The 57,671-nt window shown below is 54.6% G+C and carries 33 protein-coding genes and 1 tRNA gene (2 of these 34 running past the window's edge); 21 read left to right on the top strand and 13 right to left on the bottom strand.

Features of this window, described 5'->3' with window-relative positions; genetic code table 11:
• Both SH573x_RS09950 and SH573x_RS09945 read left to right on the top strand, forming a co-directional pair.
• Positions 1–1,793, top strand: partial view of a PSD1 and planctomycete cytochrome C domain-containing protein gene (locus SH573x_RS09950; RefSeq protein ID WP_479354629.1) — the 3' portion only. The gene continues 913 nt to the left of window position 1, outside the view; the window shows 1,793 of its 2,706 coding nt (coding positions 914–2,706); its start codon lies beyond the left edge, outside the window; the stop codon is at positions 1,791–1,793.
• 4 nt (positions 1,794–1,797) lie between these two features.
• Positions 1,798–3,231, top strand: coding sequence for a DUF1501 domain-containing protein (locus SH573x_RS09945; protein WP_479356688.1), 1,434 nt, complete (start codon positions 1,798–1,800; stop codon positions 3,229–3,231).
• A gap of 168 nt (positions 3,232–3,399) precedes the next feature.
• Here SH573x_RS09945 and SH573x_RS09940 read toward each other — a convergent pair whose 3' ends face one another.
• From SH573x_RS09940 to SH573x_RS09920, 5 genes are all read right to left on the bottom strand, one after another.
• Positions 3,400–5,721 carry a serine/threonine protein kinase gene (locus tag SH573x_RS09940; protein ID WP_479354627.1) on the bottom strand — a complete coding sequence of 774 codons (2,322 nt, stop codon included), beginning with the start codon at positions 5,719–5,721 and terminating at the stop codon, positions 3,400–3,402.
• A 110-nt stretch (positions 5,722–5,831) separates the two neighbouring features.
• A complete protein-coding gene (locus SH573x_RS09935; protein WP_479354625.1) occupies positions 5,832–7,238 on the bottom strand; it encodes a DUF1501 domain-containing protein in 1,407 nt (468 codons plus the stop codon).
• Between the two features lie 92 nt (positions 7,239–7,330).
• Positions 7,331–11,128: a PSD1 and planctomycete cytochrome C domain-containing protein gene (locus SH573x_RS09930; protein WP_479354623.1), complete on the bottom strand. Its 3,798-nt coding sequence runs from the start codon at positions 11,126–11,128 to the stop codon at positions 7,331–7,333.
• 1,495 nt (positions 11,129–12,623) lie between these two features.
• Positions 12,624–13,895 carry an ABC transporter permease gene (locus tag SH573x_RS09925; RefSeq protein WP_479356687.1) on the bottom strand — a complete coding sequence of 424 codons (1,272 nt, stop codon included), beginning with the start codon at positions 13,893–13,895 and terminating at the stop codon, positions 12,624–12,626.
• Between the two features lie 91 nt (positions 13,896–13,986).
• Complete coding sequence (locus tag SH573x_RS09920; protein WP_479354621.1) at positions 13,987–15,579, bottom strand: efflux RND transporter periplasmic adaptor subunit; 1,593 nt, start codon at positions 15,577–15,579, stop codon at positions 13,987–13,989.
• A gap of 654 nt (positions 15,580–16,233) precedes the next feature.
• On the opposite strand from SH573x_RS09920, the gene SH573x_RS09915 reads away from it, so the two are divergent.
• The gene (locus SH573x_RS09915; RefSeq protein WP_479354619.1) at positions 16,234–18,141 is read left to right on the top strand and encodes a dockerin type I domain-containing protein; all 1,908 of its coding nucleotides are present in this window, start codon (positions 16,234–16,236) and stop codon (positions 18,139–18,141) included.
• A 70-nt stretch (positions 18,142–18,211) separates the two neighbouring features.
• Positions 18,212–18,293: transfer RNA gene (locus SH573x_RS09910), tRNA-Ser, on the top strand.
• Between the two features lie 331 nt (positions 18,294–18,624).
• Here the strand turns inward: SH573x_RS09910 and SH573x_RS09905 are convergent.
• Positions 18,625–19,014 carry an ArsR/SmtB family transcription factor gene (locus SH573x_RS09905; RefSeq protein ID WP_479354617.1) on the bottom strand — a complete coding sequence of 130 codons (390 nt, stop codon included), beginning with the start codon at positions 19,012–19,014 and terminating at the stop codon, positions 18,625–18,627.
• 15 nt (positions 19,015–19,029) lie between these two features.
• Positions 19,030–20,643 (bottom strand): bifunctional metallophosphatase/5'-nucleotidase, encoded by a 1,614-nt coding sequence (locus SH573x_RS09900; protein WP_479354616.1) that lies wholly within the window; start codon positions 20,641–20,643, stop codon positions 19,030–19,032.
• A gap of 564 nt (positions 20,644–21,207) precedes the next feature.
• Here SH573x_RS09900 and SH573x_RS09895 point away from each other — a divergent pair.
• Genes SH573x_RS09895 through SH573x_RS09875 form a run of 5 tightly spaced genes read left to right on the top strand, consistent with a single transcriptional unit; the run spans position 21,208 to position 24,730 of the window.
• Positions 21,208–22,596: an MBL fold metallo-hydrolase gene (locus SH573x_RS09895; RefSeq protein WP_479354614.1), complete on the top strand. Its 1,389-nt coding sequence runs from the start codon at positions 21,208–21,210 to the stop codon at positions 22,594–22,596.
• 55 nt (positions 22,597–22,651) lie between these two features.
• Positions 22,652–23,218 carry a YeeE/YedE thiosulfate transporter family protein gene (locus tag SH573x_RS09890; protein ID WP_479354612.1) on the top strand — a complete coding sequence of 189 codons (567 nt, stop codon included), beginning with the start codon at positions 22,652–22,654 and terminating at the stop codon, positions 23,216–23,218.
• Positions 23,219–23,267: 49 nt separating this feature from the next.
• Complete coding sequence (locus SH573x_RS09885; protein WP_479354611.1) at positions 23,268–23,888, top strand: YeeE/YedE thiosulfate transporter family protein; 621 nt, start codon at positions 23,268–23,270, stop codon at positions 23,886–23,888.
• A 22-nt stretch (positions 23,889–23,910) separates the two neighbouring features.
• Positions 23,911–24,207 carry a hypothetical protein gene (locus SH573x_RS09880; RefSeq protein ID WP_479354610.1) on the top strand — a complete coding sequence of 99 codons (297 nt, stop codon included), beginning with the start codon at positions 23,911–23,913 and terminating at the stop codon, positions 24,205–24,207.
• On the top strand, positions 24,200–24,730 hold the full coding sequence (locus SH573x_RS09875; protein WP_479354608.1) for a DUF2243 domain-containing protein: 531 nt from the start codon (positions 24,200–24,202) through the stop codon (positions 24,728–24,730). Before SH573x_RS09880 ends, SH573x_RS09875 begins: the two co-directional genes overlap by 8 nt.
• A gap of 351 nt (positions 24,731–25,081) precedes the next feature.
• On the opposite strand, the gene SH573x_RS09870 is transcribed toward SH573x_RS09875, so the two are convergent.
• Positions 25,082–25,804, bottom strand: coding sequence for a hypothetical protein (locus tag SH573x_RS09870; protein WP_479354606.1), 723 nt, complete (start codon positions 25,802–25,804; stop codon positions 25,082–25,084).
• A 336-nt stretch (positions 25,805–26,140) separates the two neighbouring features.
• Here SH573x_RS09870 and SH573x_RS09865 point away from each other — a divergent pair, with 336 nt between their 5' ends.
• Complete coding sequence (locus SH573x_RS09865) at positions 26,141–27,472, top strand: hypothetical protein (protein WP_479354605.1); 1,332 nt, start codon at positions 26,141–26,143, stop codon at positions 27,470–27,472.
• Positions 27,473–30,922, top strand: coding sequence for a hypothetical protein (locus SH573x_RS09860; RefSeq protein ID WP_479354603.1), 3,450 nt, complete (start codon positions 27,473–27,475; stop codon positions 30,920–30,922).
• 303 nt (positions 30,923–31,225) lie between these two features.
• On the opposite strand, the gene SH573x_RS09855 is transcribed toward SH573x_RS09860, so the two are convergent.
• Positions 31,226–31,744: a hypothetical protein gene (locus SH573x_RS09855; protein WP_479354601.1), complete on the bottom strand. Its 519-nt coding sequence runs from the start codon at positions 31,742–31,744 to the stop codon at positions 31,226–31,228.
• A 1,160-nt stretch (positions 31,745–32,904) separates the two neighbouring features.
• On the opposite strand from SH573x_RS09855, the gene SH573x_RS09850 reads away from it, so the two are divergent.
• Together SH573x_RS09850 and SH573x_RS09845 are read left to right on the top strand one after the other, a co-directional pair.
• A complete protein-coding gene (locus tag SH573x_RS09850) occupies positions 32,905–36,675 on the top strand; it encodes a dockerin type I domain-containing protein (protein ID WP_479354599.1) in 3,771 nt (1,256 codons plus the stop codon).
• Between the two features lie 81 nt (positions 36,676–36,756).
• Positions 36,757–37,428, top strand: coding sequence for a histidine phosphatase family protein (locus tag SH573x_RS09845; protein ID WP_479354597.1), 672 nt, complete (start codon positions 36,757–36,759; stop codon positions 37,426–37,428).
• A gap of 110 nt (positions 37,429–37,538) precedes the next feature.
• Here the strand turns inward: SH573x_RS09845 and SH573x_RS09840 are convergent, their stop codons facing one another.
• Positions 37,539–38,153 (bottom strand): RNA polymerase sigma factor, encoded by a 615-nt coding sequence (locus SH573x_RS09840; RefSeq protein WP_479354595.1) that lies wholly within the window; start codon positions 38,151–38,153, stop codon positions 37,539–37,541.
• Positions 38,154–38,221: 68 nt separating this feature from the next.
• On the opposite strand from SH573x_RS09840, the gene SH573x_RS09835 reads away from it, so the two are divergent.
• A complete protein-coding gene (locus SH573x_RS09835; protein WP_479354593.1) occupies positions 38,222–41,257 on the top strand; it encodes a protein kinase domain-containing protein in 3,036 nt (1,011 codons plus the stop codon).
• A gap of 28 nt (positions 41,258–41,285) precedes the next feature.
• Here the strand turns inward: SH573x_RS09835 and SH573x_RS09830 are convergent, their stop codons facing one another.
• A complete protein-coding gene (locus tag SH573x_RS09830; RefSeq protein WP_479354591.1) occupies positions 41,286–41,627 on the bottom strand; it encodes a DUF4870 domain-containing protein in 342 nt (113 codons plus the stop codon).
• Between the two features lie 195 nt (positions 41,628–41,822).
• Here SH573x_RS09830 and SH573x_RS09825 point away from each other — a divergent pair, with 195 nt between their 5' ends.
• The 5 genes from SH573x_RS09825 (at position 41,823) to SH573x_RS09805 (ending at position 50,717) form a co-directional block, all read left to right on the top strand.
• Positions 41,823–43,838 (top strand): hypothetical protein, encoded by a 2,016-nt coding sequence (locus SH573x_RS09825; RefSeq protein ID WP_479354589.1) that lies wholly within the window; start codon positions 41,823–41,825, stop codon positions 43,836–43,838.
• A 341-nt stretch (positions 43,839–44,179) separates the two neighbouring features.
• Positions 44,180–45,613: an SDR family oxidoreductase gene (locus tag SH573x_RS09820; protein WP_479354587.1), complete on the top strand. Its 1,434-nt coding sequence runs from the start codon at positions 44,180–44,182 to the stop codon at positions 45,611–45,613.
• Between the two features lie 60 nt (positions 45,614–45,673).
• The gene (locus tag SH573x_RS09815; RefSeq protein ID WP_479354585.1) at positions 45,674–48,031 is read left to right on the top strand and encodes an efflux RND transporter permease subunit; all 2,358 of its coding nucleotides are present in this window, start codon (positions 45,674–45,676) and stop codon (positions 48,029–48,031) included.
• On the top strand, positions 48,031–49,437 hold the full coding sequence (locus tag SH573x_RS09810) for a WS/DGAT domain-containing protein (RefSeq protein WP_479354583.1): 1,407 nt from the start codon (positions 48,031–48,033) through the stop codon (positions 49,435–49,437). Before SH573x_RS09815 ends, SH573x_RS09810 begins: the two co-directional genes overlap by 1 nt.
• Positions 49,434–50,717, top strand: coding sequence for a glycosyltransferase family 2 protein (locus SH573x_RS09805; RefSeq protein ID WP_479354581.1), 1,284 nt, complete (start codon positions 49,434–49,436; stop codon positions 50,715–50,717). The genes SH573x_RS09810 and SH573x_RS09805 overlap by 4 nt, the downstream gene beginning before the upstream one ends.
• 213 nt (positions 50,718–50,930) lie before the next feature.
• Here the strand turns inward: SH573x_RS09805 and SH573x_RS09800 are convergent, their stop codons facing one another.
• On the bottom strand, positions 50,931–51,902 hold the full coding sequence (locus SH573x_RS09800; RefSeq protein WP_479354580.1) for an amidohydrolase family protein: 972 nt from the start codon (positions 51,900–51,902) through the stop codon (positions 50,931–50,933).
• Positions 51,903–52,055: 153 nt separating this feature from the next.
• On the opposite strand from SH573x_RS09800, the gene SH573x_RS09795 reads away from it, so the two are divergent.
• Positions 52,056–54,170 carry a tetratricopeptide repeat protein gene (locus tag SH573x_RS09795; protein ID WP_479354578.1) on the top strand — a complete coding sequence of 705 codons (2,115 nt, stop codon included), beginning with the start codon at positions 52,056–52,058 and terminating at the stop codon, positions 54,168–54,170.
• Positions 54,171–54,292: 122 nt separating this feature from the next.
• Positions 54,293–57,415 carry a TolC family protein gene (locus SH573x_RS09790; RefSeq protein ID WP_479354576.1) on the top strand — a complete coding sequence of 1,041 codons (3,123 nt, stop codon included), beginning with the start codon at positions 54,293–54,295 and terminating at the stop codon, positions 57,413–57,415.
• A 41-nt stretch (positions 57,416–57,456) separates the two neighbouring features.
• Here the strand turns inward: SH573x_RS09790 and SH573x_RS09785 are convergent, their stop codons facing one another.
• Positions 57,457–57,671, bottom strand: the 3' end of a protein-coding gene (locus SH573x_RS09785; protein WP_479354574.1) for an SMP-30/gluconolactonase/LRE family protein. The gene runs 697 nt beyond the window's last position; 215 of the gene's 912 nt are visible here — the last part of the coding sequence; its start codon lies beyond the right edge, outside the window — the gene reads right to left on this strand; the stop codon is at positions 57,457–57,459.

Genomic DNA, 57,671 nt, shown 5'->3' with positions numbered 1-57,671 from the left:
AGTGGATGGATGAAACCGTCGAACATATCGGCAAAGGCATCTTGGGGTTGACGCTGAACTGTGCGAAGTGCCACGACCACAAAACCGATCCCATTGAGCAGGTTGATTACTATCGCCTGCGGGCCTTCTTCGAACCGTATCATGTGCGCATGGATGTGGTACCTGGTCAGGCCGATTTGACACGTGATGGCTTGCCACGCGTGTATGAGTCACAGCAAGACTCACCGACTTACCTCTTCGTGCGCGGGCAAGAAACGCAACCCGACAAATCAACCGCACTCGCGCCGGGCTTGCCGGAAATCCTGGAGCTGGACCAACTGCAAATCGAACCGATCGCACTGCCGACGGCTGCCTGGCAAGTCGAACGACAAAGCTACGTGCAGGCTGCATTCATCGCGGCCGCCGATTCCCGCTTGGCCCTTGCGCAAACGGCTTTCACCCAAGCACTGGATCAACTCAAGCAGGCCAGCCAGGTGGCTGCCGACAAACCAGCATCGCAGCTTGCTGAAGCCACCGCCGCGGTGCGCGTAGCTCAAGCCGCCTTGGCTGTCGCCACCGAAGAGCAGACTTCGATGCTATTGCGTCTAGCTGCCATGCGTAGCCAGTGGGCATTGGCAGACGCCCCTACCGATGTGGATAAAAAGCCACTGGAGGATTCGGCCCGGGCAGCCAATCGCGCCGCCATTGCTGGTGGGCGCAAACTCGAATCGGCCAAGGCTCGACATAAGTTGGTCAGTGCCGAATTGAACCTGCTCAAGGCACCTGCCGATAAACGTGAAGCGCTTGACAAGGAACTGGTGGCCGCCCGCGAAGCGGCTGCCCAAGCCGAAACGGCTTGCGCTGCCGAAATCAAAGATGATGAAAAGTTTGTTCCTCTGGCCGGATCTAAATGGACGGCCACGCGTTTCTTGAATTCAGGCGTCGATGATCCGGCCGTTGAGCTGGGTCCCAAAAGCAGCGGACGACGCACGGCTCTGGCCAAGTGGCTAACCGATCGCCGCAATCCCCTGACCGCACGTGTGGCGGCCAATCATATTTGGATGCGGCACACAGGTACTTCGCTGGTAGCTAATGTTTTTGATCTGGGGCGCAAAAGCCCGCCGCCGGCCAATCAAGAATTGCTCGACTGGCTAGCCGCAGAATTGATGGACAGTGGTTGGAGCATGAAGCACCTGCATCGCGTCATCCTTCACTCGCAAGCCTATCGCATGAGTTCATCGACAGTAGGCCGCACCGACAACCTGGCTCGCGATCCAGATAACCTTTGGCATTGGAGGCATACAGCCCAACGCATGGAGTCCCAAGTCGTGCGTGACTCGGTGTTGGCTTTGAAAGGCACGCTGGATACGACGGCAGGTGGACCGCCGATCATGCCCAACGAGCAAGCCGCTTCCACTAGGCGCAGCTTGTATTTCTTCCATTCCAACAACGATCGCAATCTGTTCCTGACCACCTTCGATGAAGCTGCAGTGAAAGATTGTTATCGCCGCGAACAGAGCATTGTGCCTCAGCAGGCTCTGGCTTTGACCAATAGTCAATTGATCTTGGATGCGGCGGAACCAATTGCCAAGAAATTGCTCGCGCATTTACCCGCGGCTGAAGCAGTCGATGACCAGGCGCTGATCAAATCGGCCTTTGCCTACGTGGTGGGCATTGAAGCTCAAGCGTCCGAGGTCGAGCGTTGCCAGCTCGCGCTGCGTCAATGGCGCGACGATAACATGACGGATGCAGCCAGTTACACGATGTTGGTGTGGGCTCTGTTGAACCATACTGATTTTGTCACCATGAGATAAGATGATGATGTCGATCAACCGCAGAGCACTCTTGAATCGATCCGCCATGGGCTTTGGCGCACTGGCACTATCGGCCATGTTGCAGCGCGACGGCCTGGCCAGCACCGGTGGTTATCAACCGCCCAACGGCCAACCGCACTTTGCACCGAAAGCCAAGAGCGTTATCTGGCTGTTTATGAATGGCGGCGTTAGCCACATGGAGAGCTTCGATCCCAAACCAATGCTCACCAAATACGCGGGCAAGACAATCGCCGAAACGCCGTTTGCCGAAACCCAGGACCCGAAAAAGCTGGCTATCGAACGTTTGGTCGTACCCGACGGAAATGGCAATCAACGCAACACGCTCTATCCCTTGCAAGTTGGTTTCAAGCGGCATGGCGAAAGCGGTATCGAGATCAGCGATTGGTTTCCGCATCTCGCCAAAAACGTAGACAAGCTAGCCATTGTGCGTTCAATGTGGACCACCGATAGCAATCATGGCGCTCAAACTCAATTCCATTCGGGTCGTCATCAGAACGACGGTGACTTTCCCAACTTGGGCGCCTGGGTGCATTACGGCCTGGCATCACTAAACGATAACTTGCCGCAGTACATCTCCATGGGCACGCGCGAGTATTGGAACAAGCGCGATGGCCATTATCTCGGACCAGCCCACGATGCAGTCCCGCTGCGAATCGACCCCAAGAACCCACTCGACTTCGGGTCGCCAGAGCGAGAAATGTCGGCTGCGGCGCAATCTATCGGTGCCAACCTGATTCGCGACTTAAATGGCCTGCGCAAGCAAGCCTATCCCGATGACACGGCCATCGATGCCCGCACCGCTGCCTATGAACTCGCCTTTCGCATGCAACGTTCCATCCCGGAACTGCTCGACTTTTCCAAAGAGACAGCCGAGACCCGTGAGCTATATGGATTGGACTTGCCACACTGTGGTGAATTCGCCGGCCAGCTATTGGCCGCGCGACGCTGCGTTGAACAAGGCGTACGGTTTATTCAGATTCAACATGGTGGCGGCGGAGCCGGGGCTTGGGATGCGCACAGTGGCCTTAAAGCCAATCATTCGCGCTTGGCCCAAGCGGTAGATCAACCGATCGGTGCCTTATTGATCGATCTGGAGCGTCGTGGCTTGCTGGATGAAACGCTGGTCGTATTTGCCTCGGAGTTCGGGCGCACGCCTGGTTCGCAGAGCACCGATGGTCGCGATCATCACATCTTCGGTTTCTCCGTCTGGATGGCCGGTGGTGGACTGAAACGCGGCGTGGTGCATGGTGCAACCGATGAGATTGGTTTCCATGCGACGGAGAACAGGCATTACGTGACTGACATCCACGCCACGATCCTGCATCTGATGGGACTCGATTCGCGCAAGCTAGAGTTGCCCACTCGAAAGCGATTAGACATCGATCACGGTGTCGCGATCCAAGAGATTATGGCTTAGCCGCCAATGTTCTCCAGGTTAGATTGGAAGGACCAACGGTAGTGCATCCAAAGTCTGGCGACTTCGGCTACGAAGACCAACGGTAGTGCATCCAAAGTCTGGCGACTTCGGCTACGAAGACCAAATGGTGATTCATCCAAAGTCTGGCGACTTCGGCTACGAAGCTGGTTACTGCTCGCGATACTTCTCATAAAACGGCTTGGCTGCGCGGTGCCAGTAGACGTCCCAATCGGCGACCTTTTCGGGACTGAGCAGTTTGCAGGCAGCTTGAACTTCGGGCGTGTAGATCGCTTGCAGTGCCTTTTGCACGAGTTCATCAGGACAATCGACATGGGTGGTCAGGTAAGCCGTGGTGGCAATACTGTTGATACCACCGGGCGGTAACTGAGCGTTAGGATAATACTCAGGCGTGATCGGCAGCAAGCGAAACGCAGGATCATCCAGCGAGAATTGCACTGCATCATCCAAGGCCAGCAGTTTAAATTGACCGCTGCTGAGCAACTCATGCATGCGCGTGTTGCCCACTTGGACTACGACCACTGCAGCTTCCACTTCCGCCTGCTGATCAATCGATAGCCAATCTGTGTTTACCGCCGTGACATCGGTCAGGTCCATGCCATGCTTTTGAAGAATGCGCCGCGCCACTGAGCGCGAGCCCGAGCCTTCAGGGCCAACAATAATGTTGTGGGCCTTCAGATCATTGATGGTTTCAATACCGCGGTTGGTCCGCACCAAGACATGCACCGCTTCGTAATAGAGCGGCGCGACGACCGATATCTGATCGCTTTTGAGAGTACTGGCCTGCAGCAAGGCCAAGTCGACTTGCCGGTCGATCAAACGCTGACGATTCTCTAGCGAGCCTTCGGTGATCTCAGGTTGCGCTGGCCGCGAGAGCAGCTTCTGCAATTCACCGCAGATGACGCGGCTGACATAATCGTAACTGCCACCGGCTTGACCGGCTGCGAAGCGGATCGTGCGCGGCATACGTTGCGAAGGTTCAAATTCGTAGGGCTGACGCGATACGAAGAACAAAAACAACATCAACAAGGCTGCCAACAGTCCACGCTGTGTCCATGTATGGGAACGCGATGGTTCGATGACGCGTTTTCCGATCAGAGCACCTACGATCGGAATACCCATCGACCAATACATCGCTCGTCGCATTGGCGATAACGGTCGCGCCTGAATTGGTTCTTCGCGCAGATACCTTTCCAGGTCATCGGCCAGCTCGCGGGCACTGGCATAACGTCGATCAGGGCTCTTGTGCAAACACTTGGCGATGATCGTTTCCAGATCGGCCGGCACCGACGCCAGCACACTCCGAGCCAATGGGGCAGGGCGGTGCAGCACTTGCATGATGGTCTGAACCACCGATGAAGATTGAAACGGTGGCTTGCCAGTGACGAGCGCAAACAATACTGCACCCAGCGAATACACGTCGGTTTGATAATCGTGCTCGTCAGTTCGACCAGCCGCCTGTTCCGGTGACATGTAACTCGGAGTGCCCAGAGCCGCACCGGTCGCGGTCAAGCCGGTATCGTTACCTACACTTTTTGCGAGTCCGAAATCGGTGACATGTACCTGGTCAAGTTCGTCAACCAGCACGTTGGCCGGCTTCAAATCGCGATGCAAGATGCCACGATCATGAGCGAACTGGATGGCTCGGGCTACGTCGCGGACGTAGCGGGCCGCGCGGCGGCCTTCCATAGGTCCATTCTGAATCAACTTGGCCAAGTCCGTGCCACCCACGAGGTCCATTGAAAAGTAATGATGGCCATCCTGCTCGCCACACTGGTAGACCGTTACAATGTTGGGGTGGTCCAACCGAGCCGCGCTCCGCGCCTCGGTGTAGAAACGCTGTACCTCTTCGTTGCTGGCTAGTGCGCCAGAACGAATCATCTTGATGGCCACCGCCCGTTCCAGATGAACCTGGCGGCCAGCGTAGACGACTCCCATGCCGCCGCGGCCCAGCACACGCTCCAAGATGTATTCCCCGAAACGACAAGGCAGCGCGTGATTGGCCAGCTCTTGGGCAGGAGTAATCGAACCGAGTGAGAAATTAGGCACCTGCGACTTGGAGTTGACCGGCAACGTCAATGCATTGGGATCACTGGCTGCACTAGCTGCATTACTCTGGGCATGGGCGATGGCAGCGGCATCAAAGGGCTGCGTGTCTTCGTTGGGGTCCGAAATCAAAGCCAGGGGGCGATCCATGGTGGGGACCATGCCGGTGGCCAGCGAACCGCTGGCTTGCGAGCCAGTACCTGCTGCCCCAGAACCGATTGCGCCGATGGAACCGATGGTGGGACCGGCCAGGTGTTCAATCCAATCGGCCGCTTCCAATAGCGCTTCCAGACGCTCGCGCATCGCCGGGTTTTTTGCCAGGAATTGCTCGCGATCGGGCGCTGTACCCGTATCGCAACGTATCAAATACTCTGCCAACGCCGACTCGACGGCCAGTTCCAGCGCGTCATCGTCTTTGGTTGACATCTACTTGATCCCGTTGAGTAAAAACGTATTCCGTCTGCTATTCGCTCGCTCAATTATACTCTTGGCAACCAATTCCCGTCAGAGATTTGAAAGTTTGGGATTCGAGATTTTCAGGCCAGGATACCGCCAATTACCCGGCCTGCCACGTCGGTCAGGCGATAGTCCCGGCCGCTGTGGCGGTAGGTCAGGCGCGTGTGGTCCAGCCCCATCAAGTGCAATATCGTGGCTTGGAAATCGTGAACATGGACCTCATCTTCCGCCACATCGATGCCGTATTCGTCCGACTGCCCGTGCACATGCCCAGCCTTGGCGCCGCCACCTGCCAGCCAGGATGAATACACCCAGTGGTGATGTTCGCGACCGGCTGCGTCGGCCGCAGCGTTAAAGGGCGTGCGACCAAATTCCGTTGTCCATACGACCAGTGTATCGTCCAACATGCCTCGCCGTTTCAGATCCTTGATCAGGCCGGCAATCGGTTGATCGATGTTCTGGGCCAGCGGAGCATGCGTCTTCATGTCGCCATGCGCATCCCAGTTGTTGGAAGAACCGACATCGATCAACTCCACAAACCTGACCCCACGTTCAATCAGTCGCCGAGCCACCAGGCATTGCCAGGCAAACCCACGCGTGCTGCCGCGCTCCAGTCCATACATGCTCAACGTTTGATCGTCTTCTTTCGATAAATCGAAGACTTGTGGCATTTCGCTCTGCATCCCAAAGGCTGTTTCGAACGAGCGAATGCGCGCGGCTAATTGAGGATCAGTGGGTCGACTGGCTTGATGACGACGATTCATATTGGCCATCGCAGCCAGCTCCAGCTCTTGCAACTTGCCCTTGGTCACGCGCGGCAAGATATTGGCCACCGGCTCGGCTCCTGGCAATACTAGTGTGCCCTGATGCGCACCAGGCAAGAAATCGCTTCCCCAAACTTGACTACCTGCATAAGGTGTCTGCGGTGCGATCACGACGAACGATGGCAAATTCCGATTTTCAGTCCCTAGGCCATAGCTCATCCAAGCACCGATACTCGGACGCGCAAAGGTGAACGAACCGGTATGAATACCCAGGGTCGCTTCGTAATGGTTCGTATGATCCGACTTCATCGATCGAATCACGCACAGGTCATCCACGCACTCAGCCATATGCGGAAAGAGCGTACTGACCTGGGTGCCGCACTGGCCATGCGGAGCGAACTCCCATTGCGGCCGCTTGAGGAACATATTGAACTGCCCCTTGCGACCTTGAAACTCGCTGACCGGAATCGTTTTACCTGCATCAGCGAACAACTTCGGCTTGTAGTCCCAAGAATCGACATGCGAAACACCACCACTCATGAACAAAAAGATGACGTTCTTGGCCTTAGGTGCAAAGTGTGTTGGCTTGGGGGCCAGCGGATCGCTCGAGGTGCTGCTCTCTTCGGCCATCAGTTGCGAGAGGATGCCGGGCATAAGCAACGACCCACCCACCATAGAGCGTAACATCTGCCGTCGCGATGATTGGCTTTTGCGATCACACATCAGGATCTATCCTCATTTGGTGTTAGGTAGCCACCGCTGCCAAGCGGTGGATGTCGTAGCCAGGAAAGTCCACCGTCTGGCGACGGTGGCTACTAGTCAATATGCAGGAATTCATTGCTACCGATCAGTGCACGCAACCAGGCGGCTAGCGCTAGCTTTTGGGCAGCCTGCACTTCACTAGTCCCAGTAGCGATCAACTCTTCTCGATACGCTTTCAAAAACTCTTGTGCAGCTTGGATTTCATCGGGCGTGGGTAAGCGCGCCACGGCCGACTGGTAAGCTGCTTGGATCCGCAACGTTTCAGAAGCTTGCGATTCAATATCTTCTGCCCAAGCCGCGGAAGCTTGATGCACAAACGGATCATTCAAGAAGTATAGAGCTTGAGTCGGAACGGTACTGCCCGATCGAATCGCCGTGGACGCATTGGGGTCAGCACCATCGAATAGCGCCAAGAACGGATGACGTTTCAAGCGCTGGGTCATCAAGTAGATACTCCGCTGTCTATGATCATAAACAGCTGCGAAGGGACCATGCTGTGTATAGCCCCAATTGATGGGCGCGGGAAATGCGTGGTCACGACCTATTTGACGATCGAGTAAACCACTGATGCACAGAATAGCATCGCGAATCTCTTCTGCGCTCAAGCGTCGTCGTGCAAAGCCAACCAGCAGTTCGGGCGGTGGGGCGCTATCGCCGACTTGATTGTCGGCCGCTGACTGCTGATAATTGCGACTGAGCATCAGGAGGCGATGCATGGCCTTGATCGACCAACCCGATTCAATGAAGTGCTCGGCCAGGTAATCCAGCAACTGCGGATGCGAGGGTGCCGAACCGCGGACACCGAAATCGTTGGGCGTGGCCACCAGCCCCCGACCAAAATGATATTGCCAAATCCGATTGACCATCACGCGAGCAGTCACATGGCGTGTGTTGCTAGTCAACCAGTTCGCCAATTCCAGGCGCCCGCTGCCTTCAATTTCCGGCGATAGTGAGCCACCCAATACGCGAACAAAGCTGCGTGGAACAACGTCGCCCGGCATGCCAGGCTCGCCCCGCAACTGCATGGCTACATTATGTGGTGTACCTTCGGCCACAGCGTACGCCATTTCATAGGGGCCATCGATCAAGAGCTGATTCAATCGCTCGGATTCCTCTTTCAGCAACCTGTGGTTGTCCATCACCAACTGCTTGAGTTGTTGAACGCGCTGCCGTCGATTGGCCAGCTGCTGGTCGACTCCAGTAGTGGCTGTGTCGATGCGCTCGAAGGCTTTATCGCTGAGCGCATAGTTGTCGACGTCCAGCGCGGGCCGCACACCGCCGATATGTCCGTAGCTATCGATAAACGAGTAATCGATATTCCCATCCCAGCCCGTCGCAAACGCTCCAGTAAATTCGGTTTGGGTAGTTTCATTTCCATCGATCGAGCGCACGAGTCCACTATATTTTTTCTCGCGCAAATTTAGAGCCAATTGAACTTGATACCACGTGCCCACGGCCAGTTTGGCCACGCTGGGTCGTTCATCGGCGCTGCGGGCATACAGCTGCTGAGCATTGAAGAACAATTCAACGGCTGCTGAATTTCCCGGTCCATGCCCTAGGTAATAGCGCCATGAACCGTCGCCTCCCTGAGAAGCGTCTGAGGCGCGAAAATCGAAGCTGCTATGAACGATCCCAGTCGTATCAGCCTTCCAATTCATCGGCAGTTGGATGCCAAAGCCATCGTATTGGGCTCGGTTAGGCATGTGAACTCCCAACTCGCCGAGCGGAAAATATTCTTGGCACGGACTTTGCGCTCGCGTCAATATCTTGACCACACTGTTGGGACCTTGACCCCACGGTGAGGATGGCGGTGTATCGACAGTCTGCAGTTCAAAATCTGCATCCAGACCGACCAGTTCGTTCAGCTCTTTTTCAATTACCGCCTGGCGAGCCAGCTGTTCCACGAGTTGCGGATTACTGGGCGTGGGCGGCTGCGTGCTGACCGGTCGCAGCGGCTGATCACTGATCCCAATATTGTCGATCTCAATCGCAGGCCAGCCACCAGGCGTCTTATCGTCTCGCGCGGCTTGAATCGCTAGATAGTCAATCGCCCATGGCGAAACCGTCCAAGACGCAGTCGTCATCTGGTTTTGTTCGGGCGTTCCGACCTTCGCAGTTACTTCTTGCTTGGACAAGTCGAGCGCGAGCTGCACGCTGGTCCATTGACCTGCGACTGTCGCACCTAGTGCATGCACCTTCTCGCCAATCCGCAACGCGATTTGTTCACGTGATAGTTCGATCGACAGTGCTGGATGATTCGCATCGTCGCCCAGCCAAAGCCTGTGGCTGGAGTTTGATTTGGCATCGGAATCGGTCAGACGAAAATCAAAGTTTATGTACAGCTCAGTACAATTGGTCGGCGTGCGTTTGGGATATACCGCTTGCTCGACTTTGTAGTAGTCAGCCTCGGTGCCGGCCGGAATGTTGATACCGTTTTTGCCAGGCGCATAGTAATTGGTGAAAGGACTCTGTGCCGCGTTGGTCACAGACACTGTTCCGGAGTAAGCCCACGGTGGAACCAAGACCCCATTGCTGCCACCAGCTGCGGGCGCCTGTAGTTCGAAATCGCCATCCATATCCGACAGCGAACGCAAGACTGCGGTGGGCACCGGTTGCCGGTTGCTTTCCAAAAGTCGTCGCGATTGGTTCACTTCGGCATCAAAGGTTCGCCACTGGGCGGCAGCCGTTTTGGCTGGCACCAACGGCATCAAGCAGCGGACCTTTTGCTTTTGTTCCGAACCAGGAAAGGCGTAACGACTACTATCGAAAATGCCATACAGCCCGTAATAGTCTTGCATCGATATAGCATCGTATTTGTGATCGTGGCAACGAGCACAACCCACCGACAGACCAAGGACCGATTGGCCCAGCGTATCGATCGTATCTTGAATCGTCAGGTGGTGATAGTTCTCTGAATCGAATCCAAAGCGGCGCGAGATCGCGAGAAATCCGGTGGCCACAACTTGCTGGGCATACCGCTGAGGATCGTCGGTAGCTTGCGCCAGGATGTCGCCCGCAATCTGCTCGCGCAAGAATTGATCATAGGGCATGTCGCGATTGAATGCATCGATAACATAGTTGCGATAACGCCACGCTGTGGGCACCGGATAATCGGCTGTCTCGCCCGCGGTATCTGCATAACGCACCACATCCAGCCAATGTCGGCCCCATTTTTCGCCGTAGTGTGGTGACTCGAGCAAACGATCGATCAACCGCGCATAGGCATCGGGCGCCGTATCTTGTTCGAACTGTTCAATCTCCGCGGCGCTAGGTGGCAAACCAATTAGATCGTAAGTAGCCCGACGAATCAGCGTGCGTTTATCTGCTGGCGGGTGCATTGCCAAGCCCAGCTTGGCCTGCGCGGCTTCGATATAGTCATCGATCGAAGCGAGCCGCGCGCCGTCACTGACAGCAGAGTTCAGCGGAGCAAAGGCCCAGTGCTCGCGAGCCGCAAATCGCTTGGTCGCCTTGGGCCAAGGCGCTCCGGCAGCGATCCATTTTTCAAACGCAGCAATTTGATCACCGCGCAAAGCCCGCTCTTTTTCAGGCGGCATCGGTGAAATATCTGCTTCGCGCCGCAGGGCCCGCATGAGCAGACTCTCGCCCGGTTTGTCCAAATCGATCGCGCTGCCCGAATCACCGCCTGCAATCAGAGCATCACGTGAATCGACTCGCAGACCACCGGCGATCTTAGCTCGACTGTCGCCATGGCAGCGAAAACAGGTTTCGCTCAATACCGGACGAATACTGTTCTCGAACAGTTCTTCATCCTCCGACTCAGCCGCCCAGCTCAGCCCCCCAAGCACCATCCACACCAACACTAACGATCGAGTTAATAAGGAAGTATTCATAGGCGGGCCCGTCTTGACGGTGGGTTTTGTAGGCGGGAGTAATAGATAGCAGTACCCACCATTATAACCGAAAACTAGCGGCCACATCGTTTAACCCGTAGCCAAAGGCGAGGCAATCGAAGGAGTTCACGTCCACAACCAAGTGACCGCTTTAAGCCACCGGCTACCTCGTTTAACCCGCAGCCGAAGGCGAGGCAAACGAAGAAGTTCACATTCACAACCAAGTGACCGCTTTAAGCCACCAGACGCTCAGGTAGATGCAGAATTGGTTAGAGGGTGCGCCTCGCCTGGCGGCTACGGGTTAAACGAGTTACGCCGAAGGCGAGGCAAACGAAGGAGTCGTTTCTCACTGCCAACTGATTGAATTAAGCAAGCTGACGCTCAGGTAAACGCAGGCTTAGTTAGAGGGTGCGCCGGGTGCGCCTCACCTGGCGGCTACCTCGTTTAACCCGCAGCCGAAGGCGAGGCAAACGAAGGAGTCGTTTCTCACTGCCAACTGATTGAATTAAGCAAGCAGACGCTCAGGTAAACGCAGGCTTAGTTAGAGGGTGCGCCGGGTGCGCCTCACCTGGCGGCTACCTCGTTTAACCCGCAGCCGAAGGCGAGGCAAACGAAGGAGTCGTTTCTCACTGCCAACTGATTGAATTAAGCAAGCTGACGCTCAGGTAAACGCAGGCTTAGTTAGAGGGTGCGCCGGGTGCGCCTCGCCTGACGGCTACCTCGTTTAACCCGCAGCCGAAGGCGAGGCAAACGAAGGAGTCGTTTCTCACTGCCAACTGATTGAATTAAGCAAGCAGACGCTCAGGTAAACGCAGGCTTAGTTAGAGGGTGCGCCGGGTGCGCCTCGCCTGACGGCTACCTCGTTTAACCCGCAGCCGAAGGCGAGGCAAACGAAGGAGTCGTTTCTCACTGCCAACTGATTGAATTAAGCAAGCAGACGCTCAGGTAAACGCAGGCTTAGTTAGAGGGTGCGCCGGGTGCGCCTCACCTGGCGGCTACCTCGTTTAACCCGTAGCCGAAGGCGAGGCAAACGAAGGAGTCGTTTCTCACTGCCAACTGATTGAATTAAGCAAGCTGACGCTCGTTTAACCCGTAGCCGAAGGCGAGGCAAACGAAGAAGTTCACATTCACAACCAAGTGACCGCTTTAAGCCACCAGACGCTCAGGTAGATGCAGAATTGGTTAGAGGGTGCGCCTCGCCTGGCGGCTACGGGTTAAACGAGTTACGCCGAAGGCGAGGCAAACGAAGGAGTCGTTTCTCACTGCCAACTGATTGAATTAAGCAAGCTGACGCTCAGGTAAACGCAGGCTTAGTTAGAGGGTGCGCCGGGTGCGCCTCACCTGGCGGCTACCTCGTTTAACCCGCAGCCGAAGGCGAGGCAAACGAAGGAGTCGTTTCTCACTGCCAACTGATTGAATTAAGCAAGCTGACGCTCAGGTAAACGCAGGCTTAGTTAGAGGGTGCGCCTCGCCTGACGGCTACGGGTTAAACGAGTTACTGGTGGCGCAGGGCTTCGATGGGGTTCATGCGCGCGGCTTTGTACGCGGGGTAGACTCCGAAGATGATGCCGGTGGCTACCGAAATGCTAAAAGCGATAACGATCGAAACGAGGCTGGTCGACGTATGAATACCCAAGAAGAAGGTGAACATCAGCGGCAAGGCAACGCCCAGCACGACACCTAACAATCCGCCGCTGGTGCTGAGCACCGTAGTCTCCATCAGAAACTGCATAACGATATGTCGGCGCTTGGCCCCAATGGCGCGCCGAATACCAATCTCGCGCGTGCGTTCGGTGACAGTGGCCAACATGATGTTCATAATGCCAATCCCGCCGACCAGCAAAGAGATACCGGCGATCGACCCCAGCACCAGATTCCACAGTCGCTTCTCACGCTCGGCCTGGTTAAGTAACTCCAACGGCACTTGGACTTCGTAGTCTTTTTTGGAACCATGTGTTCGCGCCAAGACGTTGCGAACGACCGCTGCGGTCGGTCGCACCTGCGTTTGTTCAGGCAGTTCCAGCGTGATCTCGCTCAACTCAATGCGCACGAATTGTCTCGAACCAGTCTCGACTAATCGCTGCACGATCCCCATACGCGACTGAGCCGAGCTTAGCGGTACATAGATCGTGCTATTATCATCGGTCGTATCTTCGCTAAGCGCTTTAGCGGATCCACTATCGCGATGACCAATCACCCCGATGATACGGTAGGCATCATCGCCTACAAGCAACGATTGGCCGATCGGATTTTCGAATCCAAACACCTCGCCAGCAATCTTGTTGCCGATCACCGCCACATTGGCAGCGGCAGACATGTCGGCCGAGTTAAAGAAGCGGCCTTTGATAGCCAGCTCCTTAACATCGGGCAACTTTTCGGTGGTAGCGACGACGCGTGCTGAACGGACATGCGCGCGGCCGTGCTGCAAGTTCTTTTTATGAATAACTGCTGGTACGATGACCGCGCTGGGCAGTTTTAGATCTTGCAGTTGTCGCAGATCCTGAAAGGTCAGACCGTAGGCCAAGACAACTGTGGAGCTAGTGGAGCTGACATCTTCGGTCGGTTGCGGTTTGATACTGCGCACGATCACGTTGGCCGCACCCAAACGACGAATCTGCTCCAGCGCTTCTTGTTTGGAGCCTTCGCCGATCGAAACCATAGCGATGACCGATGCTACACCCAAAATGGTTCCCAGCAAAGTTAGAAAGCTGCGCAGCTTGTGCAACATCAAGTTGCGAACTGCGAGATTAAACGTGGCCAAGAACATAAGCACGTCGACCCGTCCAATTCGGGATTAGGGCACTCTTCGCGTCAGGGCAACTTAAGACCAGAACGAACACGTGCTTGGATAAATCTTCTCAGCTGGAGGGCGAATCACCCAATAGCGGTTCAATCAGATCCTGCGCGTTGATGGCGATCAGTTCGCCTTCGCTGAGACCGCTCTTGATCGATACTCGCGTATCGCTGGCCTGTCCTAGTTCAACAGCCCGCGGCGTCAATTGATCGTGGTCATCTTTCACAACTACATAGGTTTGATCATCTCGCTCGACCACGGCGTGCAGGGGCACGTTCACTACGTCAGGCAGCGAATCAACCAGGATCTCGGAGACCGCGGTCATCCCAGGCTTGAGTCCTCCCACCTTTTCATCGATCGTGATAAAGGTCTGGTAGACCTTGGTATCATTGCCTGACCAACTATTTTGTTCTGGCAGAACCGCCACTGACTTTACGGTGCCTGCATAACTACTCTGTGGAAATGCATCGACGGTCACACGTACTTTTTGACCAGAGTGCACGCGATCCAAAGCAGATTCATGAATGCGTGTCTCGACTTGCATTTGATCCAGATTGGGAATGGACAGCAGTTTCTGGCGAAAGATAACCGGCACGCCTTCGCGTACTTCCATTTGTTTGTTATTGGGATACGCAACCAGGCCCGACTCGGGAGCGTAGATCTTGCACTTCTGCAACTGCGCCTTGTAGCGCGTCAGACGTTCATCTTCCTTTTTGAACGATTCTTCTTTAGCCCGCATCAAGGCTTGCATCTGAGCCAACCGGGCTTCATTGTTACGTAGCACCTGTTCCAGCCCGCGTTTGGCAGTGGCCAGTTTGCCTTCCAGCGCCAGCAGTTCCTTGCGTTGATCGTAGACTTGCGTCTTCTTGAGTGTCGAGAGTTCTGTTTGCAGTTGGTTCAACTTGGCAGAGAACTGCTGTTCGGCTTGCAGATAAGTCAGCTCAATACGCCTGACTTCGTTCCGGTTGGCGTACCCGAGTTTGAAGAGCGATTGAATACCGCGCTGCTCTTCGCGGCGCAATTCCATCGTGGCCTGCGCCGCTAAAATCTCGTTGTTAACATCATCGATACGACGCTTGTTGGCATCGATCAGCAGTTTGTGCGTACCATTCTTGCTATCGGAATACATCTCCAGTTCAAGTTCCGCCAGCTTGATCAGCAACTCGGCTTCGGCCTGCGCCGTAGCATTCATGGTGAGCTGATTTTTAAGGTTGGCTTCGGCTTGAATTTTCTCGGCCAAGGCGTTCTCGGTGTACAGGACTTGTTCATCGAGAGCTTCTTGCATGGGATTCGAATCCAGTTCGACGACCAAGTCGCCTTTCTTGACCGAAGCACCGTTGGGAATCATCCACAGAATGGTCGTGCCATTAATATTGTCTTTGCGAACATCTTCCACTTCGCAAATCAATTCCACGCTCGATTGGCTCTCCAGCGAACCTCGCTCGAGCACCACCACTTCCAAATCGGAACGATCCACCGGCTGCCATACGGCCAGCCCAATTAGATTGGCGGTGCTACTGGTCGAGCTAGAAAGGCTAACGATTCCGATCCCAATGGCGGCCAGGAGAGCGCAACTGACCCACAGGGCTCTGCTCCCGGGCAAGCTAGCCGGAGTCCACCGTCGGGCAGGACTAGCAGGAAGGCTTACACTGGACATAGGCTTACTTTGTCGGATAGCCGCCGGCAACTCTACGAAGTCGTCCTGACCTGCTATTTGCCGTAGGCTATCAGGCACAGAACTCGCACGTTTTGGGCGTAGGGAGGCACGAACTTAAGGTGGGATAAAACGGTGGGCATACACTACTTTTACTCGGCCAGCGTTGCCGGATGCATCAAGCACATCCGGGGCTCAACAGCCAAATTGTGGTGCATGAGCTGGTCAATAGGCGGGGACCTGAGCGGTTAGGCCAACTACTCCAGCCGCCCTCTTCCAAGCCAAGCCCCTTACGGTAATTGATTCACGCCCAGAAATCAACGCGGGTCCCCGTAGCGGAACGCGTCAAGCGTTTCGTCCTGTTGAGCCAAAGTAGCGGAACGCGTCAAGCGTTTCGTGCCAACGTAGCGGAACGCGTCAAGCGTTTCTTTCCCGCCGTCCCCCTCATCCCTCTGCACCTGGCGTTTTTACGCCATTCACTCCAACCTCAAGTATCCGCAAGGTTTAACGGCCCTGCCTAATCTAGCCATGGGCTTGCGAATCGTCTAAAATCTCAAGCCTCTACGACGCACCTCATGTTGCCACGTCCGGCATTCGTTCAAGCAACTCTTCTTAACGGTGCGTCCCTTGCGGAAGAACTATAGGAAGTCCAAGCGCGTGCGCAGTCTGCACTGCGAAGCGCTAGAGGTTCGGCGCTTGATGGCGCTGAATCCGTCGGCCTCTGAGCAAGAGCTCATGCAGTTGGCCAATCGCTTTCGCGCCGACCCGCGGGGTGAATTTTCACGATTGATTGCCACGGTTTCGCCGCGTCGCGCGTTTGATGCCAAGGTTAACGAAGCGTTGACTTTCTTCAATACGAATGTATCAATCGTTCAAGCTGAATTGGCGGTCCTTAATCCGGCGCCTCCGCTGGGCTGGGACGAACTGGCCCAAAGCATGGCTCAAGATTATCTGCCATTCCTGGCGGCTGCTAAACGCTCTTCCCATTCTCTCGACGGCACTCTGCAACAGCGTTTCAGTCGTTATGGTTTTGATGTCAGCGGCGGCGCATCGGCTCGCGAGAATCTCTACATCGGTGCCACCTCGCCGGTTCAATCACATGCAGCGTATGTTATCGACTGGGGCAGTGGTCCGGGCGGACTGCAAGACCGCGACCACCGCGATAACTTGATCGATCCGACTTTGAAATCTGCGGGGATGGCTTTTGCAGCTGTACCCTACGAACCGGGCGTAATCGGTCCGCTGATCAATACTCAAGAGCTCATTCGCTTGGGAGTAACGGCACCCATGATCACCGGTGCCGTTTTCCAGGATTCTAATGCCAGCGGTTGGTACGATGCGGGCGAAGGCAAGAGCGGTGTGCAGATTCAGTTTGTGGGCACGCCAGGTACTTTTACTGTTCAGAGCATGACTGCCGGTGGCTACAACGCCAAGATTCCTGCGGGTACGTACACGGCCACAGTCAGTGGTGGCGGCCTGCGGTTTCCGATCACCAAGACCAACGTGGTGCTGGGAACACAGAATGTATGGTTGAACTTTATCTATGATCCGGCCGCGGTACCGCCTGATGCTCGCGAGAGTAACAATACCTTGGCCACTGCCACGGCGCTCAGTGGCAACGATCAGAACCTCAGCAATGGCACGATTCACAACGGCGATATCGACTACTTCAAGCTGTTGGCGACGACCACTGGCCAAGCCAAAATTGATTTGACCTTTAGCCATGCGGCCGGCGATCTCAATTTGAGGTTGCTGGATTCTGCCGGTGCAACCTTGGTTCGCAGTGCCACAACCAGCGACCGCGAATCGATCGCAGCCAGCATCACCAGTGGGCGAACTTATTATGTCGTAGTGGAATCGGCCGCAGGTGGAACCGGCGGTCCTTACACGCTGAGCGTCGACGTCCCTGCCGCTCAAGGGCCCAACGTCCGCGCCGATGTGTTCTCGTTGAGCACCACGACCACCGCCAGCTTGCTAAATGTTCTGGCCAACGATACCGATCCCGATGGTGATCTGGCGTCCAGTCGTCTTAGTGTGGTTACCAGTTCTTTTGGCGCGACCCAAGTCGTGACCAGTGGCGGCAGGCCGATGATCAGTTACACGCCGCTGCAAGGTTATTCGGGCGTGGACCGCTTCAAGTACGTACTCACCGACGCTCAGGGTATCAGTTCTGAACCAACCACCGTCGAAGTGATGGTCGTCAACTTTACCGTTAGTCGACCCTTTCAGAATGTGGCTCGACCGAACGACGTTAGTGGCGACGGGTCGACAACGGCCATCGATGCGTTGTTGGTGATCAACCAAATCAATAGCCGCAGCGGCAGTGGCCTGCCCACATCTGCTGCACAGTTGGGCAACTTATTTGGATTTGTAGACGTCAACGGAAATGGGACTTTAGAACCGCTGGATGCCCTGCTAGTAATCAACCAATTGAACACAGCCGGCAGTGGTGGTGGCGAAGGCGAGACGCATGCCGAAGAAATTGATCGAGCCCTGGCCGAGCTATCCGCCGCGGATTTCGAGCACTTGCGGCGTCGAAAGTGGGAATCTTCGCACGTTAAATAGTCGCCTATGGCGTGACCGAACTTTACGAAACCGGCGCCAGTCACTATGCTAGGGCCCTTACTCAACCGCTGGAGGGTAAGCGAATGGCTAGCGGCTTCATTGGAAATGAAGTGCCCCGTAAGGGGTTGCGGGTTCGAGTCCCGTGCCCTCCGCCTTCACGTAGCCGCGTCTCTCCGAGACGCGAAACTCGTTGATTCGCCACCACATGACAAGAGACGCCTAAGCCTGACCCCCGGTTAGACTTACGGCGTTTTTTGTTGATTGCGAGTTCTTTCATAGTGGCAGTTTGTGCCACGTTAGGACGCGTTGCGCCACCGGAAATGCAGCGCCCGTGCAGCGCACTATCTATTCTATGTGGAGGCCCGCCATCCGTGGACGCGCGTTGGTGAAAAATGGATCGGCATTAGAAATCGATCGTCAACGATTCCCGACTGATTAGATGGCCCTGGCTGAAATGAGGCGGTTCGATGATCCTCAGCGATGCTAACCATGGCGGAGAATATCACGATTTCTTTTCATTTCGTCTTTGAGTTCCTGTCGAAGTGAGTCGCACACCAGTTCGCAAATTTGTTTAACGATAGGGTCCTTCAGTTGATAGTACACAAAGGTTCCTTCTTTGCGTCGCAGAAGCAAGCCCGCTTTAGCCATTGCGGTTAGATTCTTCGACACATTGGCCACCTCTTGTCCTGTTTGATTAACTAGCTGACCAACATTCAATTCTCCGCCGTCAATCAGACAATTCAAAATCGCAAGTCGAGTCGAATCGCTTAACAACCGAAATTTCTCGGCCATCAACGTCAGGATCTCTTGCGGCACTGCCTTGCGTTTCATCATTCTTTTTCGTTTCTCTTTGTCATCGCGACGAACGATCACTAATGGTTCGAACCGCTACGCATTGTTGTAGAGTTGTTGCAATAAGTCATCCTGACTTAAAGCTCGATGAGGAAGATCAATCGCTCGCGAGCGACTCTCTCGTTTCGGAGCGATGACTTGCTTTTGTTGAAGTGACGTAAGCATGGCCTCGTGAATCGATGGCTTGACAATCTCGACATTGCGAACGCCTCGAATACGGCACACCAAATCATTCGGTTCGCCTTCCCGCTCGCAGCCAGCGACGGAGTAAATCGCGTCGGGAGTAACCTCTTTGCCTTTCACCTTCAAGCTTCGAATTCGATTTCCAGGTGAGGCTTTGGCTTCGAACTCCATTTGCAATCCTGTCACCCGTGGCCCCCAGCCCCCTGAAAGCTTCCAGGGGTCTCTTGAGAATACAAGTTCAAGTTCGTCCTCCATGTAACTGCGAAGCTGCGAGCCCGATATCTGGCCGCGCTTAATACGAGTGTCCAATGGTAGTAAGTCCCAAAGGTCTCCTTCGGTTAAAACCCCAGGTACGATGGGAGGTGCGAACCGAAAACCGTTCGTCATCCCTAAGTCCGCCCCACCAACTTCCTGAACGATGTCACTGATCAGATTGTCCGCATTGGTTTCGAAGACGTCGTATCGCATCACATCGACCTCCGTTGTGCACACCGCCTTCCGTTGACGTCTGCGATGAGGAAGTAGCAATCGATCAACTATGTCCTTGACACCAAGATGCTCCGCAAAGTCAGCTTCGTGGATCGGGATCAATTTGAACTGATGATCCGCGATCCCTTTTGATCCATCTAGAGTTAAGTCTAGTCGGCCGATAAACGATCCGTTGGAACCTGCTTCCACTACGAGGACGTTTCCTTCTCGAATCACGCTTTCGGTTCGCTCATGCGTGTGGCCCGAAAGCACCACATCGAGTTCGGGGTTTTCTCTCGCAATTTGCCGCGAAGGAGTCAACCCAGCGTGAGTCACCGCGACCAACAAATTGGGTCGTTCATCGCGACGGATTTTCTGGAGAAAGTCGCGTAGCCCGGCCATGCGAGTACTATCAAGCCCTTCAACTTGCGCGGGAGGTTGACGTTTGGTTGTCGTGGGATCAGCGATGCCCACAAACACAACACGCACTCCTTCTTTCTCAAGCTTGACATATGGCTCAAACAACCGCTTGCCAGAACGCTGGTCATGAAAATTGAACGCAGTCACGTTGGCCTTGAGTTGCCCCATCAGATTTAGGAACGTTTGCGGTCCATAGACGGGCTCCCAGTTCCCAGGCACAAACACGTCTAGTTCAAGTGCATTGCTAGGCTCGATCATCACTTGTCCCATCGACCAAGCGGCTGGACCAGACCCTTGGATGAGATCACCACCATCGACTACGAACACTGGTCCAGTGGCACTCGATCGTTGTTGATCGATCGCGGTCTTCAAGCGAGCGAAGCCACCCATCTTCGTAATTGGTGTTTCTGACCTAGGCATATACTCCCAGTGCGTTTCCAACTGCGCATGAGTATCAGTCAGGTGCAATAAGGTCACTTTTCTCATCGACTGTGCCGCCAAAACATTGCGCGGTTGAACAGATGCAATCGCTGCAACTGCAGCCGCGGCCTTGAGTAAGTTGCGACGTGTAGTTGACATCGTTAGCTTGCCTTGTGTGTCGAGTGAAACTAAGTGCATACAGCATGAAACAGATGTACGTGCTCACAACTAAACAAGAGCAAACCCCGAGCCTCGATTTCAATAAGTTCTCTCAAACGCACCGCACAACAGGAGAAAACTGCTGGCACACTCTTTGCGTGTTCAGTTGATTAGTGGAATACGAGTTACCGCAGAAGCTGGAGCAGCAAGAAATGGCTGATGTTTCAGTATTCGTCGAAAGATCAATGCGGTGACAGCGTGCTTTGTGATCGTCGACCGACCAAGACGATACATCTCCGTCGCGTAAAATACTGGGTCTATGGTGGAAACATTTTTCAAAAGTAAGTCCTGCATGATCTTTGGTGCAGGTATTTTCGTCGTACTCCATCCGCAACTGACACCACTTATCGAGAGTTGGGGAAACGAGGGGGAAGCTCACCTTTCCCTCTGTGACTTCGACTTCTCCATGGTTATGGGGCGCTGGCTTGGTCATTGCTGCCTCAATCGCTCTTGCTATTTCACAACGACTTAAGCCTTCGCAGTCCTTTAACTCAGAGGTTCGTCATGTCGCTGATTCTTGAAACTATCCAAACCGAAGGAATTGCGGAGCTCTCTTACCTCATCGGAGACGACAGTTCTGGTATTGCAGCGGTCATCGATCCGCGTGCTGATGTAGAAATCTACGCAGAGCTAGCTCGGAAACGAAAGGTGTCGATAACTCATGTCTTTGAAACACACATCCATGCCGATCTGGTAAGCGGGGCTCGTGAATTGTGCAGTCGTGTGCAATCCGCGAAGGTTTATGTCAGTGTGGAAGGGGGCGCGAAATATGATTTCGAGCATGTCGCCGTTCACGCTGGCGATGCTTTTGAATTCGGCAAATTGATACTCACCGCGCGACATACGCCTGGTCATACTCCTGAGCACATGTCGTACGAAGCGGCTGAAGAAAAACACGCACCTAAACCATGGGGAGTCTTCACTGGCGATTCACTCTTTGTCAATTCGGCGGGTCGGCCCGATCTCATGGGCAGCGGATTAGCCGAAGAGCTTGCAGAGTCACTTTACGATACTCTCTACGACTATTACTTGAAGCTCGATGATTGCGTGATGATCTATCCTTCTCACGGACACGGCTCGCCATGTGGGGCTTCGATTGGTGATAGGCTTACCAGCACAATCGGCTACGAACGAAAGTTCAATCCGTTCTTGCAATATGAGGACAAGCAGAGCTTTAAGGAATACGCATTGTCCACAGCGCCACCTGAGCCGACTTACTACAAACGCATGAAGAAACTCAATGCGAAAGGTCCTGAGGTACTGGGTAATCTGCCACAGGTTCGTGGCCTCCCACCCAAAGCCTTTTGTGAAAAAATTAAGCAAGGCGATGCGACACTAATCGACACGCGGTCGATGCTCGCTTTTGGTGGAGGGCATATCGAGGGAGCCGTCAATATCGGCGGGTCTCCAGAACTATCGATTTGGGCGGGGTGGATAGTCAATCCCGATAAGCCAATTTTGCTTGTGCTTGAAAACGACAACGAACTCAAAAAGGTCATTCGTCTGTTTATTCGAGTTGGCTATTCCAACTTCGCGGGCTATCTCGTCGGTGGCATGAAGTCGTGGGACAACGCGGGCATGCCGATCGTCGAAGTCAACCAAATGTCAGTTCACGAGCTCCATCGTAGCAGGCAGGACTTGCAGATCGTAGATGTTCGATCGCCCGACGAATGGAATGAAGGGCGTATTCCAAACGCAAAGCACATTTTCTTGCCGGAGCTCGAGAAACGTTCTAAAGAGCTGTCGCAGTCAAAGCCTGTGGTCCTCTACTGCAATAGTGGCTATCGCGCTAGCCTCGGGGCAAGCATTGTTCAGCGACTCGGATTCGACGCGCACAATGTGCCGGGCAGTTGGCAAGCTTGGTGCAATGCGAAGTACCCCATTGAGAATTGACTGTTGCGTGATGATGGGCTGCTTGTAGTTTTTAACGTCGTTTCGGGAATCGATTATGACCAACCAATTCAATCTAATCTTGCTTGCACAGACCGCCGGAACTGACCCGCTGCAATACTCCGGTGCGGCTTGGTCGCCGTATTTGGTCGGTGCGCTCATCGGTGTGCTTTCGATGTTGACGTTCTACTTTTCGGACAAGCCGATCGGTGCGTCGACGGCCTTCGCGCGGATCGCGGGAATGATCGGCAAATCCGTTGCTCCGCGACACACAGAATCACTCAAGTACTACCAAGACAATAAGCCCGTAGTCGACTGGGAAGTCATGCTCGTTCTGGGAGCCATTGTCGGCGCGTTCCTTGCCGCTTGGCACGGTCAAGAATTGACGGGCCAAGTGCTTCCCGAAATGTGGGCAGCACGGTTTGGCGAAGACTCGGTGGTGTTGCGGCTTGGCGTGTCAGTGATCGGAGGCGTGCTCATGGCCTTTGGTGCTCGGCTGGCAGGTGGTTGCACAAGCGGGCATGGCATAAGCGGTTCCATGCAGCTTTCTGTAGGTTCATGGATAGCACTCATCGGATTCTTCGTTGGTGGAATCGCAACGGCAATGCTCATGTTTCGTCTTTAAAAGATATAGCTTTCATGTGGTTTAAGATCCGAATAGAAGAAAAGACACAATGGAACGTTCAACGCAGTTATCCAGCGACGAGTCACCGCTCGCCAAGATCGAGTCTAGTGGTCATGGCGATTCAAAGAAGCCGACGTTCACTACCCAATTGGCTTTGGGCCTGATTTTTGGAATCCTATTCGGTTTCCTTTTGCAAAAAGGTGGCGTTGCGAAGTTCCACGTGTTGATCGGAGTTCTTCTGCTTGAAGACTTCACCGTAGTGAAGGTCATGCTTACCGCAATCATTGTTGGAAGCATCGGGGTCTTCTCGATGAAAGCATTGGGACTTGTCAATCTTCACATCAAACCGACTCGCTACGCTGCAAATACCCTTGGCGGGCTTTTATTTGGTGTTGGCTTCGGACTGCTTGGATACTGTCCAGGAACCGGTGCGGCAGCTATTGGCCAAGGCAACTGGGACGCGATTGCCGGAGTTGTCGGTTTACTAATTGGTTCGTATTTGTTTGCCGAATTCTCGGCAAAGCTCTCGTCATCGCTGCAAAAGGTTGGAGATCGCGGAAAGCTAATGTTGCACGAATTGGTTGGGTTGCGATTGCCTACCTTCTTATTGATCTTCTTACCGTTACTGGCAATTTGCCTCTTCGCAATCGGACAATTTGCCGTTCGATAGCTACCCAACGAGGATTTCGATCATGCACAGGACATTTTTTGGATTCGTCGCTCTACTTAGCTTCAGTCTTTTCGCTTCGAAGGTTGATGCTTGTCCCTTCTGTAAATCTGAAACAGCCGAAAAGGTTTGGGCGGGCATCTTCAATGACGACTTTGGCTATCACCTATTCGCCTCGTTGGCACCGTTTCCAGTGCTAATCGCTATCTTGCTAGTCATTTATTATGGACCACCGACGGGCATACACAAACTGCTAAACATGAAGACACCACAGTCTAAACCCAAGTATCAATACGTGGAGATCAGAGAGAACCATGAGTAGTCATGAATTTAGGAACGATACCAGTACGACGCGTCGACCGTTGATCGCTGCAGGAACGGCGATGGGAATTGGAATGGGAGGATTCGTCGATGGCATTATGCTGCATCAGCTTCTGCAAATTCATAACATGCTTTCCGCAGAGTATCCGACACGCGGCATCCCCAACGATCAGCTTGTGGTTAACCTTGAAATTAACATGTTCTGGGACGGTCTTTTCCACGTCCTCACATGGGTTATGACTGCCATTGGAGTTGCTCTTCTATGGGGAGCTGCCAAGAACCCCAATGTTCCGCTGAAAGGATCCACATTCGTTGGCTCGCTCATCTTGGGTTGGGGGCTCTTCAATTTAGTGGAAGGTATTATCGACCACCATATTCTCCACGTTCACCACGTGACGGAAACCGCCGACCATTTGATGTGGGATCTTGCATTCCTTGGATCGGGAGTGGTTATGATCGTAGTCGGTTGTTTTGTGATTGGACGCAAAGATGTGCATCGATCTCCGGATAGTGCAGTGGTGTAAGCAATAATGCGGCTGACGATACTGCATACAAACGATCTCCACGGCCACCTTTTGCCTTGGAAAGGGTGGAAGGGAAGCCTTCAAGGCAAAACAATAGGCGGACTCACTGCATTAGGCGGCGATATCGGAAACATACGCCGGGAGGTAGGCGAGCAATGTTTACTGCTGTTTCAATTGTAGCGCAGCGGTGTCGGAACGAGCAAAGCAGAATTGTATGCGACAGCTATGTCCATTTCTGGCCGGCTGGATCGGCAAGCGAAACAAGCTGCTCAACGGTCTTTTTGATGTGCTCAGGCAATGCTGTCCAAGCGTCGATTACCGTCAGTAATCCCGGGTCAATTGGGCGCTACGTTAGTTTATCAGACTCTGCAGTGTTAACTCCTCGATCGACAGGCCGGTCGCGTGGCGGTTGGGCACCAGGCCCAGGGGAGTGATCATTGTGATGAAAATAGGTCTGGTCACCTTCGTTCTTTCGCGAAACACGTTTACCTTCGATTCCAGCTCCTGTGCATAGGCTTTTGTGATCACGTAGGGATGCATGCTGAACTTGGCCTCGACTAAATTGAAGCACCGATCGGCGCGTTCGATCAATAAATCGATTTGTGCTCCTGGCTCGGAGCCACTGGACTGATATCTCCACGTTCCGGCACTGCTTTGTATACCTGAGATGCCGAGCGAACGTTTGATTTGGTCAAGATGTTTGAAACATAAATTTTCAAAAGCATACCCACACCAGTTATCGAATCTTCTGCCAGTTGCAATCTGCAGCCAATGAGCATCAGATTTTGAGTTGACCATCCAAGTCCAATAAAAAATGGAAAACTCATCAATCAAACGATAGACCGTGTCCTTGGTCTTTTTGTTCCATGATGCGGTTTCTTGCACGAAGCCGGAGAGCACCAGGTCTTCAATGGCCTGAGTGACCCGTCCGCCACTGGTCAGCTTGGCTTGCTTGATCAACTCATCACGCATCAATCCTTTCCATGAAGTTGCCAACGCTTTAACGATGTACTGATGCATGGAATCGCGATCGAACAGGGCGGTTAGCAACGAGTCGTACTCTTCGCGTAACATGCCGGTCGGTCGAAAGCACAACCCATCCGCTGGTCGCCTCCCGGCCAAAGTCGAATACGGCCAAATCTCGACTTAAAAGTCGCTTTTGGCCAATTCCATCAGCTGAATGCGGCCAAATCTATGTTGGAATTGCCGCTTCTGGCCACCTAGATCGATCGAATCGCGCCTTGTCGATGATTCACGGTCGGCCGAAGCTTTAAGTCGCCAGAGAAGGCAAAAGGCAATGAAGCCGGGCAAGCGTAGCCGGGCAGGGCAGAAGTCAATGATGTACCATTTTAGATAAATCGTCCGCGCTAGCGCATCTATGATTTGGTATCTCGGCATATTGGAACGCCCATGACAAATACAAACCTCTCCAGCGGGCTGCTGGTCTTGGCCTGGCTAGCGCTCGTTACTTCAGTGGCTCAGGCTCAAGACCCAACCGCTCTCAAACCGACTGACGGTCGATTTCGACTATTGGAAGTGCTGCCCGAAAATCAGACGCTGCCGGCTCGTCCTGAGAACTGCACGGAGGATGTGCTGTTCTGGCGGTACTTCATTGGTGCATCCACTGCGCCTGCTTTGCTGATTGCGACCAGCGTAGACAGTCGACAAGTGTGGATCGACTCGGACCGAGATGGCCTCTGGCAGCCAGTAAAGCCCGGGCCCGCTCTGATCGCTCAAGTTCAATCAAATCAGAAGGACGCCACTGCCGCTGCCTGGCCGACGCCCGCAACCACACCGGTTCAGTTCCACTGCGAATACAATACGGGCGTGTGGAGAATCGCTTCTTTGGCGATGCTGGAAGGGCGACTGATGTTGGCTGGACAAGAGGTCATGTATGTGTTGCGAGATGAGAATAGCGATGGGCGTTTCGAAGGGGCTGACGACATCATTCGAATCGATCTCAATAACAATGGACAATTTGAAAACTTGCGCGAGTCCTTCCCGCTGGCGCGCGGCTTTCGATTTCAAGGCAAACGCTATGTGGTCAAGCTCGATCGCCAGACGAAACAAGTCGGTGTGGAAGCAATCGAGTCCACCGGCCAGGCGGTGGTGACCTTTGACGGCTGGGAAGTGTTAGAGAATGTGCCCACCAAGTTTCACATTACTCTGCAATCCGATAGCGGTATTCAAGCGGTGATCAATAGTCTCCAGCCGCAAGAGTTGCCGGTGGGGAACTATCAAATCTACTCAGCCAGCCTCGATTGGGACGGCGATGAAAAGTGGCGCATGACCTTCGAGCGCTTAGATGCGGCCCAATCGAAGAGCTATGAGATCAAAGCGAACGAAACCACTTCCATCCCAGTTTTAGGTTCGTCGGGCATTAGCGGCGAGATCGTGAGTGAGAGTCAACTCGATAATCAGTTCCACTTGCGGATTCAACCGATGATGAAGACCGACACGGGGCTGTACTTGACTCGGGCCAGCTATGGACGCGCACAAGCGACACTCGATGGTATGCTGGTCGCCACGGCCAAATCGAACGATAGCCGACAAACCGGTACCGAGTCGCCTGGTGATGAAAAGACGCTCACGACCGCTTCGACTCAGTTTGCTTGCGGCACTTTTTGTCCAGTCGATTTGAAGTGGAAGGATCTTCCAGCAACGCACGTTACACTCTCTTTCGACTCTGGACCACTGGCTGGCATGATGACCGGCAAAGTCAATCTGAAGAAAGAAAAGTAGATGCTCCGCGTTGCTTTCCTCCTCTTGGCCTGCCTCACCAGTGCTGCCACGCTCGCTCAAGAATCACCTGCTATCCGCGTTGAGTTTTTTGGAACGGTGCGCACGGCCGAAGGTCTACCAGTAGCCGATGGTGAAGTCATCTTCGTAGCGCCATCCAAAAATGTATGGACCTGGTTACCGGCTGCCGAACTGGCTGAGCGCATTACGGCAACTACTCAAAGCGTAACGACCGATGCCGCGGGCAATTATCGGATGACGATCGATCCACATGACACTCAATGGCTGCAAGCGGGTGAGGGAGCCATCGTGGCGCGGAGCCGGAATCACGAGTTCGCCGTATTGCCCTATAAGCTTTCCAGAGGACGCATCGATTTACCACTGGATATCCAACTTGGTAAACCCAGTGTAAAGAGCTTACGCATCTTGGATGAAGACGGGAAAGCTCTGCCTGAAATCGACGTCGTACCGGCGACCATCGGCCGCTCGGACTTGCCCAGTAGCCTCGCCGAGCAATTTAAATCGACCAGCAACGCCGAAGGCTGGGTGAACTTGCCCGCGTTAGGGAATCAATTACATGGTGTTCAAGTAAGCAGTAGCAAAATCGGCCGACAATTCCTGTTGGTCAACCAATCCGAAGCAGGCGAGGCTAGCGTAACGGTACGCAACGCCAGGCCTCGTCGCCTCCGGTGCAAAACCATAGACTCGGTCAATGAGGACGATATCCCGCGCATCAATTGGACGCTAATCAGTTTTCGACTCGTCGGCCAACGAACTCAGTTTTCGGTACAACAGGTCACCACCGAAGGCACTCAGCCCGTTATGACCGGTCCGCTGAGCGAAGGGACGTTGGTTGCGGTCAGCGACGCAGACTCTGGGCATGGCTGGTTCGCATCCGAATCCAGCCGTGAATTACCCGATACTCAAGATGAGCTGCTGATTACTGTCCGGCGTGGTGTCCAGGCCACAGGCCGAGTGATCTCTGCCGAAGATGGCCAACCGTTGGCCGGTATCTCGATGCAAAACTCGCATACGGCGCGCAATGTTCTGACCGATGCCAATGGCGAGTTTGAAATGTGGCTCAACAGCCTGGTCGATAGCACTTATCCGATCGATCCTTTGAAAGAGTATTTCTATCCGCAAGCGTTCTATGCGCGGCCTGAACAGGGGAACGATCCTCACGCAGGAGTTTTCAAGACGTTTGAGTTAAAGCGCAGCTCGCCAGCCGTTGGCACCGTGCTGAATGACAAAGGCGAGCCCGTTGTCGGTGCTCAAGTGACCTGTGAATACAATCAAGAGCGGTTTATCAACAGCCAGAAGATCCAGACCGATCGCCATGGCCTGTTTCGTGTTTTCGAAATTTCGGAAGGTACACCAGTCAAGTTAACGGTCATCGATCCAGCAGGCGTAACCGAAGCCCCCATCGAATACACCATCAACATCAGCGAGTCGCCGACCATTCGACTCACTCCGCCCCAGCCCAAGCAGTTTCGCGGACGTATGGTTGATAGCAGTGGCCGACCAATAGCAGGGGCCAAAGTTGAAATTCAACGTGCTAAGCTACTGGTTCCCGGTGAGTATCGCGGCTCGGATTACACGTTCGAGAATGCGTTTGCCAATCAAGCTGCCGACTCAGCCTCGACTACCTTTACCACCGATAGCTTTGGTTGGTTCGAATCGAACGAGTGTCTCGATTGGCGACACGAATTCGCGCTGAAGATCACGCATCCGCAGTATGCAGACAAGATTAGCTGGATCCGCCAAGTCGACCAATCGCCACCAGAGCAGGCAACGTTTGACTTTGGCGATGTCTCACTCACTAGCCGGTCGGCGCCTCAAACGATTCAAGTGTCCGTGAAATCGCCGGACGGTCGACCACTCCCAGACGCGCAGGTGGTTCTGTTGCAAAGCAATAGTTTTGGTGGATATGCCGAGACGTCTGCCGCTGGCGTGGTTGAGTTCTCAGCCAAACAAACGCCTGGAGTTTTGGCTGTCCTGTTTCAACAGAGCGTGGCTTTTCGGGCTGTGGTTGCAGACGAAGCCCACGTAACCGTGACTATAGACTCGAGCGCGCAGTCGCCAGCCTGGCAACCGCCCATGTTCGATCTCGCTCAGCGACGCCAGATTGTCCGCAAACTGCTCGACAAGTTTGAAATGGCGCGCACATTGGACTTCTCGCAAGGGCAAGATGGTTTAGTCGTGGGAGTTCTCTCCGGAACTGTGTTCTGCAATCCAAATTCTGTTCTTCAGTTGGCCACCACCAAACGCCCGGCGTTAGAAAAACGCCGCGATGCCACCGGCTATGCGATTGATCGCATCATCCGTCGTGACGCGCAGATGTGGCCTACCTTGTCGCCACTATTGCCTATGGAGATACGCAGTTCGTTGTGCATGCTGGTGGTCGAGAAAACGAGCGATCTGGCCCTGCGCGATGAGCTACTGCAACAATGCCTGAATGATGCCCGCAAGATGGGCGGTGCCGAAGGTGCCATGGGGGCTGGAGCTGTCGCCAGGTTCCTAGTTGCGCAAGCTGAATTCGATTTAGCCCGGGATATAGTTTCCGAGTTCTTCGAGTCGCAACGCGACGACTTCCTGGCCGCTGATGCACAGAAGAGCAAGCGTGGTGTGGCTCGCTATTTCTATCCACAGCTGGCGATCGTCGATTTCGAGTTGGCTTGCAAACTGATCTCGCAACATGCTTATCCCGATGAAGTAGTGGAGTTGCAAGACCTGGCACTCTGCTATGCCGTCATGACTGGGAAGTCCGATTGGGAAGCGGGCTTAAAACACCTGGGGCGTAGTTCGATCGCCGGTTCGCAAGCCGCGCTGGTGCCCGGAGTTTTCTATCGCACTCCGCTGCCATCGGAATCGTTTGTGCAGTCGCTGCAAGCTCAGATCCCGAGCGCGCGGCGCCGCGGCATTCTCTGGCTGTTAGCGGCAGTCGCTGTTCCAAACGCCGATCAAGTGGTTCGCCAGCGCATGCTTGGTCGCGGTGCCGATGCCTTGCTCGCCAGTCGTGAAACGGCCGAGACCAATTACTTTGAGACCTTCGCTTTCCATTTGCGAGAAATCATTCCCAAGTTGGCCGAAATCGACATGGCAGCTACGCGACGCGTGGTCTTTGCGTGCATGAAAGATCTATCTGTCTTTCGCGACGGCAGCAACGAATACCTGGCTGAACGCGCCAGCCTGGTAGCGGAAGCATTGCGTGGTATTGACCCTAGCTTAAGCCGCTTGATGATTGAACCGTTTCTCTCGGATCTAACCTGGCACTTACAAACGCGTGGCATCAGCGATCCCATGCCGCTAACCAGCGCCGCCAAAATCGATCCCCAATGGGCCGTCGACTCAGCGATCAAGATGATCGACGGCCAACTGCGCGATGACTTGATGAGGCAAGTTCAAACGCTGAATGCGGTTCTAGACGCCATGGATTCTGTGCCTATGTGGTAGCCTTAACGGGCCCCTGCCGCAGACTTTGGCTCAAGCGCCTCGTCTGCGACCTCCCTCAGCGTCGCCGGGGGCGGTGTACGGAGGGCGTTATGTCACCTCTCCCAAGCTTTGCTTGGGGGAGGTCGGAGCCAGCGTTAAGCTAGGCTCTGGGAGGGGGCTCGTTACCGAAGTGGAAGTGTTTGCAGCAGAATGCACCTCACACATTGTTTCGCTGCAACGAGTAACCTCGTCGTCTAATGGACATCGAGTCGATTTGGATCGGCGCAGCCGCTTGGTCGGGCCATACTGCTGTGTTGTCGACAATTACATTTTTCGGACTACCTCGCGTCCTATCTGCCTGTTCACGTCGTCCAATTCACTCTGAGTAAAGCAATGTTTGGGAACAATTAAGCTTTCAATCGAATTCAATTGACGCAGAAACCCAACGACCCCTTCGACGCTAAAGCGGCATCTCACAAACCTAACACGATTCACATTAGTGTCGTTCAAAACTTTCGCAAAGAGCACCAACTGACCATCGCCTGCCACAGCCAAGTAGCGATCTTGGTCTTTCCATCGAAATTCAATACAAGGTGAACAAGTGCGAAACAATACTTTGCCTGCACTATTGAGTGCATTGAGCTGTTCTTGATTTGAGGGCTCTCCTAGGTTTACGCATATCTCAACTGGCCCAAGCAATGGAACCTCTTCAACAATACCACCCCCCGCATCTTGCCATAGCGTTGTTGCGTAATCTACCGCCGTTTGGCGGCGCCAACCAAATGCTGCCAATAGTATCAATACCAAGAATATCGCTACCGTTGCTTTAGCAATTTTGTTCACGTCGGGATCCTGGAGTCTCATCGCTCTTCGGGGACATTAGGTGCGCTCCGATTGATGCACTATTCTAAGCAGAAATACAGAGTTCGGCCGATGCCATTGGCAGCGCCGGTGGGTGACATCGGCGCGGTAGGGTGCTGCAGTCTCAAACCTCACGCGCTCGAGGAGCGGGGGGCAGACGTCGGGTGTGAGGCTTGAGTTAGCGGGGCCGACCTGCCGAGGGACAGACACTTGACGAACACCGGGTCTGTCCCCGTGCGTTTATGGGTGACGCTATCAAAACGACCACGCGGTCGAAGAGCGGGGACAGACGTCGGGTGTGAGGGCGGATCGGCGGTGGGGACAGACACTTGACGAACACAGGGTCTGTCCCCGTGCGTTCATGGATGATGCTAGCAAAAAGTCCAGTGGTCTGTCCCCCGCGCTCACGCGGTCATGGGTGACGCTAGCAAAAAGCACAATGGTGTGTCCCCAGCTCACGCGCTCGAGGAGCGGGGACAGACGTCGGGTGTGAGGGGCTTGAGTTAGCGGGGCGGATCGGCGGTGGGGACAGACACTTGACGAACACCGGGTCTGTCCCCGCGCGTTCATGGGTGACGCTAGCAAAAAGCACAATGGTCTGTCCCCAGCGCTCACGCGCTCGAGGAGCGGGGGACAGACGTCGGGTGGGAGGGGCTTGAGTTAGCGGGCGGATCGGCCGGGGGACAGACACTTGACGAACACCGGGTCTGTCCGGGCTGTCCCCGGTGCGTTTTTGGGGGAGGCTAGCAAAACGACCCAGTTGTGTGTCCCCAGCGCTCACTCGCTCGAGGAGCGGGGGACAGACGTCGGGTGTGAGGAGCTTGAGTTAGCGGGGCGGATCGGCCGGGGGATCGGCCGGGGGACAGACACTTGACGAACACCGGGTCTGTCCCCGCGCGTATATGGCCACGCTAGCAAAAAGACCAGTGGTGTGTCGCCCGCGCTCACGCGGTCCCTTGGTGGCTGCAATCCATTACTTTTCCTTTTTGAGCGCAACTGGCCATGCTAGCGAATGATCGGGGCGAAATCGGGAATTTTGCACTTATAATGGGGGAACCCGAGGGACGTTCGACTCGTCCAAGAAACTCGTCTTTTCAAGTAGAATTTTTGGCCAGTCTCTGACTATCGAATAGCGTCCTGCAATGCCACCACGTAATAACAGACGCTCGCTTAAGTTGGAGCGTTTGCTCGAGCGGCAAATGATGGCTGTCGACTTTGCGCTGCTGGCCGATACTAGCACAGTGGAGCGTTCTACCGTCGGCACCTCCGGTTGGCTGGCACAGATTGGTGATCAAGTCGCGATGGGCGCCGGAACCAATGTGCCCGATCTCTGGCTGTTGGGGCCGACAGGTAGCGCCGACCTTACGCAGCTGACCGATCTGCAAGCCGTCGATGGCGCATTGGCCCCGACCGGCTCGGTATCGATCGGCGATCGAGTCGTTTTTCTGGCAGCCAGTTCACAGTTCGGTGCCGAGTTGTGGACCAGCGATGGCACTCGCAATGGCACTTACATGCTGCGCGATATTCACACCGGCCCCCAGACGTCCAATATCTACCTGGGGGCCCAGCTTGGCGACGATGTTTATTTCTTCGCCACCGATGACCAAGGTCGAGCTCTATGGAGGACAGACGGCACAGCCGAGGGAACCGTACGCGTGTTATCCAGCGGCGACGAGTCGGGACATCGCTTTGTGGGCGATGCGATGAGCCAACTTCAGGGTGATATCTACTTCACGGCTTTCGGTTGGACCGGTCCCTACCTGGCTCGTTATTCGCCGAGTACCAACTCAACGGAATCGGTTGCCAATCTCTCCCATCCAGCCGTTCTGAACCTGATGACGGTCAACGATCGGTTGCTGATCGTCAGAGAAACCGATCAAGGTACACTGCTCAGTTATCGAGCTGATGAAGGGCTGAAAGAAGTCTATTCGGGATCCCTCCGCCGAGAACAGCCAGTTGTCATCGAGGGTCATGCCTATTTTGCTGCAGAGCCAAATATGCTGTGGCAAACTGACGGCACAGCCGATGGCACCCGGCAGCTAATCGACAAGTATTATCCCTATCAGCGTCCAGGCGGTCCGGTGTTGGTGGCCAGCATCGGCAATCAACTGCTCACCGTGCGCGAAGGCCGATACACACTGGTCGATTTAGAGACCGACGAGCAAACCGATACCTTCGTTCCGTACGCTGGCCACCCGTTTTATACGCAGATTGTGGCTACGCACGAGCAGTTTTTGTTTTTCGGTCAAGTTGCTCCCAATGAACTGCGGTTGTACTCACTTCCGTTAGGCGCCAGCCGCGCCACCGCCGTGCGAGTGATCAACAATCCCTTCGCATTATCGGCCTTCTCAAGTTCGGGCCAACACTTTCCCCAATTGGTTGGCGATCGCGTCTTTTTTCCCGATCGCTTGCACGCCAATAACAGCGACGAAGATACAACTAAGTTCAATAGCACCGTACTCATGATGGAGTACGACGTGGTTGAACGACAAACCAAGGCCTTTGATGGTCAGCATGGAACGTTTGGCAGCGACATTACCATCATCGCCCAGTCGCCAGCTCAGACTTGGTTCACGGCTGCTCGCATCAATACGCCGTTAGAACTTTGGCAAACCGATGGAACACCCGCTGGCACCAAACGCTTAACGCTGCCCCCTGATATTGCGCAGTCTGCTAATGTGCGACACCCACAATGGATCAATAATCGCTTGGTCGTAACGGACCAGTGGAGTTGGGATCCTGTCAGCGAGACTTGGCACTCACGACCTACTCAATCTGTAGCAACTATCAGCGATATCTTTGGTGTCAGTGGACAACTCTATCAAGTCCGATTGGGTGAGCAGGGGCGGACTCTCTATCGACTGAATGAGAACTTGGAACCGGTTGAAAAGGTAGTTGATTTGACCGATTCTCGTCGGCCCTTGAACAGTGATACGTTCGATGTGACGCAGTTCGGTGTCCGGACACTCCTATACGATGGCTCTTTCTATTGGGAAACCGACGGAACGGCCGCTGGTACCCAACGCGTTAATCTCGGCGATGCACCAGCAGGAACGGCTGGCTTCTTCGGCGCTCCGATGATCGCTAATGGTGATCTGTGGATTGTCAATGGCAGCCGCGAATTCTGGCGATTGACCGATTCGTTCGCGACAGCCGAACTAGTAGGACAATTGCCAACCGGTATCGCCTCACTGAGCGGCGGCTATCAACCGCTCGGAGACAAGTTTGTCTTTCTGAGCAGGGATAGCAATCGAACGACACAATTGCATATCACCGACGGCACTGCAGCCGGTACACGCGTGGTGCTTCCGTTGGCAGACAGGCAAGAATCGATAGCAGCCAGCATTTATGGCGTAGTCAATGATCGAGTTATCCTGGTCACATCCAACAAGTTGAAAGGCCTGGACGTCTGGGCCAGCGATGGCACACTGGATGGCACTACACGTATTCTGCATAGAGCTGTAGGAAATGGTGGAACGGGCCCGTCGACGATCCATTTGTTACCCGATGGTCGCGGCCTGCTAAGTATTTTCACATCCGAGTATGGTCGCGAACTGTGGATTACCGATGGCACATCCTCTGGCACGGAGTTGTTCTCAGATATCGATCCTGGTAGCTCGGGTTCCAATCCAACGATCGCAGTTCGCGGTCAGAAGGTTGCGGCGGTCGCCTGGAGCGTGGCCCACGGAGTCTCCGAAGTGTTTGGAGCCGACTATCGAGACTTTGTTTCCGCTGACCCGCCAGCGTTCTACTTTATTCAAGAGAACCAGCCCGGCGCCATCGTAGGCAGCATCCCATTGGACAGTATTCAGCCCTCCATCGATCCGGATTCCGTGGTGGCGTATCGTTGGCACAACAATACCGATAGCGAAAAGTTTTTGCTCGACACGTCCACCGGCCAGATACGTTTGCGACCCGATGTAGCCTTGGACTATGAGCAGCTGATAGCACAAAATGCCGTACATGGTCAGCTGATCATCGATGTCGACTATGAAGATGAATTGACTAGCTTGATCATGACTCGGCCAGTTGAAATGAACTACGAAGTGCTTAATCGCATCGATCCGCCCAAGATCGACGACCAGGTCTTCGAAGTTGACGAAAACCAGCCAACGTGGACGTTACTCTTCACGTTGACTGCGGAAATGGAAGCCAATAGTCACGTCAGCTTCGAACGAACCGATGGCTTTCCGTTGGAGGTCGACCAGAACTCAGGCCGAGTATACGCCTGGATCAATCCGTTGGATTTCGAACAGCTCAATCAGCGGATCATGCGGGTTCGCGTTACTGACAACGTTACCGGCCTGAGCGATTCGGCCGACATAACAATCAAGCTGCGCGATGTCGATGAAGCTCCTCGACAGTACTTAGGCCTACTACCGATCGATGTGTTCTCCGAAAAGCAAACGATTGTGCCACTACCTGCCGACCTGTTCAAGGATCCGGAAGGAAAGGAGGTTATCTATTCAATTCAATCTGCCGGTGGTCAACCTTTACCCGATTGGATTGAGTTTACGCCTGCATCGCGTGAATTGAGGTTTGCCCCCGACCGAGTTCACATCGGGATTCACAAGTTCGAAGTTATCGCCATCGACCCGGCCGATCACTCTTCTAGGTTGGCCTTCGACGTGCGTGTGTTGGATGGCATGTACCCATGGCACAATAGTCTGATGCCTGCCGACGTCAATCGCGACGGGATCATCACGCCATTGGATGCACTGCTGATCATCAATCGCTTGAACACTCAGTCCCAATCGCAATTGCCCGACGACAATGCAGCGCTGGATAGCTTTTACGATGTCTCGCGAGATGGATTTGTGACCGCCTTGGATGCGTTGCAGGTCATTAACGCTCTGAACACTGGCAATATAACCGGTGAAGGCGAACTTCAATGGAGCAAGATTAAACGCTGAATGCTTGCTCCGCATCTGACCCACGCTTGACGCGTTCCGCTACCTTGACGAATTCTATTGTGGGCGGTCAGAATAGCGGGCATGAACAAGACTATTCTACTGATTCGCCATGCCCAGTCTGCCAACAATGCTCTGCCGGAACCCGAGCGTGTACCCGATCCGGGGCTGACAGAACTAGGCACGCAGCAAGCTGAACTATTGGCCGAGGGATTGGCGAGTTATCCAATTTCGCAGCTCTATTGCAGCCCTTTTCGTAGGTCGCTGGACACCACTCGCCCAACCAGCTTGCGTTTCGGTCTTCGTCCGATCATCAAAGCAGACATTTATGAACAAGGTGGCTGTTACAGTGGTTATGAGCCGGGCAAGTTGCGGGGCGAACCGGGCATGTGCTGCAATCAACTGCGCACCCACTATCCCGATTGGGAAATCGATCCGCTGATCGGTCCTCGCGGCTGGAACATCGACCGCGAGTACGAAACATACGAAGGCGTACGTGCGCGAGCCGCCTGCGTTTCCCAGTGGCTCAGCCAACAGTGGACGCCCCTGCGAGCCGATTCGATGGCGGCGCTGGTGATCCATGCCGACTTTAAACGTGTGCTCTTGGAAGAGATGCTTCAAAGCTCAACCTGGCCCAATGCGCATGAAGAGATTTGGAATACGTCGGTTTCCAGGTTGCGTTTCAACGGCAATGAATGGGAAATGCTGCAGTGGAACCAGGTTGGTCATCTACCGGTCGATATGCGCGTTGCGTAGCCACCGCTGCCAAGCGGTGGATTTCGCCGCCTCGAGAGTCCACCGTCTGGCGACGGTGGCTACCGGCTAACGCCCTCGGTTTAGTGGGAACCGGGGCTAACGCCCGCGGTTTAGTGGGGGAGCAGGGATTCTTCGATGCCGTGCTGGCGCATGCGTTTGCGCATGCGGCTCAGCTTGACGCGCAGGACGTCGGGATCCAGCCCCAAGGTTCGAGCGACTTCGACCGTGGAGTAGCCTTCGATGCGCAACGTGACTAGCTGCTGTTCGAGCGAATCGAGGCTGGCCATCCATACCGCTAGCTGCTCGCGCAAATCGGCTTCGGCTTGTGGGTCGCCGGTGGGAGTCTTTAGTGCCAGCAGGGCCTCAAGGGTGCCTTGCTGGTCGTCGGGCGAGTCACTACTTCCCGTTTCTCCCAGTCGCTTTTGACGTTGCAGGTGTCGCCAATGCCGAGCGGCTTTGCGGCGCACAATCGTCAATGCCAAGGCCAACAGATTTTGCGGTGTCGATACGTTAAATCGCTGATCGCGTAGTCCCATCATCAGACTGCGGTGGACCGATTGAACTAAGTCGACTGAGTCGAGATACGGTCTCAGGGCTGGGCCCAGGCGCAAGCGAGCCACCATGCGCAACTCGGGCTCGTACTGCTGGGCCAACTGAGCCATCGACGCTCGGTCACCCAGGCGCGCCGCGGCTAACAGGAGTTCAAAATCATTGGCTTCGACCATAGACTTACAGCTCAATTTTCGCATCGTCGATCTGAAAGCTAATCGCTATCTGATGTTACACTATTTCTATGATCGATCGTCAGCACACTTCAAAAGAATTTGAATCGCAATTGCGCAGCGCCTGCCTGCGGGTCTCGACCCTGGTCGGAGAAGGTCATGGGCAGCCGGCGCAGACCATTTTGTCTCAGTTTCCCGAGCTGGCGGCGGACGAAGAATCGGCTCTGGAGATTATCTACACAGAGTTTCAAGCGCTGGAGCGACTGGGGCAGCGGCCACCCACCCCACAATGGCTGGGAAACTATCCGCAACATCGAGCCAGACTCGAGCGTCTAATCAAGCTGCACGACTTGATGGACGAAAGCGATGCCGAAGTTGCCCGCGTTCCCCAACGTGTCAATTCAACCGACCTCGGCTCGATTGGCAACTACCAACTGCTGAATGAACTTGGTCGCGGTGGCATGGGTGTCGTATACCGGGCTCGACAGAAAGGCCTCGGCCGCCAGGTAGCCGTCAAGGTCTTGAGCGCATCGGAAACCAGCATCAGCCAACGCTCGCGGTTTCTGCAAGAAGCAGAATCGATCGCGGCCCTACAGCATCCGCACATCGTACAGATTTTCGAAATCGGTGTCGACCAAGGACGCGATTTCTTGTCCATGGAACTGATCGAAGGCGGTTCGCTCGAGAGCTGGATGCAAGGGCCAGAACGCAGCAACCACGAAATTGCTTTATTGATAAAGTATTTAGCGGAGGCCATTGGATTTGCTCACGCGCATGGTATCGTTCATCGCGATTTGAAACCGGCCAACGTACTGCTGACTGTAAATAACGAACCCAAGGTTGTCGATTTCGGCTTGGCCAAGCGCATGGATGACTCGGCCCGCGCCTTGACTCAAACCGGTGCTGTATTGGGTACTCCCCGCTACATGTCGCCTGAACAGGCATCCGGCGATAGTCGCGAAGTTGGACCAGCTTCGGATATCTTTTCCATCGGCGTCATCCTGTATCAACTGCTGACGCGGCAACTGCCTTTCAATGGCCAGAGCGCAGTCGAAACGCTTAAACTGATAGTCGAGCGCGAACCGGTGGCTCCTAGCAAATTGCAGCGCGCGGTTTCGCGCGATCTGGAGACGATTTGCTGCAAGTGTTTGGAGAAACAGCCTAAACAACGCTATGCGGATGCAAAATGCCTGGTCGACGACCTAACGCGTTTCTTAGACCATCGCCCCATCCTAGCGCGTCGCGCAGGAGTTTGGGAAAAGAGCTACCGCGCGATGGCTCGACATCGCGAGGTCAGTATCCTGGCGGCCGCACTCGTTTTATTGACTGGCGTCGGCCTATCGATGTTCCTCTGGCAACGCTCGACATTGCGGGCCGCGCAGCGCGAAGCGGATGCGCAAACACGCCTGGCGAGCGCTCAAGAAAAACGAGCGTCCGAGGCAGAAGAAGCCTACGAAGCCAGTCTCAAACAAGCCCGAGTTCTCTTGGGACGTACGACCGATATCGGGGTCAAGCTGGAGTACGAACCTGGCTTTGATCAAACACGTCGCAAAGCCTTCGAAGATGCCGTCAACTACTACGAAGAGTTCCTACAGAAACACGATAGCGATCCAGCCATTCGTATCGAAGCAGCGCAAGCAGCCATGCGTTCGGCTTCGCTCCATGCTGACTTGGGCCTGTGGACACAGGCTGAGGGGCGACTAAAGCAAGCCAATCAATGGCTGCTGGAACTTCAAGCCGAGCGCAATGCGCAGTGGCTGCGCAGTGACTGCCTCTTGCAACTGGCTAACGCCCAGCGTCGCTTGGAGCGGTGGTCGGAATCCGAGGCAACTTTCAACCAGTTGATCGACATGCTCAAACAGATGTTGACTCAGAATCCTTCGCAGGCCGACGCCATGTTGCGGCTGGCCAATGCGCAGGCCAATCTATGCACCATTCTCGGTTGGCAAGCCCGTTGGAACGAAGCGCTGCCTATCTATCTTGACTCGTTGGATCAATGTTTGAATGCAGCTCGCATCACTGCCAAGCTACCGACACCTGCCAAATTGGACCAGTCCAAGGTAGCGGCTGAGTTGGTCAAGCAGCGTGTCGATCAGTCGGCGGAGCTACGGCAGCGCTTGCTAAAAGAGCCAGCGACCGGAAATCGCTCGTTGCCGATCAATGCCTTAGCGGAACTGGCGCTGAGCCTGGACGATATCGCCATCACGTTAAAATCAAAATATGAGCCTAACGCGGCCGAGCTATGTTTGCGCGAAGCGTTAGCGCTGCGTCAATTGATCTTAGAAAATACGACTAACAATCGTTTCATGGAACAATACGCTGCCCGCAGCATGACGAACCTGGCGGCCCATTTGATCGCTACAGGCCGCGCGCCTGAATCACTCGAATTGCTCAAGCCCGCTGAAAAGCTGTATGCCAACCTGGTCAAGGATTTTCCAGAACGCATTAACTATCGCACTGAATGGGGGCGGAGTTTAATTCAGACTGCCCGCAGCCTTAACTCGCAGCAGCGATACGACGAAGCCATCCAAATCGCCAAACAAGCTGTGCTTGTTCAAGAGCAGGTTGTCGCGCAACACCCCGGCAATCAAGCGCTCCAACAAGAGTTGGCCAACAGCCTGGTACCGTTGGCTTTTGCCTATTATGAATCGGGACACGTAGCGGAGTCGAACAAGCAGTATCGGCGGGCCATGGAAGTTCGCCCGGAAATGGCCGAACCTTACAACAACTTAGCCTGGCAACTTGCTGTGGATACCCATTCAACCCCGGAAGAATTTACACAGGCCGTGCAATACGCCAAAAAGGCTGTGGATCTGGCGCGCAAGAACGCGAACTATTGGAATACGTTGACGTTGGCTCTTTATCGAAGCGGTGCAACCAGCGAAGCACTCACAGCCGCTGATCGCAGTTTGGAACTATCCAAAGGTGGACGAACTTCGGATTGGTTCTTCCAAGCCATGCTACAAGCACGACTGGGAAAAACCGCGGAAGCGCAAACCTGGTTTCAACGCGCAGAGGCGCGGCGGCAAGCAGAAGCTGCCAGCAACCGCGAACTCATTCAGTTTGCCAAGGAAGCTGCGGACGCCATCGCTGGCGCTGCAAACTAAAGACGTGATTGAGAAAGCCCACTAGCGATTATCTGACGAGCGTCCCGAGCACCGGAATCTCCCAGCGGCGGCCGTTACACGCCTGGATCATGCAATAGACGCTTAGCCCCAAGGTAGCCAAGCCAACCAGGCCCGAGACCAACGACGCCATAAATCCAATCAACGGTAGCATCGATAGCACACCCAATACGATGCATAACACAATCAGCGTGGCGGCCAGCAGAAGTCCCTGCCGCGCGTGCCATCGGATGAACTCGTCATCTTTGCGCACGAAGTATGGTATCAAGGCAAAGATGCCCAAATAGCTGAGTATGCACATGACCAATTCCGGCGAGCGCTGCGAAGTCGAAGTTGTCGTTGTCTGATTCATTGTCTGTTCCTGAGACGTAAGAGTGACCACAGAGGGAGATGGTTTTGGATGGCTAACCAACTCCCACTGATGCCCTAATGCCTGGAAAACGAAACACAATTTTTTTTCGAAGAACATGTTTCGTTGTGCGTGGCCAGTGGCATTAGACATAAACTCTTCCTCTCAACCATCGGCGAAATTCGCACGGAAATACTCATGTCAAGAATCACTTGGAAGGCACTGACTGGTCTGGCGAGCAGCGCAATATTAGCCCTCGGCTGTGGTCAAGCGCCAGATCAATCAACAGCAAAATCGAACGGTGAACAGACGGCTTCGACTACCACGGCTTCAGCCGCACCAATCCAAACCGAAAGGAATGTGGGTGCAGCAGCCGCACACGGCAGCGCGGTTGCCGAAGTAGATTCCATACCAAATGAAACGGCGACGGATCCTGCCAGCGGACTAGAAGCCAAAGCACAATCCACACCATCTGTTGCAGCAGAACAAATCAATGCCCCAACCCAGATCGCTGAGCCCTCAACCGCCCGAGTCACGCTGGAGACGATAAATCTTCAGGCACTTCCCAAGTTGAATCCCAAGCAGGAGCTCGAAGCTGGTCCTACCTACCTCTATTACTCGGCCACTGCCACGTTAGAGGATGCCAATAAGTTCTACGAGAAGCTGTTCCAAGATGCGGGCTGGCAACCGGCGACTCACTTGGTCACTTCGAACGATCAGTACATCGATCGCCTGGTCACCAAAGATGGTTACTATGTCCGTCTGGCCATCAGCACCGGTGGCACACCTGGCGAGATTGGAGTCAACATGAGCTCGCTGGGCAACTTCGACGTCCGCACTCTGCCGCAGACTAGCGACGCGGAAGTACAAGAGTCGACCGCGGTGATGGCCGGTCACAAATCATCTCTCAACATCGAGGATGCAGCCGATGCACTTAGTAAACAGATGATGGAGGCTGGCTGGCAAATCGTCATCGATATGGACTCGCCGATGGTCGATGTGCCGCACTATCGTTCGGTGCGTTTTCGCAAGCAAGCGATCCGAGTAAATATGGGACTGGTTAAAGACCCCAACAATCCTGCCGATAAAATCTCGATCTTCTATCACGCCGAGTCCGTCATTCCGATGGATATTCCGACTATCGATCACCGACAACCACTGCGCATGGACGCGATGGCCGGCCGCTGCGCGCTTGCCTGGGAAGGCAATCGAGCGACCATGGTCGCGCTACTTGAGAAACACGGCGCATCCTTGGGTTGGCAATTCGTCAATCAACCAGCTTATGTGGACGAAAAATCAACCGCACTGTATATCCGTACGTTGCCGATTGAAACCTATGGTGACTCGACCGTGGGTTTGGCCGCACGTTACATAGAATCCCAAGGCAAGTATTGGATCTCACTGGAACGCAGCGTGTTACCGAAATCCAAACCGGCCACGGAAGAGACAAACAATGATGCAGCGGCCGGCAAAGTAGCCAGCGCGCCAGATACACCTGCCGAGGATGCGGCCTCCTCTACATCCCAACCAACCGCGGTGGACTTGGAAATCGCCAAAGCCCAAGCCGCTGCCGACGAATTGATTAGCCGAGAACTTTCCAAAGCGCTCGGTTCGCTGGGTAACAAGCCTGCAGACATGCAGGCGTTACAAGCGCAGGCTGCCCAGTTGCAAAGCAAGATGAGACAATTGGATGCCGAAGATGCTGCCAACCCAGGCCGATCAAACGAACAGCCCAACCTTTCGTTTGACGTGCCCGATGATCAAGAACCCGCCAGTGATGCCGATAAGAAGATTGCAACTAGCGTCTGCCGCGTACAGTTCGGTGATAAAGAATATGTACTGAAACACTGCCTGGCACTAGCCAAGCTCGAAGATGGTAGGGCGGCCAAGATCATCATGTTCAGCAATCAGCCTCTGGCGCAAGCCGCGGTTGAAAAGAAGTTCTTTGCCAAAGAATCAGTCAGCATGTTCGACGCTACGGGTAACACCCATCCGTCAGCCACCGTCGAACTCCTAATTCAGGGCGATTCAATCAACCTGAACATGTATGTCGATGGTCTGTCTTACAGCACAAATTCTAGTCATATGGCATCAACCGTCCGGTTGCATCGTGGACAGCTAAAAGGGCGAATCACATTGGACGAACCATTTAGCGTACAGGAAAAATCATTAAGCTTTGGCGCTGATATATCACAGGCCATCGCCAAACCATAGTCTCCTTTCGCTCCGCGAAAGGCAAAGTTCAAAGCAGGTTCAAAACAGGTTCAAAGCAAAGTTCAAAGCAAAGTTCAAAGCAGGTTCAAAGCAAAGTTCAAAGCAGGTTCAAAGCAAAGTTCAAACATGTTCAAAGCAGGTTTTGAGCAGGTTTTGAGCAGGTTTTGAGCAGGTTCCTTTTGCGGAGCAAAAGGAGACACTCTACAAGTTATCCACCAGTAAAGCTTTCCCATACGACTGGTTAAACGAGGGGGAAAACATAATGCAGTTGCACATTTAGAAAATTGCGGGATACTTTAGCCGCTTATCGAGAGTCTACACTTCGATTGAGGGCCGATATTTTGGGGTACTTGCTACTTACCGGGGCGACCGGTCTGCTTGGTCGTTATCTAGTTGCCGATCTGCTCGAACGCGGCGTGCCTTTGGCACTGTTGGTTCGAGACGGAAAACATGAATCAGCTTGGCAGAGGGTTGAGTCGGTAATTCAGCACTGGGAGAAGCAGCATCATCGCAGCCTTCCTCGTCCGGTGGTACTCAAGGGCGACATCTGTCGTCCCATGTTAGGCCTAAGCCCTGAAGATGTGCGCTGGGTGGGTCGCAATTGTTCGTCGATGATGCATAGCGCAGCGTCGCTAAAGTTTCTGGATGACGGCATGGGTGAGCCGTGGAAATCCAATGTTCAAGGCGTCGAGAGCGTACTGTCGTTGTGCAAGACGGCTGACATCGGCAAATTGCATTATGTTTCAACCGCGTATGTGTGTGGACTGCGTCAGGGAACGATCTACGAATCCGAACTCAATCATGGTCAAGAATTTCGGAATGACTATGAGAAAAGTAAGTTGATGGCAGAGGAGTTGGTTCGCAGTGCTGACCACTTGGAACAACTGACCGTCTATCGACCTGCAGTTATCTCGGGAGATTCCAAGACTGGTTACACCAATACCTATCATGGCATCTACCTGTACTTGCGCATGATGGCCATGCTGGTTCCACGACAGCCGGTCGGTCCCGATGGCAGGCGACAGACTCCGCTGCGTATACCGGTCCGAGGCGACGAGCGTCGTAACGTAGTTCCTGTCGATTGGGTCTCGCAAGTCATGACCCGGTTGTTCATGAATCCAGATGCACATGGCCATACTTTTCATCTGGCTCCACACGACTGCATGACGGCGCGCAGGATCATCGAGGCCGGCTATACGTATTTCAACTCGACTGGCGTTGAGTGGCTGGGTTATCAGGAACTATCACCGTCCAGCTACAACGCACTGGAAGCCGAAATCTTGCCGGCTATGAGCTTGTATAACAACTACGAGCGAACGGATCCGACGTTTGACTGCACCAATGTCCAGCGCTTTGCTGGCGACCTACCATGCCCAGTCATCGACGAGCAGACGATTCACAAGTACATTCAATTTGGACAAGAGGATCGCTGGGGTAAGAAGCGCGTCCCGCTCCCGCGTGTCAGCGGATACGCACACTGCCTGTTTGATCAACTACCGCGTTTGGATCAAGATCAACTGCCCGCTGCCAGTTTGGGATTGGATATTCGCGGGACCGGCGGCGGTCAATGGACGCTTAGTTTGCTGCCAGGCCGTGAGGTCGTATGCAGCCCTGGATTGACCGCCGGACTAGAATCTGTGATTACAATAACCTCTGAAGAATTCTTCAGCGTCATGGATGTACCGGTGGAGTCTTTGGCCGAAAAACTGATCGAACAGTTCTTTCCTTTATCATTTGCCCAACCGACTCGCCGGCGTGAAGGCGAAGTGGTGTAAGTCGCCATCGCCAGTGCATGCAGAATCTGAAATTTGAAAATTCAAATACAGGATGACCCCATGCACTCTCGTTCGTGGCCACCGAAGTGGTTACCACCTGTCGCGATCGTGCTGGTAGCGTTGCTCTGGCCGATCGTAATGGTTGGGGCCATGCGGGCCTGGCAGTCCAGCCAAAATCGGATTGATGATTGGTTGCCTGAGAGCCTGCCGGAAACTCGACAACTCGTCGATTTCTTCCAGCGGTTCGGGAGCGACGAGTTCCTGATGATCAGTTGGCCAGGCTGCCGACTGGAAGACCCGCGATCCGACCAACTGGCTCAGCGACTGCTGGCTCCTAACGAGTCGGGCGTTATCTACTTTGATTCCGCGCAGAGCGGCAATCAGGTCCTGCAGTCGCTGACGGCGGACAACAGTCTCAGTCGCAGCCAGGCAATTTCGCGGATGACCGGGTTGTTCGTGGGACCCGATCGCCAGCAAACATGCGTGATTGCCTTGGTGTCCGCAGCAGGTCTGGATGATCGCCGAGCCGCCGTCAATTATGCATGGGAACAATCGCGAGCCATCACTGGCCTATCGCTGGATGACATCCGCCTGGCTGGTACAACAGCCGATTCAGTGGCCGTTGATGCCGCCTCTAATAAGTACCTGGCTGAACTGAACTCAGCCTCCTGGCTGGTGTGCCTGGCTATTCTGCTAGTGTCACTGCGCAAGGTGTGGTTGGTGGGAACGCTGTTTCTGGTGGCTGTCTTCAATCAGCAGTTGGCGATGGCGTTCATCTACTTTACAGGTGGTCATGTTGACTCCGTGCAGTTGCTGGTTTCGAACTTGTGCTTCGTGCTGACCATCTCTGCTGGCTTACACTTCCTGGGCTATTTTCGCGAAGCCTGCCTGCACGATCAGCAGTCCCCGGCTCTGGTGGCGATCAGAAACGCCTTCGTTCCCAGTTCGTTAGCCGCCGTGACGACCTCTCTAGGATTTGTTTCGTTGTGCACCAGCGTGCTGGTACCGATTCAATCGTTTGGACTGTATGCGGCGATCTTGGTGCCGATCAATACGGTAACTGTCGTCGGTCTACTAGCGATTCATGCACGCTGGGCCAGCACGCGGAATTGGCGCTGGCAAGCAATCGAGTTGGTACCGCATAGCAGCCTGCCAGTGAATAGTGGAGCCACCAAGCGCGGAGTTTGGGTGCAGATAGTTGTCCCGTTACTCAGCCGAGCGCCCCTGCTGATCGTGGCTATTTGGATCGTGGTCATTGCCGGCTTTGGCTCGGGCATCCGTCGACTATCGACCAGTGTGGGTACCCACAAACTCTTGTCGCCGCAAGACAAGCTGGTTCGAGACTATGCCTGGCTGGAAGAACATGTAGGTGCCTTGGTGCCATTAGAACTGGTCGTCAGTTTTCCAACTCAGACCGCAGCGACTTCGCAGCAAGCGTACTGGCGTATCTCGGTTCTTGAAAAGATTCGGCGCAAGTTTATGACGCTGCCGGAAATCAAGAGCACCTTATCGGTTATCAACTTCTTGCCTCCATTGCCCGAAGGCAGCGGAATTCGCAACGTGACGCGGCGGTCATTGATTGGCAGAGCAGTCGAGCGGTCGCGCGAGCAATTTCAGCAGATGCGATTATTTTTCGCCGATGAACGCCAGGAGAGTTGGCGAATAAGTGGACGCGTAGCCGGAGCCATGGAATACGAGGCGCTACTGAATAACGTTCAAACAGCGATCGAACAGTTGCAAGCAGAATGGCAGGAGCAGAGAAATGACAATTTAGCGTTACGAGATGTAAAGATCGATATCAGCGGCGGCGCGCCTTTTTTGTTTCGGACTCAGCGCCAGATGATGGCGGACTTGCTAGCCAGTTTCTCGACCGCCTTTCTGATGATTGCGGCATCGATGGCGCTCCTGTTTCGCAGCCTCATTGGCGGACTGCTGACCATGCTGCCCAACGTAACGCCAGCGGCGATTGTATTTGGCGTGATGGGTTGGTGCGGTTTGGAGATTGAAATTGGCACGGTGCTCACGGCCAGTGTGATGATGGGTGTATGCGTGGATGATACTCTGCATCTAATTTCGCACTTCAGACTCTTACGAGCGCGAGGCTGGTCGCACACCGAAGCGGTCCATGAAGCCCTAAACAACTGCGGCGGCGCGATGCTGCAGACGGGGCTGGTTTGTGGCGTGGGCATGTTAGTGTTTGCCTTCAGCCCTTTTGTGCCCGTAGCCCGCTTTGCCTGGTTGACCTTCGCGCTACTGAGCGTGGGAGTTGCCAGTGATATATTCCTGACGCCAGCCATGTTGCTTTCGCCACTACACCACCTCTTCTATTGGGAGAAAAAATCCAAGACCACGCAGGGTCCCATCATGGGCTCCACCGCGGAAGTTCCCAGCGAGACAGCGGTGGAGGGCTCCACTTGATGAAATCACCTGGTACCAGCAACCGTTGGCTGCGCTGCTCGGCCTTTGAAGAGCTGATGTTGTCGTACGATAGCCAGGCGTATCCTTGCGCGATCTGCTTGCGTTTGGAACTGTCTCAATCGCTGGATGAAGCGCAAACGCGAGCGGCGCTGGGCCAAGTGATAGCCCGACATCCACTGCTGCAAGCCCGCCTGGTACGGCGGTGGTACAAATTGTGGTGGCACTTAGAATCGCCAGGGCAACCACAAATGATGTGGCATGAGGCTCCGGCTCCGGAGTGGCCTGAACTGGCGAGGATGGACCTGACGAGCGAGCCCGGCTTGCATGTCGATGTGTACAGCAACCAAGTCGGTGGCCATGTTCAGAGCGTGGTGTTCTTGCAAGTTCACCATGCACTAGCCGACGGCCTGGGCTGCCTGGCATTGGTCGAGGATTTTATCGCGTTATTGGCCGCAGAAGACTGTTCATCACCGGCGCAGTCGAATCAGGCCAGCAGCGCACGTCGATTCGATATCACTAGCCTGGCCGGTCGGAATCATTTTGGCCTTAGCCTGGCGAAAGTGTGTCGCATGCTGCCAGGTCAAATGATCGGACTGTTGGGAGTGCGTCAGTTTCTCATGCGGCAGCCAGTGGCGATTGGCTCCCCTGCGGCACTGCCTGGCGACTGTAGCATGGACAACTCTGAATCGATTACCGCCTGCAGTATCGAACTTGATACTGAGCTCTCCAATCAACTGAAGATGCAAGCGCGCAGCCAACAGGTCACGATGAATGATCTATTTGCCACAGCTGTATTCGAAGTCGTTCACGAGCTTCATCGCGATCATGGTGGGCGCGATGACCAATGGCTGCGCATGATGGTCCCGATCAGCCTCCGCGAACCAGCCACAGCTTCACCGAATTCGGCTTGCAATGTGGTCAGTTGCGTCTTCTTGGATCGTACTGGGCAGCAGATCGAGGATCGATCCCAGTTATTGACCAGTATCCATCAAGAGATGGCGCTCATCAAACGTCATCGGCTGGGATACATCTTTATCTTCTCGCTGTGGATCAAAAAACTACTCACCTTGCGTTTGGTCCGCAGCGATGGTCGATTGGCTCGCCAGAGTATGCGTTGTCACACATCGTTTGTGTTTTCCAACATGGCTCGCATTTTAAACGTGGCTGGATCAACCAATTCGGCAGGGCAGTTGAGCGTGGGTGCGTTGACATTGGTGCGCTGTCAAATCCTCGCCCCAGTTGCACCGCTGATGAGCCTGGCCATAACCACCTTTCAATATGCCGGGCGGGTAACGATTGCCGTACGGTACGACCAGCGCTGCGTAACGGAGCGTCAAGCCCAACGGCTATTGACTAAGTTGACAGAGCGATTGGAGAGCGGCCTGCTGCAGGGAGCTGCCAAGTGATTTACCTGGTCTGGGCATTAGGTTTGGCGCTATTGGTATCGTGGCTGCCTCAAGCCGGACTGGTACTCGGATTCGTCGCCCGAGTCCGCCGCTGGCGCGAGACGTTGATCGATGATGCCGCAGCGCCCGAAGCCCTGGTGATATTATGTCTTCGCGGTGGTGATCCGTTCTTATCGCGTTGTATCGCTGGCTTGGTATCGCAAGACTATCCGAATTATCATGTACGTTTTGTGGTCGACCATCCCGACGATCCAGCTCTGTCGGTACTCAAGTCGGCTTTGGTTGAGAACAGTTTCGAGCGCTACGAGATTCTGTTCTTGAAAGCCCCACTCTCGACTTGCAGTTTAAAGTGCTCGAGCCTGGCGCAGGCTATCGAGACCGATTGGATCTACGACGAGAGCCAGCCAGGCCCCCGGACTGGCCGCGAGTTTGTCGCACTCCTGGATGCCGATACGATTCCGCATCCGACCTGGCTACGTCAGTTAGCATCCGCGCTGCAGAAACCGGATGTAGGTGCAGCTACAGGCAATCGTTGGTATATCCCTGACCAGCCGAAGCTGGCTGCCCTGGTACGCCGCTCGTGGAACGCCGCTGCCATCGTACAGATGTATTTTTATCGCATCGCTTGGGGCGGTACCTTGGCGCTGAAGGTCTCAAGTATTCGCCAAGCCGAATTGCTGCAGCGTTGGAAGTTAGCATTGTGCGAAGACACGATGACCAACCATCAACTCTCGCGTATCGGTCAGCGGCTAGAATTTGTGCCTGGCCTGATCATGGTCAATCGCGAAGATTGTGATTTTGCAGGCCTGGTTCCATGGATGCGACGACAATTGTTTGTGGCCCGTCTGTATCATCCCCTCTGGTTTGCTGTGGTCATTCACGGATTGTCTTCAGCTTTGTTATTGCTGTGGGGCTGGGGTATGGCGATCGCCTTGCTATCGATGAGCCAGTGGACTTGGGCAGCCGTAGTGGTAGCAATGATGGTCATCTATCAAAGCTTGCTGACGACCCTCTTGAAACCCATGAAGTCGGCAGTTGATGAAGTGATAGCTGCGCGGGGCGAAACAGCTCTGCCCTTGCTTTCCGCCTCAGCGACACAATTCGTCATTGCCATTATCGCGACCCAGTGGGTTTATACTTACGCGCTGGTTACTTGCCTGCTTGCTCGTCAAGTAAACTGGAGAGGCATTGAATACCGCGCGCCAGGTCCCTGGCAAATACGAATGCTCCAGTACAAACCGTATCAAGCTCCCGATTCCACATCGCAGCAGTCGCTCTAAATCCTGCTGCGATTGGGAGCAATTTTAACGCGAGGTCGAATGGCGCCGACTTAAGCGGTTGCCAGATAGTCATTTAATAAACGCAGAGTGCGCGGCGTCCGCGGAGAAAACGCTGAGGACATCCCGGCAAGTATTTGTTCTATGATGCCGTCAAGTCGTCATCCGCTGCAATTCTCTGCGATCCTCTACTACTCTGCGTTTTAAAATGTACCTTTATACGCCGTAAAACTTGGCGGCGTTGTCGTGGAAGAGTTTCTTTTGGTCTGCGATAGGTCGATTGGCGACGATTTGCTTCAAGCCGTCGATCCACTGGGCGAGTGAAGCGCCGATCTTGCAGACGGGCCAATCGCCGGCAAACATAACGCGATCCGGGCCGAAGGCGTCCAGGCAATGATTGATAGCGGGAGCCAGGTCATCACTCTTCCACCCTTCGGGCATGCGCGCAACGATACCGGATATTTTGCAGACGACATTGGAGTGGCTGGCCAGCGCGCTCATGTCTTTCTTCCATTGATCGACGGCATGCGTAGGCTTGGTTTTGGAATCGCCTTTACCCCAAGCATGAGGATCAGCGTTACCACAGTGATCGACGATAAAGCGTGTCTCGGGGCACTGTTGCACTAGCTTTTCACCGTCGGCCAATTCGGTTGGACGCATGCATAGATCGAAACTCTTACCCATCTCACCCAGCAGTTGAACTGATTTGACGAATTGTGGCTCGAGGCATAGTCCGGCCTTGGCTGATTCGGCATGCAAGACCTGGCGCACGCCTTTGATGGCTGACTCTTGGCGAAAACGTTTCATGTAGCCAGCAAACTCGCTTGAACCTGGCCGACCTGAAATCACGGCAGCGACAGTCGGTGTCTTGTTACTCTTGATCAATTCGAGCACGAAATCGGCTTCTTTGTTTTGATCGGCAACCGCCACGTCAACCTCCATGTAGATGGCCTTCACGACGTTCAAATTCTCAATGGCAGCCAAGTAATCTTGGATATCATGTTTGGCCGCGACTTTTGGCGGTGCCCCACCCAGCCACGGTGGAGTGAATTGTTGCAAGTCCCACAAGTGTTGATGTGTATCGATGATCGGCATTGTATTAGCAGGCGACTGAGTCCACGCAGCGGTGGACAAACTCGCGGCCGCGCAAGCAGCCGTAGACAGCGTTAGGAATTCTCGACGTTGCATTTCAATGGCTCCTGAGGTTGTTGTCTTGGACCTCTGTGGGTTGGGCTTTCATCAGAGGCGTGCAGATCGACCGGACAATGAGTGATACAATAGCATAGAACGCAGGCTGCGTTCAGGTTAAGTTCCAAGATCCGCTAGGAGGATAGCTCACTCGTGAACCGAGCAATTGCGTCGATCGCCATAGGGTTAGGACTACTCGGGGCCGCGTCGGCAGAGCAACCCAATGTACTCGACTTGCCTGTGTTATTGCAGCAGCAAGCCGCCGATCAAGTGCGCGGCGTCCAGTTGTTGCGTTCAGGCGAATATGGCAGCGCCAAGTTGCTCTTCAGACAGAACGTGCTGCGCGTGCCGCACGATCTGGCCTCAGTTTACAATCTTGCCTGCGCTCATGCGCTACTGGGGCAGAAAGACGATGCCCTCGAAATGCTGCGAGCCACGATCACGCTGGGTTTTCGCGACAAGCAACAGCTAGAGAAAGATGACGATCTGACTTCGCTACGCGAGTTGCCCGAGTTTCAAGAGATTTTAAAAGCCTGCGATGATCCACCACTGAAAGAAGCACCGACTTGGAAGTACCAGGTTACGATCGCGCCGAGCATCAATGGCGCGATCAAAGTCGACAGCCCCAATATGCTGTGGACGGGCAAAGCCATGCAAGTTTTTGTCGCCGCCAGCGGCAGTGGCCGAGATCGACTAGTGACCGGCACCACCGGGGCTTGGGGCGATAAGATTATGGAGTGGGAAACGGCGGGCACAGCTGCGGGCAACATAGGCGATCTGTACGACAACCACGATCGCTTGCACTCTCGCTTGGATCTGGCCAAGTTTCCGCAGCTCAGTCCCATTCGCTTCGGGGCCGAAGTACAAAAACGACAGTTGGATAACGGTCCCCAACGCCTGTTCGTATACTTCGATGCCCAAGCTAAAGAAGCAACCAAAGACACAACTGCGGAGACGAAAGCGCGCTCACAGCCCGTCGCGCCCAATGCGGCTTCTGCTGGACAGACGCCTGCAGTCACTGTGCCCGACCGACCGCTTGATCCAACAGAGATCGAGGCCAAGCGTTGTATCGTTATCGGCAATTCATCTACTGCCGTCACCGGTTCCATCTTTTGGCGCAGCATGCCTCGCTTGATCCTGACCAGTGCTGGCGGAGCGGATCTGCTGTCCCAACATTACACCCAAAATCACTTGTACGTTTATCCAGAACATCAAGACTACGATCCCGGCGCAGCCACTGGGGTAGGGTGGGGCGACACGTACTTTGCGAACACGCCCTTCTTCTTGATCTCACAAGGATCAAGTGGTTCGGATCAGCCGCTACTGGAATCGCTGGCCGCCACGTTGGGTGCCTTTCAACCAGCCACCAAAGACAAGCTCAAAGCGGCTGGGTTTATCGCACCGACGCTACAGATGATCTTTCGTCGCTGCAGCAAACCGGTACAAACCGACGAAGACTATCTGAAGAGCACTGCGCATCCCACAGTGTTTGATGGTGCCAACGTGGATCTGCCGCGGATGATCGAGATGGCTCATAACATCCAGCCGGAAGAAGTTCCTCCGGTGATCATGCTGAAAGTAATTAAAGAGAGATTGGGCGTGCCGGGCCGCGATTACTTTGACGAACTGCCCAGCGAAGTCGTTCTCAATACGCCCTTTTCCATTGCACGCATGATCAACTCCAAAGAGTACTGGCACGACATGGTTGTAGCCGCAGCCGGTTCGGACCTCAACCAACGACCGCTGGAGTATCATTGGATTGTATTGCGCGGTGATCCCACCAAAATCAAAATTGAAAACATTCTCAGCAATCCAGCCGCCCGTCGTCTCCGCATCGCCTATCACCCGCGCGGTCCCATCGCTGAAGGCTCCAAGCTCGAATCTAGTCGCGTAGATATCGCCGTCGTCGCTCACAACGGCGTGTACTACTCAGCTCCCGCGATGATCTCGATCAACTTCCCGGGCAACGAAAAACGCGTTTACGATAGCGAAAATCGTATTCAGTCGGTCGACTACCAGGCTGCGCCCAAGTTGTATGTCGATCCGAGTATCACCGTCAGTCGCGATTGGCGCGATGAGTATCACTACGATGATCAAGGCAAACTTACCGGCTGGACGCGCACGCGCGGCACTGAGAGCCAAGAGTTCACCGCGCAAGGTCAATTGATTGAAGCCCCCGCGAGCGACGATGCGCCCGCCAAATTCAAATCGGTCAAGTACAGCCGTAAGACGTACCCCGACGGTAGAACTTACATCACGCAGGAGTAAGTGCCCGCAAACTCTTCCAGGCTTACCAACTCTCACAGTCGCTTGGGCATTTGATGGAATGTCACGCATGCGCCGCGAATTCTGCCTAGGCGTTGCCGATTCCCAAAGTGTTAACGCTGACTATGAGGGACACTTTGCTAGCTAACAAGATTGCGTGGGCGCCGCTACCGCTTGGCCTATTGGTAACACTCGCATGCGGGCTCGCGTGCGTGGGCTGTTCGCGCACGCGCTATCGAAACGCAGCTGATCGCGATACCTACCAGATCATACAAGAAAAGTCGCGCTGCTTAAGCGAACCGATTCCCGGTCAATTCACGGTTCGTCCCGATCCACGCTCGCGTTTCTACGACCCCACCAATCCCGATTGTCCTCAGTTGCCCGTGCCCCGGCCCGTGCTGCGCGGTTACGACTTGCCGCCGCTGGCCAGCGACCCGACGCTGGTTACGACGGCAACGGAAGTTGCTCCATCACAACCAGAGCCACAGCAACAACTACAACAGCAACCCGATGCGCTGCCCCAGTCAGACTTGCAATCGGAACCTAGACCTGGCGGTACCGAAACAGAGCGTGGTCTACCCATTGATCCCGATCAGAAATCCTCACGCATCGGTAACTCGTCGACAACTGCAGTACAAACCGTCGCCTACCACGGCAGTGCTGGTCCAAGCGCGGAGTCGGGGTTGATGAACATGGCTTTGGCCAACGCGGGGCCCCTAGAGCAGGAGTCAGTGCCAGCCGAGCCCACAGACCAGCCACCGGCCCAGGCAACGTCAGCTCGCAGTGACGGAGCTGGCATCAATCGCGTGGTCATTCCCGCGCAAGCCTGGGAAGTGCTGCCGCGCAATTGCGTCGATCACATGCTACAGTTTCCGTCGCTCCGTTATGAGTTCGAGACCAGTTTCCCAGGAGCTGCCCTGCCAGCGGATACAGCGCAAACCCGGCGATTGACGCTCGCCAATTTAATGGAACTGGCCATCATCAACAGCCGTGACTACCAGGCTCGCAAAGAAGCCTTGTTTCGCACCGCGCTGGCACTGACGCGGCAACGGTATCAATACGAATTGAATCCTATTGCCTTTGGTAACGGTACGTCGGCCAACTATCAGCATCTCCGCGTGGGCGGTATTACTCAAAACACTTTGTCTGTTCCCACGGGCGCAGGCGTCGAAAAGACACTTGCCACTGGCGGCCAGTTCTTGGCTCAGTTCGCCAATAGTGTGGTCTTGACGTTCAATGGTCCCACGGGCTTTGCGACCGACATCGGTTCCGAGTTGGTCTTGGACTTTCAACAAACGCTCTTGCAACGCGACATACGCTTCGAAGCGCTGACTCAGAACGAGCGCGACGTGATCTACGCGGCCAGAGACTATTTGCGATTTCGCAAGCAACTCTTTCGCGATATCTCGGGCCTGTACTATAACTTGCTAGTCAGCTATCGCGGAATCGAGATCAATGCACAAGACTACTTTACGAACCTGCGTGGATTTTTGCAGAGCCAGGCAGAATACCGCACGGCTGAAAAGATACCGCGAATCCAGGTCGATCAGTTTGAACAGAACGTCTTGCGCACGCGCGGCAACCTGGTTGCCAACTGCTTTGCGCTGGAATCATCGCTCGACCAATTCAAGTTTCGACTGGGCCTGCCTACTGAGCTGCCGATTCAGCTCGATTTGACCGAGCTGGAATCGATTTCACTAAAAGATGAATTGAGCGTAGCGCGGCAAATGATCACGCGAGCACGGCGCGAACTGCTGACCACGCGCGGCGCGGCCAACATGGATGCTACGACGCTCGCCAATGTGGCGGAAGTGCTCGCCGATCGCATGGCCAACATCTTGCGCATCCAGGCTCGCATGGATGCTGCCCTGCGCGAGGGAGCAGGCGGCAACGCGGCCTCTGCCCAAACCACGCTCAGCAAGATGCCCAACAGCAGTTCCATCGCCGCAGCTACGCAAGAACTCGAAGAGCAGCGACACATGTTGCGCGTGCTGGGCGTGCGCATGCAGATCGAAGGGCTGCGAGCAGAACTGGATGCGCAGACTAAATCCGCGACACCAGCTCCAGCCCTGCGCGTCTTGATTCGAGCCGTCGATTTGGCCGGTGCCGAGTTGGAGATTATCGCCCTGGCCCTCGATCGCCCAGGTGACTCATCGCCGGCTCAGTCTGAAACGTTGCGCACGCGCCGCGATGCGGCCAACCAAGAACTTGAGCAACTACAAGCGTTCCTGGACCAGATCTCCGCCAATGTGGGTGCCAAGGTGGATGCCGAAGCGATGAACCTGTTCGATCAAATCCCCGAGCGCATGCAGGCATCGGTCAAACTCGTTGAAACACTGCGCAAATTGACCAGCGATGCAACCGCTGACATCCTACCAGCCGGTGACAACACCATGACCGCCAAGATTCAAACCACTGTCGACAACACGATCAAGCTGAGCGATCGACTGTTGGAAAAGGGACCTGATGGTTGGGAAGAGATCGTACTGGATCAGGACGAAGCGCTGTTGACCGGCCTGGTTCAGCGTATGGATTTGATGAACCAGCGGGGACAACTGGCCGACGCCTGGCGGCAGATCAAACTGGCCGGTGACGACCTAAGATCGATCATTGATCTGCGAGCCACGCATGTCCTACGGACCAATAGCCAGAACAATAATCCGCTCGACTTTACATTCGATGATAGCGAGACACGCGTCAGCGCAGCCCTCGATACACCTCTCAATCGACGATTGCAGCGCAACAACTTCCGCGTGGCACTGATCAACTACAACGTTGGCATCCGCAACCTGATGGCGGCCGAAGATACGATCAAACTGGATATCCGCGAAGACCTGCGCCAACTGGCCTTGGACCGCAGCCAGTACACTATCTCGGTCGCCAGTGCCGCTCTGGCCTACGAACGTGTCATCAGTACGCGACTGCGCTTGCAGTTGGCTGTGCAAAACGTAGCCGCTCGCGACTTTCTGGAAGCCCAACAAGCATATACAGCCGCGCTTAGTTCGATCGCGCGTCAACATGTCAACTATATCACCGATCGCATCGAGCTGTTCTTTGACCTCGAAGCGTTCGATGTAGATGCCAATGGGCATTGGACCGGAGCCGATGGCGACTACGCTCCACAGATCAATGTAGATTTCCCCACAACCAACCCGCGTCCTTACGACTGCTTGCCACCGCGGGTGCGCTATTCACCCACCATCCGGCAAATGGAACAGATTCCACCAGGCAACGCGGTGGTGAGATAGGCACACAGCCGAATTCTTTTGAGTTTAGCGCATCGAAGAGTTCACTCATAAGGTACGATCGTCAACGTGCCAGCCACCATGTCGGGAACCAACAACCGCTTGTTCTTTTGATCCAAAAAGAAATCGGCGGCGGTCTTCAAGCCCTCCAACAATACTTGATGCTCCTTGGTCTTGCGATCGATCCGCCACACCACGCCTTCGGTCCAGCTCGAGCCGATAAAGGCTTTGGGAGTCACTGCCAGACCATCAAGGCCTC

It is taken from the genome of Rania fehmarnensis (assembly GCF_056494185.1).
The sequence above is the reverse complement of the archived record's forward strand: the minus strand, read 5'-3'. Positions and strand labels throughout refer to the sequence as shown.

Bases quoted from the DNA above. Each gene is read 5' to 3' on its own strand.
- SH573x_RS09945 (WP_479356688.1), top strand. From the start codon at position 1,798: ATGATGTCGATCAACCGCAGAGCACTCTTGAATCGATCCGCCATGGGC.
- SH573x_RS09940 (WP_479354627.1), bottom strand. From the start codon at position 5,721: ATGTCAACCAAAGACGATGACGCGCTGGAACTGGCCGTCGAGTCGGCG.
- SH573x_RS09935 (WP_479354625.1), bottom strand. From the start codon at position 7,238: ATGTGTGATCGCAAAAGCCAATCATCGCGACGGCAGATGTTACGCTCT.
- SH573x_RS09930 (WP_479354623.1), bottom strand. From the start codon at position 11,128: ATGAATACTTCCTTATTAACTCGATCGTTAGTGTTGGTGTGGATGGTG.
- SH573x_RS09925 (WP_479356687.1), bottom strand. From the start codon at position 13,895: ATGTTCTTGGCCACGTTTAATCTCGCAGTTCGCAACTTGATGTTGCAC.
- SH573x_RS09920 (WP_479354621.1), bottom strand. From the start codon at position 15,579: ATGTCCAGTGTAAGCCTTCCTGCTAGTCCTGCCCGACGGTGGACTCCG.
- SH573x_RS09900 (WP_479354616.1), bottom strand. From the start codon at position 20,643: ATGTCAACTACACGTCGCAACTTACTCAAGGCCGCGGCTGCAGTTGCA.
- SH573x_RS09895 (WP_479354614.1), top strand. From the start codon at position 21,208: ATGTCGCTGATTCTTGAAACTATCCAAACCGAAGGAATTGCGGAGCTC.
- SH573x_RS09890 (WP_479354612.1), top strand. From the start codon at position 22,652: ATGACCAACCAATTCAATCTAATCTTGCTTGCACAGACCGCCGGAACT.
- SH573x_RS09885 (WP_479354611.1), top strand. From the start codon at position 23,268: ATGGAACGTTCAACGCAGTTATCCAGCGACGAGTCACCGCTCGCCAAG.
- SH573x_RS09880 (WP_479354610.1), top strand. From the start codon at position 23,911: ATGCACAGGACATTTTTTGGATTCGTCGCTCTACTTAGCTTCAGTCTT.
- SH573x_RS09875 (WP_479354608.1), top strand. From the start codon at position 24,200: ATGAGTAGTCATGAATTTAGGAACGATACCAGTACGACGCGTCGACCG.
- SH573x_RS09870 (WP_479354606.1), bottom strand. From the start codon at position 25,804: ATGTTACGCGAAGAGTACGACTCGTTGCTAACCGCCCTGTTCGATCGC.
- SH573x_RS09865 (WP_479354605.1), top strand. From the start codon at position 26,141: ATGACAAATACAAACCTCTCCAGCGGGCTGCTGGTCTTGGCCTGGCTA.
- SH573x_RS09860 (WP_479354603.1), top strand. From the start codon at position 27,473: ATGCTCCGCGTTGCTTTCCTCCTCTTGGCCTGCCTCACCAGTGCTGCC.
- SH573x_RS09850 (WP_479354599.1), top strand. From the start codon at position 32,905: ATGCCACCACGTAATAACAGACGCTCGCTTAAGTTGGAGCGTTTGCTC.
- SH573x_RS09845 (WP_479354597.1), top strand. From the start codon at position 36,757: ATGAACAAGACTATTCTACTGATTCGCCATGCCCAGTCTGCCAACAAT.
- SH573x_RS09840 (WP_479354595.1), bottom strand. From the start codon at position 38,153: ATGGTCGAAGCCAATGATTTTGAACTCCTGTTAGCCGCGGCGCGCCTG.
- SH573x_RS09835 (WP_479354593.1), top strand. From the start codon at position 38,222: ATGATCGATCGTCAGCACACTTCAAAAGAATTTGAATCGCAATTGCGC.
- SH573x_RS09830 (WP_479354591.1), bottom strand. From the start codon at position 41,627: ATGAATCAGACAACGACAACTTCGACTTCGCAGCGCTCGCCGGAATTG.
- SH573x_RS09825 (WP_479354589.1), top strand. From the start codon at position 41,823: ATGTCAAGAATCACTTGGAAGGCACTGACTGGTCTGGCGAGCAGCGCA.
- SH573x_RS09815 (WP_479354585.1), top strand. From the start codon at position 45,674: ATGCACTCTCGTTCGTGGCCACCGAAGTGGTTACCACCTGTCGCGATC.
- SH573x_RS09810 (WP_479354583.1), top strand. From the start codon at position 48,031: ATGAAATCACCTGGTACCAGCAACCGTTGGCTGCGCTGCTCGGCCTTT.
- SH573x_RS09800 (WP_479354580.1), bottom strand. From the start codon at position 51,902: ATGCAACGTCGAGAATTCCTAACGCTGTCTACGGCTGCTTGCGCGGCC.
- SH573x_RS09790 (WP_479354576.1), top strand. From the start codon at position 54,293: ATGAGGGACACTTTGCTAGCTAACAAGATTGCGTGGGCGCCGCTACCG.